The sequence below is a fragment of the Pseudomonas baetica genome (assembly GCF_002813455.1).
GTDB lineage: Bacteria > Pseudomonadota > Gammaproteobacteria > Pseudomonadales > Pseudomonadaceae > Aquipseudomonas > Aquipseudomonas baetica.
In genome coordinates, this window is the sequence record NZ_PHHE01000001.1 from 4,067,948 (window position 1) to 4,125,454 (window position 57,507).

General features: G+C 59.5%; 49 protein-coding genes and 1 tRNA gene (2 of these 50 only partly in view). 19 read left to right on the forward strand and 31 right to left on the reverse strand.

What is annotated here, in order from left to right; translation table 11 throughout:
* Positions 1 to 392, reverse strand: partial view of a 1-acylglycerol-3-phosphate O-acyltransferase, YihG family gene (locus ATI02_RS18670; RefSeq protein ID WP_100847029.1) — the 5' portion only. The gene continues 496 nt to the left of window position 1, outside the view; the window shows 392 of its 888 coding nt (coding positions 1–392); its start codon is at positions 390 to 392; the stop codon falls past the left edge of the window.
* A gap of 309 nt (positions 393 to 701) precedes the next feature.
* On the opposite strand from ATI02_RS18670, the gene rloA2 reads away from it, so the two are divergent.
* The 4 genes from rloA2 (at position 702) to creD (ending at position 4,921) form a co-directional block, all read left to right on the forward strand.
* Positions 702 to 1,205 carry a retropepsin-like aspartic peptidase RloA2 gene (gene rloA2, locus ATI02_RS18675; protein ID WP_100847030.1) on the forward strand — a complete coding sequence of 168 codons (504 nt, stop codon included), beginning with the start codon at positions 702 to 704 and terminating at the stop codon, positions 1,203 to 1,205.
* Positions 1,206 to 1,278: 73 nt separating this feature from the next.
* Entirely contained in the window at positions 1,279 to 1,959 is a 681-nt protein-coding gene (gene creB / locus ATI02_RS18680; RefSeq protein ID WP_100847031.1) for a two-component system response regulator CreB, read from the forward strand.
* Positions 1,959 to 3,377 (forward strand): two-component system sensor histidine kinase CreC, encoded by a 1,419-nt coding sequence (creC, locus tag ATI02_RS18685; RefSeq protein WP_100847032.1) that lies wholly within the window; start codon positions 1,959 to 1,961, stop codon positions 3,375 to 3,377. The genes creB and creC overlap by 1 nt, the downstream gene beginning before the upstream one ends.
* A 173-nt stretch (positions 3,378 to 3,550) precedes the next feature.
* Positions 3,551 to 4,921 carry a cell envelope integrity protein CreD gene (creD, locus tag ATI02_RS18690; RefSeq protein WP_100847033.1) on the forward strand — a complete coding sequence of 457 codons (1,371 nt, stop codon included), beginning with the start codon at positions 3,551 to 3,553 and terminating at the stop codon, positions 4,919 to 4,921.
* 208 nt (positions 4,922 to 5,129) lie between these two features.
* Here the strand turns inward: creD and ATI02_RS18700 are convergent, their stop codons facing one another.
* The 8 genes from ATI02_RS18700 to ATI02_RS18735 all read right to left on the reverse strand — a co-directional run bounded on the left by ATI02_RS18700 (position 5,130) and on the right by ATI02_RS18735 (position 14,297).
* On the reverse strand, positions 5,130 to 5,759 hold the full coding sequence (locus tag ATI02_RS18700; protein WP_100847034.1) for a glutathione S-transferase family protein: 630 nt from the start codon (positions 5,757 to 5,759) through the stop codon (positions 5,130 to 5,132).
* Positions 5,760 to 5,934: 175 nt separating this feature from the next.
* Positions 5,935 to 6,114, reverse strand: a complete 180-nt coding sequence (locus ATI02_RS18705; RefSeq protein WP_100847035.1) for a hypothetical protein — start codon at positions 6,112 to 6,114, stop codon at positions 5,935 to 5,937.
* Positions 6,111 to 7,241 (reverse strand): PepSY-associated TM helix domain-containing protein, encoded by a 1,131-nt coding sequence (locus ATI02_RS18710; RefSeq protein ID WP_100848477.1) that lies wholly within the window; start codon positions 7,239 to 7,241, stop codon positions 6,111 to 6,113. Before ATI02_RS18710 ends, ATI02_RS18705 begins: the two co-directional genes overlap by 4 nt.
* A 74-nt stretch (positions 7,242 to 7,315) precedes the next feature.
* Positions 7,316 to 9,754 carry a TonB-dependent siderophore receptor gene (locus ATI02_RS18715; protein WP_100847036.1) on the reverse strand — a complete coding sequence of 813 codons (2,439 nt, stop codon included), beginning with the start codon at positions 9,752 to 9,754 and terminating at the stop codon, positions 7,316 to 7,318.
* Positions 9,755 to 9,962: 208 nt separating this feature from the next.
* Entirely contained in the window at positions 9,963 to 10,937 is a 975-nt protein-coding gene (locus ATI02_RS18720; RefSeq protein WP_100847037.1) for a FecR domain-containing protein, read from the reverse strand.
* Positions 10,934 to 11,410, reverse strand: a complete 477-nt coding sequence (locus ATI02_RS18725; RefSeq protein ID WP_238156319.1) for an RNA polymerase sigma factor — start codon at positions 11,408 to 11,410, stop codon at positions 10,934 to 10,936. Before ATI02_RS18725 ends, ATI02_RS18720 begins: the two co-directional genes overlap by 4 nt.
* A 248-nt stretch (positions 11,411 to 11,658) precedes the next feature.
* Positions 11,659 to 12,366, reverse strand: coding sequence for a 3'-5' exonuclease (locus ATI02_RS18730; protein ID WP_100847038.1), 708 nt, complete (start codon positions 12,364 to 12,366; stop codon positions 11,659 to 11,661).
* The gene (locus ATI02_RS18735; protein WP_338110261.1) at positions 12,363 to 14,297 is read right to left on the reverse strand and encodes a putative nucleotidyltransferase substrate binding domain-containing protein; all 1,935 of its coding nucleotides are present in this window, start codon (positions 14,295 to 14,297) and stop codon (positions 12,363 to 12,365) included. The genes ATI02_RS18730 and ATI02_RS18735 overlap by 4 nt, the downstream gene beginning before the upstream one ends.
* Positions 14,298 to 14,557: 260 nt before the next feature.
* Between ATI02_RS18735 and ATI02_RS18740 the strand changes: the two genes are divergently transcribed.
* A complete protein-coding gene (locus tag ATI02_RS18740; protein ID WP_100847040.1) occupies positions 14,558 to 15,004 on the forward strand; it encodes a response regulator in 447 nt (148 codons plus the stop codon).
* Between the two features lie 129 nt (positions 15,005 to 15,133).
* Positions 15,134 to 16,381 (forward strand): IS256 family transposase, encoded by a 1,248-nt coding sequence (locus ATI02_RS18745; protein ID WP_095191982.1) that lies wholly within the window; start codon positions 15,134 to 15,136, stop codon positions 16,379 to 16,381.
* A gap of 71 nt (positions 16,382 to 16,452) precedes the next feature.
* On the opposite strand, the gene ATI02_RS18750 is transcribed toward ATI02_RS18745, so the two are convergent.
* From ATI02_RS18750 to rpsU, 9 genes are all read right to left on the reverse strand, one after another.
* Positions 16,453 to 16,914, reverse strand: coding sequence for an Lrp/AsnC family transcriptional regulator (locus tag ATI02_RS18750; RefSeq protein WP_100847041.1), 462 nt, complete (start codon positions 16,912 to 16,914; stop codon positions 16,453 to 16,455).
* 124 nt (positions 16,915 to 17,038) lie between these two features.
* On the reverse strand, positions 17,039 to 17,848 hold the full coding sequence (locus tag ATI02_RS18755; RefSeq protein WP_100847042.1) for a DUF3037 domain-containing protein: 810 nt from the start codon (positions 17,846 to 17,848) through the stop codon (positions 17,039 to 17,041).
* Entirely contained in the window at positions 17,845 to 18,588 is a 744-nt protein-coding gene (locus ATI02_RS18760) for a HipA family kinase (RefSeq protein ID WP_100847043.1), read from the reverse strand. The genes ATI02_RS18755 and ATI02_RS18760 overlap by 4 nt, the downstream gene beginning before the upstream one ends.
* A 156-nt stretch (positions 18,589 to 18,744) precedes the next feature.
* Complete coding sequence (locus ATI02_RS18765; RefSeq protein WP_100847044.1) at positions 18,745 to 19,053, reverse strand: DUF3077 domain-containing protein; 309 nt, start codon at positions 19,051 to 19,053, stop codon at positions 18,745 to 18,747.
* A 354-nt stretch (positions 19,054 to 19,407) separates the two neighbouring features.
* A tRNA-Ile gene (locus ATI02_RS18770) sits at positions 19,408 to 19,484 on the reverse strand.
* 15 nt (positions 19,485 to 19,499) lie between these two features.
* Positions 19,500 to 23,246 carry a bifunctional diguanylate cyclase/phosphodiesterase gene (locus ATI02_RS18775; RefSeq protein ID WP_100847045.1) on the reverse strand — a complete coding sequence of 1,249 codons (3,747 nt, stop codon included), beginning with the start codon at positions 23,244 to 23,246 and terminating at the stop codon, positions 19,500 to 19,502.
* 125 nt (positions 23,247 to 23,371) lie between these two features.
* The gene (gene rpoD / locus ATI02_RS18780; RefSeq protein WP_100847046.1) at positions 23,372 to 25,219 is read right to left on the reverse strand and encodes an RNA polymerase sigma factor RpoD; all 1,848 of its coding nucleotides are present in this window, start codon (positions 25,217 to 25,219) and stop codon (positions 23,372 to 23,374) included.
* A 67-nt stretch (positions 25,220 to 25,286) separates the two neighbouring features.
* On the reverse strand, positions 25,287 to 27,251 hold the full coding sequence (gene dnaG, locus ATI02_RS18790) for a DNA primase (protein ID WP_100847047.1): 1,965 nt from the start codon (positions 27,249 to 27,251) through the stop codon (positions 25,287 to 25,289).
* Between the two features lie 485 nt (positions 27,252 to 27,736).
* A complete protein-coding gene (gene rpsU, locus ATI02_RS18795) occupies positions 27,737 to 27,952 on the reverse strand; it encodes a 30S ribosomal protein S21 (protein WP_002551877.1) in 216 nt (71 codons plus the stop codon).
* 199 nt (positions 27,953 to 28,151) lie between these two features.
* Here rpsU and tsaD point away from each other — a divergent pair, with 199 nt between their 5' ends.
* On the forward strand, positions 28,152 to 29,177 hold the full coding sequence (tsaD, locus tag ATI02_RS18800; protein ID WP_095189511.1) for a tRNA (adenosine(37)-N6)-threonylcarbamoyltransferase complex transferase subunit TsaD: 1,026 nt from the start codon (positions 28,152 to 28,154) through the stop codon (positions 29,175 to 29,177).
* A gap of 23 nt (positions 29,178 to 29,200) precedes the next feature.
* Here the strand turns inward: tsaD and plsY are convergent, their stop codons facing one another.
* On the reverse strand, positions 29,201 to 29,770 hold the full coding sequence (plsY, locus tag ATI02_RS18805) for a glycerol-3-phosphate 1-O-acyltransferase PlsY (RefSeq protein WP_095189510.1): 570 nt from the start codon (positions 29,768 to 29,770) through the stop codon (positions 29,201 to 29,203).
* Between the two features lie 74 nt (positions 29,771 to 29,844).
* On the opposite strand from plsY, the gene folB reads away from it, so the two are divergent.
* Entirely contained in the window at positions 29,845 to 30,201 is a 357-nt protein-coding gene (gene folB / locus ATI02_RS18810; RefSeq protein ID WP_064599849.1) for a dihydroneopterin aldolase, read from the forward strand.
* Positions 30,192 to 30,710: a 2-amino-4-hydroxy-6-hydroxymethyldihydropteridine diphosphokinase gene (gene folK / locus ATI02_RS18815; RefSeq protein ID WP_095189509.1), complete on the forward strand. Its 519-nt coding sequence runs from the start codon at positions 30,192 to 30,194 to the stop codon at positions 30,708 to 30,710. The genes folB and folK overlap by 10 nt, the downstream gene beginning before the upstream one ends.
* 84 nt (positions 30,711 to 30,794) lie before the next feature.
* Here folK and ATI02_RS18820 read toward each other — a convergent pair whose 3' ends face one another.
* From ATI02_RS18820 to ATI02_RS18870, 11 genes are all read right to left on the reverse strand, one after another.
* On the reverse strand, positions 30,795 to 32,036 hold the full coding sequence (locus ATI02_RS18820) for a multifunctional CCA addition/repair protein (RefSeq protein ID WP_100847048.1): 1,242 nt from the start codon (positions 32,034 to 32,036) through the stop codon (positions 30,795 to 30,797).
* A 63-nt stretch (positions 32,037 to 32,099) separates the two neighbouring features.
* Positions 32,100 to 33,662 carry a SpoVR family protein gene (locus ATI02_RS18825; protein ID WP_095189507.1) on the reverse strand — a complete coding sequence of 521 codons (1,563 nt, stop codon included), beginning with the start codon at positions 33,660 to 33,662 and terminating at the stop codon, positions 32,100 to 32,102.
* Positions 33,659 to 34,930, reverse strand: a complete 1,272-nt coding sequence (locus ATI02_RS18830) for a YeaH/YhbH family protein (RefSeq protein ID WP_100847049.1) — start codon at positions 34,928 to 34,930, stop codon at positions 33,659 to 33,661. Before ATI02_RS18830 ends, ATI02_RS18825 begins: the two co-directional genes overlap by 4 nt.
* Before the next feature lie 120 nt (positions 34,931 to 35,050).
* Positions 35,051 to 36,973, reverse strand: a complete 1,923-nt coding sequence (locus ATI02_RS18835; RefSeq protein WP_007910115.1) for a PrkA family serine protein kinase — start codon at positions 36,971 to 36,973, stop codon at positions 35,051 to 35,053.
* A 297-nt stretch (positions 36,974 to 37,270) separates the two neighbouring features.
* Positions 37,271 to 37,600 (reverse strand): thiosulfate sulfurtransferase GlpE, encoded by a 330-nt coding sequence (gene glpE / locus ATI02_RS18840; RefSeq protein WP_016983139.1) that lies wholly within the window; start codon positions 37,598 to 37,600, stop codon positions 37,271 to 37,273.
* 33 nt (positions 37,601 to 37,633) lie between these two features.
* Positions 37,634 to 38,515, reverse strand: a complete 882-nt coding sequence (locus ATI02_RS18845) for a symmetrical bis(5'-nucleosyl)-tetraphosphatase (protein ID WP_100847050.1) — start codon at positions 38,513 to 38,515, stop codon at positions 37,634 to 37,636.
* On the reverse strand, positions 38,515 to 38,895 hold the full coding sequence (apaG, locus tag ATI02_RS18850; protein ID WP_095189504.1) for a Co2+/Mg2+ efflux facilitator ApaG/CorD: 381 nt from the start codon (positions 38,893 to 38,895) through the stop codon (positions 38,515 to 38,517). The genes ATI02_RS18845 and apaG overlap by 1 nt, the downstream gene beginning before the upstream one ends.
* A gap of 113 nt (positions 38,896 to 39,008) precedes the next feature.
* Positions 39,009 to 39,827, reverse strand: coding sequence for a 16S rRNA (adenine(1518)-N(6)/adenine(1519)-N(6))-dimethyltransferase RsmA (gene rsmA / locus ATI02_RS18855; protein WP_095189503.1), 819 nt, complete (start codon positions 39,825 to 39,827; stop codon positions 39,009 to 39,011).
* Positions 39,824 to 40,813 (reverse strand): 4-hydroxythreonine-4-phosphate dehydrogenase PdxA, encoded by a 990-nt coding sequence (gene pdxA / locus ATI02_RS18860; protein WP_100847051.1) that lies wholly within the window; start codon positions 40,811 to 40,813, stop codon positions 39,824 to 39,826. Before pdxA ends, rsmA begins: the two co-directional genes overlap by 4 nt.
* Positions 40,810 to 42,126 (reverse strand): peptidylprolyl isomerase SurA, encoded by a 1,317-nt coding sequence (gene surA / locus ATI02_RS18865; RefSeq protein ID WP_141233109.1) that lies wholly within the window; start codon positions 42,124 to 42,126, stop codon positions 40,810 to 40,812. The genes pdxA and surA overlap by 4 nt, the downstream gene beginning before the upstream one ends.
* A complete protein-coding gene (locus ATI02_RS18870; RefSeq protein ID WP_100847052.1) occupies positions 42,107 to 44,881 on the reverse strand; it encodes an LPS-assembly protein LptD in 2,775 nt (924 codons plus the stop codon). The genes surA and ATI02_RS18870 overlap by 20 nt, the downstream gene beginning before the upstream one ends.
* A gap of 130 nt (positions 44,882 to 45,011) precedes the next feature.
* Here ATI02_RS18870 and ATI02_RS18875 point away from each other — a divergent pair, with 130 nt between their 5' ends.
* From ATI02_RS18875 to ATI02_RS18885, 3 genes are read left to right on the forward strand one after another with little or no spacing between them, the layout of a single operon-like run.
* A complete protein-coding gene (locus ATI02_RS18875) occupies positions 45,012 to 46,031 on the forward strand; it encodes an aminoglycoside phosphotransferase family protein (protein WP_100847053.1) in 1,020 nt (339 codons plus the stop codon).
* The gene (gene murU / locus ATI02_RS18880) at positions 46,028 to 46,699 is read left to right on the forward strand and encodes an N-acetylmuramate alpha-1-phosphate uridylyltransferase MurU (RefSeq protein WP_100847054.1); all 672 of its coding nucleotides are present in this window, start codon (positions 46,028 to 46,030) and stop codon (positions 46,697 to 46,699) included. Before ATI02_RS18875 ends, murU begins: the two co-directional genes overlap by 4 nt.
* A 1-nt stretch (position 46,700) precedes the next feature.
* Positions 46,701 to 47,468 (forward strand): TerB family tellurite resistance protein, encoded by a 768-nt coding sequence (locus ATI02_RS18885; protein WP_100847055.1) that lies wholly within the window; start codon positions 46,701 to 46,703, stop codon positions 47,466 to 47,468.
* Positions 47,469 to 47,604: 136 nt separating this feature from the next.
* Here ATI02_RS18885 and ATI02_RS18890 read toward each other — a convergent pair whose 3' ends face one another.
* Positions 47,605 to 48,594, reverse strand: coding sequence for an alpha/beta hydrolase family protein (locus tag ATI02_RS18890; protein ID WP_095189497.1), 990 nt, complete (start codon positions 48,592 to 48,594; stop codon positions 47,605 to 47,607).
* A 73-nt stretch (positions 48,595 to 48,667) separates the two neighbouring features.
* Between ATI02_RS18890 and ATI02_RS18895 the strand changes: the two genes are divergently transcribed.
* The 7 genes from ATI02_RS18895 to ATI02_RS18930 form a co-directional block, all read left to right on the forward strand.
* Positions 48,668 to 51,064: a PAS domain-containing sensor histidine kinase gene (locus ATI02_RS18895; RefSeq protein ID WP_100847056.1), complete on the forward strand. Its 2,397-nt coding sequence runs from the start codon at positions 48,668 to 48,670 to the stop codon at positions 51,062 to 51,064.
* A gap of 115 nt (positions 51,065 to 51,179) precedes the next feature.
* The gene (locus ATI02_RS18900; RefSeq protein ID WP_172680165.1) at positions 51,180 to 51,821 is read left to right on the forward strand and encodes a response regulator; all 642 of its coding nucleotides are present in this window, start codon (positions 51,180 to 51,182) and stop codon (positions 51,819 to 51,821) included.
* Positions 51,822 to 52,175: 354 nt separating this feature from the next.
* Entirely contained in the window at positions 52,176 to 53,300 is a 1,125-nt protein-coding gene (locus ATI02_RS18910) for an ABC transporter ATP-binding protein (protein WP_095189495.1), read from the forward strand.
* A gap of 48 nt (positions 53,301 to 53,348) precedes the next feature.
* Positions 53,349 to 54,392 (forward strand): ABC transporter substrate-binding protein, encoded by a 1,044-nt coding sequence (locus tag ATI02_RS18915; RefSeq protein WP_100847058.1) that lies wholly within the window; start codon positions 53,349 to 53,351, stop codon positions 54,390 to 54,392.
* A gap of 194 nt (positions 54,393 to 54,586) precedes the next feature.
* A complete protein-coding gene (locus ATI02_RS18920; protein WP_100847059.1) occupies positions 54,587 to 55,834 on the forward strand; it encodes an ABC transporter permease in 1,248 nt (415 codons plus the stop codon).
* 13 nt (positions 55,835 to 55,847) lie between these two features.
* The gene (locus tag ATI02_RS18925) at positions 55,848 to 56,672 is read left to right on the forward strand and encodes an ABC transporter permease (RefSeq protein ID WP_095189492.1); all 825 of its coding nucleotides are present in this window, start codon (positions 55,848 to 55,850) and stop codon (positions 56,670 to 56,672) included.
* Between the two features lie 223 nt (positions 56,673 to 56,895).
* On the forward strand, positions 56,896 to 57,507 hold the 5' portion of the coding sequence (locus tag ATI02_RS18930) for an iron-containing alcohol dehydrogenase (RefSeq protein WP_100847060.1). It continues 537 nt past the right edge of the window; the window shows 612 of its 1,149 coding nt (coding positions 1–612); it begins with the start codon at positions 56,896 to 56,898; the stop codon falls past the right edge of the window.

Here is a 57,507-nt window from a genome sequence, read left to right on the forward strand (position 1 = left end):
AGCGCCCACCACGCCAGGCCCAGAAACGGCACCCAGATCAGTTCTTTCTTGAGGAAGAACTTGAAGAACGGCGTGCGCCGGTTGAGGGTCTGGATCAGCGCCGGAATGTCGACCCACGACTGATGGTTGCTGACCACCAGATACGAGGTGTCACCGCGCAGATCGTCGCCGCCGCGAATGTCCCACCAGGTGGGGATGCACAGGCGGAAAATCAGTTTGTCGATCTCGGCCCAGGTCTCGGCGATCCACATCACCGCCCATGACGCATAGTCGCGCCAGCGCCCGGGCGCCACCAGTTTGAGCAGGGCAAACACCAGCAATGGTCCGATCAGGATCAGGGTGTTGAGCAATAGCAGCAGGGTGACGAAACAGCCGGTGAGCAGGCGGCGCATAAGCAACTCTATGAAAGCGGATGGGCGCGCCATGATAAGTGGCTTCGGGCGACAGGCCAAATGTGCGCTGACGAATGTTTCACTTTTGGGCCGGTATGCTTTGCTCAGGCGTTGTGTTGAATGTACCGGCCTCTTCGCGAGCAGGCTCGCTCCCACGGGGGATTTGCACTGTGTTGAAGATTGCATGCACACAGAAATCCAATGTGGGAGCGAGCCTGCTCGCGAAGGCGGGCTTGAGGCGAACCAATTGCCTGCAGGCTGTCTAAAATCTCGCGTCTGCCGCCCTCATTTTTCAAGGAAGCCCCTTACGTGAAATCCCTCCTTGCACTGTTTGCCCTCATCGCCCTGCCGGTCATGGCCGCCGAGCCGACCCTGTACGGGCGTTACGAATACATCGCGCTGCCGGAAATCGGCGGTGAAGTGCTCAAGGCCAAAATGGATACCGGTGCGCTGACCGCGTCGCTGTCGGCCAAGGACATCGAGACCTTCACCCGTGATGGTGACGAATGGGTGCGCTTCCGCCTGGGTACCAAGGACGCCAGCAACAAGGTCTACGAACACAAGGTCGCGCGGATCAGCAAGATCAAGAGCCGCTCCGATGAAGAAGACGAGGGCGACAGCACCGAAGTCGCCAAACGTCCGGTGGTCGATCTGGAGCTGTGCCTGGGCAACGTCAAGCGTACCGTGGAGGTCAACCTGACCGACCGCAGCAACTTCAATTATCCGCTGCTGATCGGTGCCAAGGCCTTGCGGGAATTCGGTGCAGCCGTAAACCCGGCGCGGCGCTTCACTGCGGACAAACCAGACTGTTAAGCCAAGTGGTCTCATTGACGTAACGTCAGGCTTGGGGCACCGTTCGCGCACTTAACCCACGGGCTCGGACGCCATGCCTCATATCCTGATTGTCGAAGACGAAGCGGCGATTGCCGACACGCTGATTTTTGCCTTGCAGGGCGAGGGGTTCACCACCACCTGGGTGAACCTCGGCGCAGCGGCGCTGGAACATCAGCGTCAGACCCCGGCCGATCTGATCATTCTCGACATCGGCCTGCCGGACATCAGCGGTTTCGAAACCTGCAAACAGCTGCGCCGCTTCAGTGACGTGCCGGTGCTGTTTCTCAGTGCCCGGGATGCCGAGATCGACCGCGTCGTGGGGCTTGAAATCGGTGCCGACGACTACGTGGTCAAGCCCTTCAGTCCACGGGAAGTGGCGGCGCGGGTCCGGGCGATTCTCAAGCGCATGGCGCCGCGTCCGGTGATCGAGGCCTCGTCTGCGCTGTTTCGCATCGATCCAGAGCGCGTTCAAATTGTTTATCGCGGTCAGACACTGAGCCTGACCCGCCATGAATTCCGCCTGCTGCAATGCTTGCTTGAACAACCAGAGCGGGTGTTCAGTCGCGAGCAATTGCTCGATGCGCTGGGCGTAGCGGCCGACGCCGGTTACGAGCGCAGCATCGACAGCCACATCAAAAGCGTGCGCGCCAAGCTGCGTCTGGTGCGCGCCGATGCCGAGCCGATCCAGACCCATCGCGGCCTCGGTTACAGCTACAGCCCGGGGCACAGCTAATGTCGTTGGGCCTGCGGATTTTCCTGGTGTATGTGCTGTTTGTCGGCCTGACCGGTTATTTCGTGCTCAACACGGTGATGGAGGAAATCCGCCCCGGCGTTCGTCAGTCCACCGAAGAAACCCTGGTCGACACCGCCAACCTGATGGCGGAGATCCTGCGTGACGATTTCAAGGCCGGCACGCTCAGCGAGAATCGCTGGCCGCAGTTGCTGCGCGCTTACGGCGAACGTCAGCCGCAAGCGACGATCTGGGGCTTGCCGAAGAATCAGGTCAACCATCGCATCTACGTCACCGACGCCAAGGGCCGGGTGGTGCTGGATTCCAGCGGTGTGGCGGTGGGCCAGGATTATTCGCGCTGGAACGACGTCTACCTGACCTTGCGCGGCGAATATGGCGCGCGCTCCAGCCGCAGTGATCCGGATGACGCCAGTTCCTCGGTGATGCACGTCGGTGCGCCGATCCGCGACAACGGCCAGATCATCGGTGTGGTGACCGTGGCTAAACCCAACAGCTCATTGCAGCCTTATGTCGACCGTACCGAACGGCGCTTGCTGTTTTACGGTGCTGGCCTGATCGGTCTCGGTTTGTTGTTCGGCGCCTTGCTGTCGTGGTGGCTGAGCCGCGCGCTGCACCGCTTGACCGGTTATGCGCAAGCGGTGAGCGAAGGTCGGCGCGTGGAAGTACCGCACTATCGCGGCGGCGAGCTGGAACAACTGGCCACGGCGGTCGAGCAGATGCGCACGCAACTGGAAGGCAAGGCTTACGTCGAGCGTTACGTGCACACGCTGACCCATGAACTGAAAAGCCCGTTGGCGGCCATTCGCGGCGCGGCGGAGTTGCTGCAAGGTGAAATGCTGCCGGCTCAACGATTGCGCTTTGTCGGCAACATCGACAGCGAAAGTGCGCGGATGCAGCAACTGATCGAGCGCTTGCTGAATCTGGCGCAGGTTGAGCAGCGCCAAGGACTGGAGGAGCGGGTAGCGGTGCCGTTGGCGGTGTTGGTCGATGAGTTGTTGCAAGCTCAGGCTGCAAGGATCGAAGGCAAGCAGCTTCGCATTGAACAGGCGATCTCGGCGAGTCTGCTGCTGATCGGCGAGCCATTTTTGCTGCGTCAGGCGCTGGGGAATGTGCTGGAGAATGCGCTGGATTTCACCCCGGTAGAGGGGTTGCTGCGGTTCAGTGCCGAGCGGGTTGGCGAGCAAATCGAATTTCGTTTGTTCAATGAGACGGCGGCGATTCCTGACTACGCTTTGCCGCGTTTGACCGAACGCTTCTACTCATTGCCGCGCCCCGATAGTGGACGCAAGAGTACGGGTTTAGGGCTTAACTTCGTTGAGGAAGTGGTCAAGTTGCATGGTGGGTCGATGCAAATTCGCAATGTTGAAAATGGCGTTGAAGTGACCCTGCGCTTGCCTTGAAACCGAGTCGCTGCCTTCGCGAGCAGGCTCGCTCCCACAGGTGGCGCATTCCAATGTGGGAGCGAGCCTGCTCGCGAAGGGGCCGGTGAAGTCTCCACACAATCTCCACATTCCCCCCACAAAACCCCCATACACCCCAACCAGACTCTGCCCATCAAAACAGGGAGAGTCCCATGAACAAGAATCTGACCATAAAGCTCGGCGCCATTGCCACGCTGATCCTGCTGTTGCTGATACCGTTGCTGATGATCGACGGGGTCATCGATGATCGCCAGCAGCTGCGCGACGGCGTGCTGGAAGACATCGCGCGCAGCTCCAGCTACAGCCAGCAAGTCAGCGGGCCGGTGATGGTGGTGCCGTATCGCAAAGTGATTCACAACTGGAAGCTCAACGACAAAACCAACCAGCGCTATGACGAGCCGAGCGAAGAGCGCGGGCGTTTGTACTTTTTGCCTGAGCGTTTCGAGCTCGATGGCCAGGTACAGACCGAACTGCGCGCCCGGGGCATTTATGAGGCGCGGCTGTTTCACGCCGATAATCGCATCAACGGTCACTTTTCGCTGCCGGCGCAATTGGGCATCAAGGAAGACTTCGTCGATTACCAGTTCGATGCGCCGTTTCTCGCGGTCGGCATCAGCGACATTCGCGGCATCGAAAACGCTTTGAAACTGGAACTCGACGGCCAGCGCCTGGACTTCGTGCCCGGCACTCAAGTCGGCTGGCTCGGCGAAGGCGTACGAGTGACGCTGCCGGTGCTCGATACCAGCAAAACCACGGAACTGGCGTTCGGTTTCGACCTGCGTCTGCAAGGCACCGGTTCGTTGCAGGTGCTGCCGGTGGGCAAAACCAGCAGTGTGAGCCTGACTGCGAACTGGCCGCACCCAAGCTTCATCGGCAACTTCCTGCCGGCCAAACGGGAAATCAACGATGCCGGTTTCAGCGCCGACTGGCAGACCACGTTCTTCTCCACCAACCTGCAAGACGCCATGAGCCGCTGCGTCAGCAGCAATGATTGCGATGGGTTCAATGCCCGCAGTTTCGGCGTGAGCTTCATCGATCCGGTGGATCAGTATCTGAAGAGCGACCGGGCGATCAAGTACGCATTGCTGTTCATCGTCCTGACGTTTGCCGGTTTCTTCTTGTTCGAAGTCCTCAAGAGCCTGGCGGTGCACCCGGTGCAGTACGCGTTGGTTGGCGTGGCGCTGGCGTTCTTCTACCTGTTGCTGTTGTCGCTGTCGGAACACATCGGGTTTGCGCTGGCGTATCTGCTGTCGGCCAGTGGTTGTGTGTTGTTGATCGGGTTCTATGTCTGCCATGTGCTGCGCAGCGTGCGTCACGGTTTGAGCTTTTCGGCGGGGTTGGCGGCGTTGTATGGCCTGCTTTACGGTTTGTTGAGCGCCGAGGATTACGCGCTGCTGATGGGCTCGCTGCTGCTGTTCGGCTTGCTCGGTGTGTTCATGGTGCTGACGCGCAAACTGGACTGGTACGGGATCGGGCAGAAGCCGGCCAAGCCGCTGGAATTTGATGTGGGGGCGATGCAATGAGCCGGTCGCTGGGGTTGCGTGAGGATCAGTGTTGGAAGGATGAGTTGGTGACGCGGATTATTGGATTTCTGCCTGTGGAACCGAGGTGGGGCCTTCGCGAGCAGGCTCGCTCCCACAGGACTGATGTCAGCGCGAATTTCTCTGTCAGGCCCCAATTCGGGGTGGGAGCGAGCCTGCTCGCGAAGAGGCCGGAACAGGCGCTGAAAAACTAAGGCTTGGGCATGGTCGCGATCATGGACGGTCGCTGACTGACTTCGAAGTACCAATTGGCCAACTGAGGATTGGCCTCGCGCCAGCCCAGATCGGGGAAGCGCAGGTCGAGGTAACCCAGCGCACACGCCACGCTGATCGCCGCCACATCAAAGTGGCTGGTCAGTTCGGCAATCGCGTCGCGCTCCAGCACGGCGAGGGCGCGGCGGATCTTGTCGCGCTGGGCTTCGAGCCATTCATCCCAATGTTTTTCCGGCGCACGCAAAACCAGTTCATAACGCACCATCACCGACGCGTCCATGATCCCGTCAGCCATCGAGGCCAGGGTCAGCCGGCGCCAGCGGGCCGCGCCTTCGCGCGGGATCAGCGGATTGCCGACGTGTTGTTGGTCGAGGTATTCGAGGATCACCCGGCTGTCATGGATGACGTTGCCATCAGCCAGGCGCAGGGCGGGAATCTTGCCCAGCGGGTTGTCGACATTGAGTTCAGCGCTCGGGCTGACCGGGCTGAGCACGCAGTCTTGCAAGGCAACGCGATCCTGCTGGCCGGTTTCATACAGCAACACCATCACTTTGCGCACGAACGGGGAGAGCGTGTTGTGGAACAGGGTCATGCTGGGGGCGGACATTGGCAGGGTCTCGATCAGGACAGTGAGCGGGCAGCATAGCCTGTCAGAGCACGAGCTCAAGGCTTTCACCGAACCAAATGTGGGAGCGAGCCTGCTCGCGATGACGGTGTGTCAGTCAACATCGATGTTGAATGTTCGTACGCTATCGCGAGCAGGCTCGCTCCCACAGGGTTCTTCAGCTTCGCACCACCAAACCTCTTATGGCCAGATACGCCGGAACACCCAGCCCAACCCAGCTCAATGCATCCCAGATGCCATCCCCCAATAACGCCGCAAACAACCCCGCGGCACTGAGCAGCGCAATCACCAGCGGCGTGCTGAACACCTTCCAGAAACTCGACTGACGCGGCTTCATGCCGAGGCTTCCGTTGTTTCCAGCGCGGGCCGGGCCGCTTTACGCCGCACCACCCACAGATACACGCCGCTGCCGAGCACGATGATCGTCAGCACATCCAGCGTCGCCCAGAGGATCTTCATCGGCATGCCGCCGTAATCACCGAAGTGCAGCGGCTGCGACATGCCCATGGCGTCCATGTACCACGGTCGTTCCGCCACGGCGGTGACTTGCAGCGTCGTGGCGTCGATCAGCACCGGCGTCAGCAGGTGCGAGGTCAGGTGCGTGCCGCCCTTCATGAACACCGAGTAATGATGCTCGCTGGAAAACCGCGTGCCGGGGAAGGCAATGAAGTCCGGTTTCATGTCCGGCGCGACTTCGTCGGCAATGTCGAGCAAACGGGTGGCGGGCGCCAGATGGGTCAGCGGCGGCGCATCGCGATAAGGCGCGATCAACGTATTGAGCGAATCGTTGCGCCACGCAGCGATCAGCAGGTCGGCGCAGGCGCTGATCACCCCGGTCACGCCGACAACCAGCGCCCAGGTCAGCGTGACGACGCCGATCAGGTTATGCAGGTCGAGCCAGCGCAGGCGGGTGGATTTGTCCTGGCGCACGGTGCCGAACTTCAAGCGGCGCATGAACGGCAGGTACAGCACCGTTCCGGAAACAATCGCCACGACAAACAGCAGGCCCATGAACGCCAGCAGCAATTTACCCGGCAACCCGGCGAACATGTCGACGTGCAGGCGCAGGATGAACAGCATCAAACCGCCGTTGGCCGAGGGGGTTTCCAGCGCTTCGCCGGTGCGCGCATCGAGCATGAACGTGTGCGAAGCGTTGGGCTCGGTGCCGGCGGTTTTCGCCATGATCGTCAGCACGGCATTCGGCTCATCGTCGTCGAAGCCGAAGTACTGCACGACGTCATCCGGGCGATGTTTTTCCGCTGCCGCGACCAGTTGCGCCAGATTCAGGCGCGGCGTGTCGGCCGGCATCTCGCGCACAACGGGAGCATCGCCGAGCAGGTGGTCGATTTCATGGCTGAAAATCAACGGCAGGCCGGTCAAGGCCAGCATCAGCAAAAACACGGTGCAGATCAGGCTGGTCCAGGTGTGGATGAACGACCAGCGGCGGATTGTTTTACTTTTCATTTCATGACCTTCAAAAACACCAAAGCCGTCCACGAGGGACGGCCGGGTGACATGACCTGTTTCAGCTCAGTCGCTTACCACTTGTAAGTGGCACTGGCGACGACACTGCGCTGGTCGCCGTAGTAGCAGTAGAAGCTGTCGCAGGTGGAGATGTAATCCTTGTCGAACAGGTTGGTCGCGTTCAGTGCCAGCGACGCGCCCTTGAGGCTGTTGTCCAGACGGCCGAGGTCGTAATGCACCGAAGCGTCGAACACGGTGTAGGCGTCAGCCTTGCCCAGCCAGGTGTTGGCCTTGTCGCCGTAGGTGTTGCCGGTGTAACGCACGCCGGCGCCAACACCGAAACCGTCGAGCACGCCGGTGTGCCAGGTGTAGTCGGTCCACAACGAAGCCTGTTGGTTCGGCATCAGTTGCAGGCGGTTGCCCTTGTCGACACCTTTCTGCACTTCGGACTTGGCCAGGGTGTAGGCGGCGATGACTTTCAGGTTGTCGGTAACGTCCGAGACCGCTTCCAGCTCCAGGCCTTTGACTTTCACTTCGCCGGTCTGGCTGGTGATCGACACGCCGTCGACGAAGGTATTGACCGCAACATTTTTCTGCGTGAGGTCATACACGGCCGCGCTCAGCAACGTCTTGCTGCCCGGTGGCTGGTACTTGATGCCCAGTTCCCATTGCTTGCCTTCGGTTGGCTTGAGCGAACCGCTGGAGGTGGCGTCGGCGCCGGTGGTTGGCTGGAAGGATTCGGCGTACGACAGATAAGGCACGAAGCCTGAGTCGAACACATAGCTGAGCGCCGCGTTGCCGCTGAATTTCTTGTCGCGCTGGGTGTTGGTGGCGTCGGCCTTGTTGATGAATTGGGTGCCGGTGTGCACCCAGTCTTCACGGCCGCCCAAGGTCAGGCGCCACTGGTCGAGGGCCATTTGATCCTGCACGTACAGGCCGGTCTGGTAGGTCTTCTGGTTGTAGTCGTAAAACGCTGTGGAGCGCGCCGGACGCACGATCGGCTGGCCGTAGACCGGGTTGTTGACGTTGATGCTTGGCGCGGAGCCGAAGATCGAGGTGTAGTTGGTGTTGCTGCGCTGGTGATCGAGACCCAGCAGCAAGGTGTGGCGAATGTCGCCGGTGGCGAAGTCGGCCTGGAAGTTGTTGTCCACGGCGAACTGGCTGATGTCCTCATCGACGTTGGTGGTGCCGCGCCCGACATTGCCTTGATCGTCAACGGTGTAGCCGGCGAAAGACGGGTTATAGCTGTTGACGGTCACGGTCTGGAACGACAGATCCGACTTGGTGTAGCGCAGGTTCTGTTTGAACTGCCACACGTCATTGAAGCGATGCTCAAAGGCATAGCCAAGCGCGTAGTAGGTGCGGTCGTAGTAGTCGTAGTCTGGATCGCCGAGGTTCTTGTGGTGGGAAATCTTGCCGAACGGCATGCCGATCTTGGTGCCCTGGATCGGATAGAACTGACTGGTGACGCCGGTATCGTCGCGGGTGAATTGCGACAGCAGGGTCAGTTTGGTGTTGTCGTCGATGTTCCAGGTCAGGCTCGGCGCGATGTTGTAGCGCTTGTCGTCGATGTGGTCGATCTGTGTTCCGCCATCACGGATCACGCCGCTGATGCCATAGAGAAACTGACCCGCCTCGTCGATCTTGCCGGTGCTGGCGAAGTTGATCTGACGATGGTTGTCGCTGCCGTATTGCAGCTGGATTTCGCTGCTGGCGATGTCACTGGGACGGCGGCTGACCATGTCGAGCAGACCGCCCGGCGGGGTCTGGCCGTATACCGACGAAGCCGGGCCACGCAGCAGGGCGAGGCGGTCGAGGTTCCAGGTTTCCTGTTTCGGGTTGGCGTACACGCCTTTGGGCAGTGGCAAACCGTCGAGGAACTGGGTCGGTTCGAAACCGCGCACGCGAAGCCAGTCGGCACGGGTGTCGCTGCCGTAGCTGCTGGCGGTGATGCCCGGCATGTAGCGCACGGCGTCATCGAGGCTATGCACGCCACGGTCTTCCATTTGCTGGCGGGTGGCGACGGAGATCGAACGCGGCGCTTCGACCAGCGCAGTATCGGTCTTGGTGCCGGCGGCGGTGCGCGTGGCGGTGTAGCCTTCGACAGGGCTCCAGGCGGTTTCCAGATTTTCCACACCGATCACCGATGTTTCCGGCAGCGCCATCACGCCCTCAGGCACAGCGACCAGGGTGTAAGTGCCGGTGCTGCTTTGTTCCAGTTGCAGACCCGTGCCTTGCAACGCTGCACGCAACGCGCCAGTGGCGTCGTACTGGCCGTTGACCGGCGCTGAGGTCTTGCCTGCCGCCAGCGACGGATTCAACGACAGCGCCAGGCCGCCCTGGCTGGCGATCTGGTTCAGCGTGGTGGACAAAGGAGCGGCCGGCAGGTTGTAGGCGCGCACGCTGGACGCTTGTTCAGCGGCGAGCAACGGGCTGCTGATCAGCGGAGCGCTCAGGGCGATGGCGACGGCCAGCATACTGGGGCGCAACAAGGTGTCTAGCGAACGGGACATACGGCGGCTCCTGAATGGAAATATTTCTCAATTGCCTGTGTGCCGGATGAAAATCAAAAAGTGATAGGGCTGGATGAAAATAATTTCGATTAACTGAAAATCGGGTTGTGGCAGATGACGTCTTCGCGAGCAGGCTCGCTCCCACAGGGGTAACGCATCCCAATGTGGGAGCGAGCCTGCTCGCGAAAGCTAAAGCTCAGGCACCACATTAATCAGGTTTGGAATCAGCCTTCGCCACGGTGACCCAATACGGCGTGTGCTGCTCGATCTGCACCGGCAGGGTCGGCAGCAGGGCGCTCAAGGCTTTATCGGTGTCATGCAACGGGAAACTGCCGGTAATCCGCAAGTCAGCCACTTCCGGTGCCACCCCCAAATGCCCGCGACGATAACGTCGCAGTTCATGCACCAGATCCCCCAGCCGCGCGTTATCGACCACCAGCATTCCGCGCGTCCACGCGTCGGCCCCGGGGTTGAGCGCGACGATCGAATCCAGTCCGTCATGGCGCAGCAGCACTTGCTGGCCTTCACGCAGAATCTGTTCTTCGGGATTGGCTTGCGCACGCGCGGCGACTGCCGACTGCAATACGCTCAGGCGTGTGCCTTGTTCTTCGCGCTTGACCAGGAACCGTGTGCCCAACGCGCGCATGCTGCCTTCGCGGGTTTCGACAATAAAGGGTCGGGCATCACCGTGACCGGTCTCGACGAGGATTTCGCCTTCCTGCAAAACAATCAGTCGGCGCTTCTCATCGAAACGCACATCCACGGCGCTGTGGGTGTTGAGGTTGAGTACGGTGCCGTCGGCCAGGCGCACGGTGCGCTGTTCGCCGGTGGCGGTGCGCTGATCCGCCAGCCAGTAATCCAGCGGTAGATAACGGTCACCGGCAAACAGCGCCAGACCGACCAGCGCCACCACGCTGGCCAACCCGCTACCCAGTTTGCGCACGCGGCGGCGAATGCCTTCGCGCGATTGCAGCAACGCACTGCGCGCCGGGCCCTTGGCCACGCTGAAACGCTGATCGAGCATGCCCAACTGACGCCACGCCCGGGCATGTTCTTCATGGGCCGCGTGCCATTTGGCGAACTCTTCGCGCTCCAGCGGGCTGCTCGAATCGAGCGTCAACTGCCAGGCAATCGCCGCGTCGAGCACATGCGCCGGCACGGGTCTGGAACTGGCCGGGCTCATGTCGGCTCACCGTACAACGCGATGTAGCACTGACGAATCCCCTGGGCCAGATATTGGCGCACACGCGGCACGGATACGCCGAGCTTCTCGGCGATCTCGGCATGGCCGAGGCCGTCGAGGCGGTTATAAAGGAACGCGGCGCGGGCCTTGGTCGACAGTTTGCCGAGCAGACGGTCGATGGCTTTGAGGTCTTCGAGGATCAGTTGCTGTTCTTCCACCGACGGTTGTTCGCCTTCGGGGATCAGCATCAATTCGGTGAGGTAGGCCTGTTCCAGCGCAGCGCGGCGGAAGTAATCGAACAGCAGGCCCTTGGCGATCGCCACCAGAAAGGCCCGGGGCTCGCGCGGCGATAGCAGTTCGTCGCGACCGAGCAGACGCACGAAAGTGTCCTGACTGAGGTCTTCGGCTCGCTGCGGGCACGCCACATTGCGCCGCAGCCACGCCAACAGCCAACCGCGATGGTCGCGATACATCGCACCGACGAGTTCACTGTGAGGGCTTGGGACTGACGACACCAGACGCACCGATTGGGAAATGTTAACCAACGAGAATTGTTCGCGATTCTGGCAGAGGTGGGAATGGTTAGCAATTGGCCACTGGTCGGGTGGCATCAGTAAAACCGCATCATCGTTCTTCGCGAGCAAGCCCGCTCCCACATTGGAAGGCGAAACCCTGTGGGAGCGGGCTTGCTCGCGAAGAGGCCAGAGCAGGCGCTGAGAATCTAAAAGGAGGGCGCCTGCTGCCTGCGCTTCCACTGACTCAACCGTTGCTGCAAATTCAGCGGGCTATGAATCTGCTGCCCCCGCGCCCGGCTGAACAGAATCAACGCCAGCTCCGCCGTGGCCAGGGCATCGGCACTCGCGTTGTGCCGCTCGAACACCTCAAGCTTGAACCACTCGATCCACTCATCCAGTCCGGCCTCGCGGATATTCGCCTGCGGGCAAACCAACGGTGCAATCTCGGCGACATCCAGAAACACCTGCTGCAACTTGTGCCCCAGATGTTCTTTCAGCGCCCGCCCAAGCATGTGCTGATCGAACGGCGCATGAAACGCCAGCACCGGGCTGTCACCGACAAACTCCATGAATTCCACCAACGCCTCGCCCGGCTCGCTGCCAGCGGCGATCGCATTCGGCCCCAGTCCATGAATCAACACGCTGGGGCTGAGCTTCAATTCCCGACATTGCAGCGTGCGTTCAAACTGCTGGCTGAAATCGATCGCGCCGTCCTCGATCACCACCGCGCCAATCGACAGCACCCGATCCTTGTTCAGGTTCAGCCCGGTGGTTTCCAGATCCAGTACCACCCAGCGCTGTTCGCGCAGGCTGCATTCGCTCAATTCGCTGATGGGCGGCAGCTCGGCCAGACGCTGCTGCAGATCCACCGGTACCACCGGGCTTGCCGGACGCAACCAAGAGAACAGGCTCATAGCTGATACCGCAAGGTCAGGCTGCTTTGCAGGCGCTGAGCCTGGCGCAGGGATTCGCGCAGGATGCGTCGATCCAGATGATTGAGACTGTCGGGATCGACCCGATTGGAATACGGCTGATTCTCCCGGGTCTGGAGCTGATGCTGCTGCATGCGCGTTTGCTGGATGAAGTGATAAGCCTCTTCATACGCGGCGCCATCCAGTCGCTCGATGACTTCTTTTTCCACCAGTTGGCGGAAGCGTTCGAGGGTGTTGTTGGCGTCAATGCCGTTGGCCAGCGCAAGTAATCGGGCGCCATCCACGAACGGTGTCAGGCCCTGGACCTTCAGATCCAGCGTAGCTTTTTCACCGTTCTTGCGCGCCAGCACAAACTCGCGGAAACGCCCGACCGGCGGGCGATTGCGCAGGGCGTTGTCGGCCATCATGCGCTGGAACAAACGGTTGTCGGCGACCTGATCGAGAATCCCCCGGCGCAGTTGTGCGCAGCCGCTCTCATCGCCCCAGACCACCCGCAGATCGAAATAGATGCTCGACCCCAAAAGGTTCTCCGGCGTCGCCTCGCGAATGAACGCCGCAAAACGCCGCGCCCATTCCGCCCGGGATAAACACAGCTCCGGGTTGCCGGCCATGATGTTGCCCTTGCACAAGGTGAAGCCACACAGCGCCAGGCTCTGGTTGATCTGCTGGGCCAGTGGCAACAGCTTGCCGCGAATCTGCGCCGCGTGCGCGGCATCGCGGGCGTCGAACAGAATGCCGTTGTCCTGATCGGTGTGCAGCGTCTGCTCGCGGCGGCCTTCGCTGCCGAAACACAGCCAACTGAACGGCACCCCGGGGTCGCCTCTTTCGGCGAGGGTCAACTCGATCACCCGGCACACGGTGTGATCGTTGAGCAGGGTAATGATGTGGGTGATCTGCGTCGAAGATGCGCCGTGGGCGAGCATGCGTTCGACCAGTTGGCCGATCTCACCGCGCAGGGTCACCAATTGTTCGACGCGCTGAGCGCTGCGAATCGTGCGGGCCAGATGCACCAGATCAACGCGCTGCAAGGAAAACAGATCACGCTCGGACACCACGCCGCACAGGCGCTGATCCTTGACCAGACAGACGTGGGCGATGTGCCGTTCGGTCATGGCAATCGCTGCATCGAATGCGCTGTGATCCGGCGAAAGATAGAAGGGCGCACGGGTCATGTGGCGCTCGATGGCTTCGCTGAAATCGCCAACCCCTTCGGCCACTACATGGCGCAGATCGCGCAGGGTGAAAATCCCCAGCGGCGCCTTGTGTTCGTCTACCACCACGATGCTGCCGACCTGCTGTTCGTGCATCAACTTCACCGCTTCACGCAATGGCGTGTCAGGGCCGCACGTCACCGGATGACGCATGGCCAACTCGCCGAGGCGGGTGTTCAGCGAATACTGGGTGCCGAGGGTTTCCACGGCTTTTTGCTGGACTTGCTGGTTGACTTGATCGAGCAGGCTGCTGACCCCGCGCAAGGCGAAGTCGCGGAAGGCGTTGGAGAGGGCGAACAGCTTGATGAACGCCGGTTTGTTCAGTTGCAGGCAAAAGGTGTCTTCACCGGCCAGATGCTCGGTGCGCGTTGCCCGCTCACCCAGCAGCGCGGCGAGGGGAAAACATTCGCCGGTGGTGATTTCAAAGGTGGTTTCGGTGCCGGGCCTGGTGATGTGCTGGCGCTCGCCGACCACCCGCCCCTGTTTGACGACATAGAAGTGTTCGACCGGGCCGTCGGCAGGTTTGATGATGCTTTCACCCTGGCCATAAAAACGCAGTTGGCATTGCTCCACCAGATACGCGAGGTGGGCGTGTTCCATCTGATTGAAGGGCGGGAAGCGCTGGAGGAATTGCAGGGTGCCCTGAATGTTCTGCAACACGGCGGTTTTCCCTGCCTGGGTGAAGGCGTCCGCTTTACTCATAACCATTACCGCAGTCTTTTTTGAATTGTTGTTGTCGGATCGTTGCAGCCATGGTCGACCCCTGCGGGCGGGGTGCCCATTGGACGTAAGTCTAGGTTGGCGATGCCGTTGGGCATATTTGGGAAGTGCCCTACAAAAACAGTCGGAAATTCTCTTGTCCGGCCTCTTGGAAAAAAATCCGACGAAGTGCACATTGAAGCTCTGCTTAGCGATGTCTGACGACTGTGCCAGGTGATTGATTTGAATATTTAGAGAACGCCATGTCCGACCACGATATTTTGAGCGACGCCGAGCGCGAAGCACTCAGCGCTGTGATGCTCGAACCCGATCTGCCGCCGCAGCGTGTCCTGATCGTCGATGACGACAAAGACGCCCGGGAGTTGCTGTCGGAGATTCTGGCGCTGGACGGCATTCGTTGCCTGACCGCTGCCAGTGGCGAAACCGCGCTGAAGATGTTGGCGGAGAAACCTTCGATCGGGTTGGTGATCACTGATCTGCGGATGGGCAATGTCGGCGGGCTGGATCTGATTCGCCAGGTGCGCGAGTCGGTTCGGGCGGCGCTGCCGATCATCATCGTTTCCGGCGATGCGGATGTGAAAGACGCCATTGCGGCGATGCATTTGAGTGTGGTGGATTTTCTGCTCAAGCCGATTGATACGGGCAAGTTGCTCGGGTTGGTCAAACATGAGCTGGGCATAGAGCCTTAGCATCTGTCGATCATTCCCACGCGGAGCGTGGGAACGATCAACACTCCTACATCGGATCACCTGTAGGAGCTGCCGAAGGGGGTGTCAGAAATTTTGTGTTCGGGCATAACATGAGTAAGAGGTGCATGTATGCCAACCAAAAAGAAACCCCTGCGTGACCTACCAAAAATCCCCAAGGAGCTGCTCGAAGAGTTCGGTGAGGGGCTGATTACCGCAGAGGCTATTGAAGACGCTTCTGCGGCCTTCAAGAAGGCCTTGATTGAGCGAGCATTGAGTGCCGAGCTCGGTCACCACCTGGGGTATCCGCCGGGCGCGCAGCGCCCAGAGGATGAAACCAACCAGCGCAATGGCAAAACGGGCAAGACGATTTTGACGGGGGATGGCCCGCTGCGGCTGGAGATTCCCCGTGATCGGGATGGCAGTTTTGCCCCCATTCTGATCCCCAAGCATGAGCGGCGTTACACCGGTTTTGATGACAAGATCATCGCCATGTATGCCCGAGGCATGACCGTTCGAGAAATCCGCGCTTTCCTCTCTGAGCAATACGGGACGGACGTTTCCCATGACTTCATCAGCTCAGTCACGCACGAGGTGATGGAGGAAATTGGTGCGTGGCAACAGCGACCGCTTGAGCCGATGTACCCAGTCATTTTCTTCGATGCGCTGCGGGTCAAGATCCGAGAAGAAGGCCTTGTCCGCAACAAGGCGATTTACTTGGCGCTGGGTGTTTTACCCGATGGAACGCGCGATATTCTTGGTATCTGGATCGAAAACACCGAGGGTGCGAAGTTCTGGATGAAGGTCTTCAACGACCTCAAGACCCGCGGCGTAGAGGACGTGCTGATCGCCGTGACTGACGGTCTCAAAGGCATGCCAGAGGCGCTAAGCGCAGTATTTCCGGCAACAACGCTGCAAACATGCATCGTCCACTTGATCCGCAACAGCCTCGATTACGCGGCGTGGGACAAGCGCCGTGAGCTGGCCAAGGCGCTAAAACCGATCTATCAAGCCATCAACGCAGAAGCGGCTGAGGAAGCACTGGATGCCTTTGAAAATGGCCCTTGGGGTAAGCAATACCCAACGGTGGTGGCGGCCTGGAGACGAGCCTGGGATCGAGTGATTCCATTTTTTGTCTTCCCGCCTGCCATTCGAAAAGTGATCTATACGACCAACGCTATCGAAAGCATCAACGCTCAGCTACGCAAGATCATCAAGACCCGGGGCCACTTCCCGACGGATGACGCAGCGACCAAGCTGATCTGGCTTGGGCTGCGTAACATCACGGCAAACTGGGGCTCGGCGGCTCATGACTGGAAGAGTGCGATGAACCAATTTGCGATTCTGTACGGAGATCGATTTATCAGGCCGACCTGGTAAAACCCGGCCTGCCTGACGGCAGGCCATTACCGGCCCGCACACAAAAAATCTGACACTCTCTGATCAAAATCTTAAACCGGCTGCCCTCGATCAATCTTGCTGCTCAAAATGATTGAAGTCGTGGTCTTCTCAACCCCATCCACACTGCCGATCTGATCCAGCAACTGATCCAGTTGCTCCGGCGAATCGGTGCGCAACCACGCCACATAATCAAACTCGCCACTCACCGCACACAACTGCTGCACCTGCGCCATCGCACTCAGGCGGCGCAACACCTCTTTACCGGAACGCGGCTGCACCTTGATCCCGACATACGCCTGCAACCCACCATCAACCACACGTTGCCCCAAACGCACGCCATAACCGGTAATCACTTTGGCCTTTTCCAACCGCGCCAGGCGTGAAGTCACGGTGGTGCGCGCAATGCCCAACTGCCGGGCGAGCATGGCCACGCTTTCGCGAGCGTTGATTTGCAGGGCGGCGATCAGATGACGGTCGATTTCGTCAAGCACGGGCGGGCGGATGTCGGGCAAGGGCGGCTCCATGGGGCGCGGGTTGGTTGGCCTGCGCATGTTACAGGCTCCGCGGGTGAGATATAGACATCACACAAAAACGGAAAAGCCGCGCAAAGGCACGGCTTTATGGAGCGAATTGCAACTATTGAGCGTAGCGCTGTGCGAAATCGGCAATTTTCTGTGTTGCCTGGAAATCAACCAGTTGTAGGCCACGTGCCTCAATGCTTTCCTTGGCAACTTGTACCGCTTTGCGGTGGCGTGGGGATTCACTTTCCGCAGGAGTGCTTACGGGGATAAGCACGTTTTGCAGCTGGATTATGCCTTCCTGCTCCGCTCTCACGAATTTCATCAGCCACTGATCGCAGTGATCGAGTATTGCGCTGGGCTCTGACTGGTCAAAAGCCAAGGGTTTAATAGCCGCTACGACCTTGTTGCGATGTACCAAGGGAAGATGAAGTTTGGTCAGATCGCCAGTCAGGGTGTCATCGCGAAAACTACGAATAGACGCTTGCGAAAACAATTCTCGAATCTCCCGAACCATGATCTCCTCGCGCCGCTCGCGGCCTATGCCTTGGCGATCTATGTAGCGGTTGAACAGCGTAGCCAAGGTCGCATCGAGGTTTTCCACGAGTATTGATCGTATGGGGCTGAAGCGAATCATCGACTCCTTCGGCTCCGTCATGAATCGAAAGTGGTTAACGATCTGCGATTCTTGAGCGCCTGCTGTCATGAGGCGAATACTGTCCAGTTCGTTTTGGGCTATCTCCATAGCCTTCGCGAATAGGTTGCTGCACTCAAAGAAATGATTGACCCGTTTCAGATTTTTACGAGCGAGTTTGTACTCCATGCGGCCAATAGCAGGTGCCGAGAGAACGATGCCCACATTGGCAAATTCTTCGGTTTCCGCAAAAGGCGCGAAACGCACAATGCTGTAAAGACAGGTGTATTTCATTTCAGGACGCTCCAGAATTCGTCCGATTGGCAAAGCATCAGGCTGCGTTCAATTTTCTCAAGCAGCGTTTCCAGTCCGAGTGCTCCAATGGACTCACACCACTCTTCGGGAATGTCTGAGCATAGGCCACGAAATCGTCCAGCAGTGTCATGCATCCGCTGAGCGTATTCAACTTTGTCGACCAGATCTAAACGCCATTCCCGATTTTCGGGGCCGAACACATGGCTTTCAGCAAACCTTGAAGCATCCAGCGGCCATTGGAATGCCTGGTTGTGATCGATCAGCTGTAGCTGATTGTTGGTACTGCACATCAGAAGATTTGGACGCCCACCAAACGGTCCCAACTGGCGGTCACTGTTACCGACCCAGTAATCAAAAACGAAGACGGCTTTTTGAAGGCTGCTCGGAACCTGTAGTGCTTGTGAATACAGCAGGTCAGCAGCATCGGCGACGTAGGCAAGGGCGTAGCTGTCCCCTGGTCCGAGATCACTGCGAGCTTCCGGGTTATAACGCAACAAGGCTGGATCGACATAGATACAGCCGTGCTCAGGGATCGGTAGGCCGAACTGAGCAGCCAAACGGGCGCAGAGTAGTTCGGCAATGCGTTCGGCGGGCGGTAGTTCCAAGCCTTTGGCCACATAGTGCTTGTCATTGTTTGCACGACACAGGAATGGGCGTGTGATCCCTCCTTCCAGTCGACGAATGATCTCCACCGCTTCTATGTAGTTACTGACGGCCATTCATGGCTCCCTTATAAATCTGCTTGGCAGACAATACTGGTCTGCTTCTCGATGCACCATGCCTCGTAATCATTTCCAGGCTACATATCATTGGATATCAGGTTGTAGTGGCGTCGGTGCCCCGATTCAACGGGGCGCGTGTCGAGGAAAGTAGCGCTAAACCTGCGCTTGATTACGTGTCGTGAATCTCTGATGGTTGATGACCTTCACCACATCATCAATCACCGCTTTGCTCATCGCCGCGAGGAAATAAGCGCCCCAGGCATGACGGTCGGTTTTTTTGTCGTAGGCGGCGTCTTCAGCGAAGGCTTTGACCAGAAATAGCAGGTCGGAGGCTTGGGACAGGGCATCGCCAATCGGGACGCCGGCGCTGACATGGAAGAGGGGTTGGTTGGAGCAGTAGATGAAGGGGGTGAGGCCGATGGTTTTCAGGTCTGAAGGGTGGGGCTGTTTTGTGTCAGGCATGGTGATACTCCTTGGTCCGAGGAGCCGGCCTAAATGTTTCCAAGCGAATAGGTGGCGGCTGTGCGCAGGTTGGAAAACCGGGAACCAAGGAACCGGCACGTCCGAAGACGTCCCACGCACAGCTGCCATAGAAGAGGGCTGTTGCGTTTTGATTCGACGGGTTTCCAATCCCGATCGCTGATCAGCAGCGATGTCCGGAGAGTATCCCGCCGAAGAAATGCCCAACAGGCGCCAAGTCGCCGGAAAACGCAGCTTCGGAATTTGCCTACAGCCTTCGCGGAAGTCGTCCTGCGAAGTCGACCGTACCAAACCATCACCCAAGAAAAAGCCGCGCATTTAGCGCGGCTTTCAATTTGGTGGGCCCACACGGACTTGAACCGTGGACCAAAGGATTATGAGTCCTCTGCTCTAACCAACTGAGCTATAGGCCCTCAGTAGGCCGCGGATTATAGCGACGGTTTCTCGGCTGTGCTATCCGAAAAATCCGATACGGCAATACGCAGAAACGTTGCGGCGAATTCTTCGGGTGGCAGGGGCAGGCTGACGATGTAGCCCTGGATCTGTTCGCAACCTTCGGCGGCGAGAAATTGCTGCTGCGCCTGGGTTTCCACGCCTTCGGCGATGACGGTGAATTGCATGCTCCGGCCCAAGGCGATGATGGCGCGGACAATTGCCGCGTCGTGGGGGTCGTCGGGCAGTCCGCGGACGAAGGACTGGTCGATTTTGAGGATGTCCAGCGGCAGGCGTTTGAGGTAGCTGAGAGAGGAATAGCCAGTGCCGAAGTCGTCGATCGCCAGTTGCACACCGAGGTGTTTGAGCTGGTGCAACACCGCCAGGGCCTCTTCGGCCTGACTCATAATGAAGTTCTCGGTAATTTCCAGTTGCAGTAAATCCGGCCTGAGGCGGTTGTCCTTGAGCAGTTGTTCGATGCGCCCGAGCAGATTCGGCTGGCGCAATTGGGCACCGGCGAGGTTGACCGACAGCGGCCCGAGGCTTTCGTAGATCTGGTTCCACTCGAACATCTGCCGGCAAGCAGTCTCCAGCACCCAATCGCCGATCTGCAGGATCATCCCGTTTTCTTCGGCCAGTGGAATAAAGTGCTCCGGCGGCACGTCGCCAAAGGTCGGGTGTCGCCAGCGGATCAGCGCTTCGGCGCCGACCAGACTGTGGTCGTCGAGACTGATCTTCGGTTGGTAGTAGAGGTGCAGTTCATCACGCTCGATGGCCCGCCGCAGTTCGTGCTCAAGGGCCACGCGCTCGCTGGCCTGTGCGGTGAGGTCACGGGTGTAGCTCTCGACGCGGTTGCGGCCCTTGGCTTTGGAGCGGTACATCGCGGCGTCGGCGTTTTTCACCAGGGTGGCCACGTCGCAACCGTCGCGCGGATAGAGGCTGGTGCCGATGCTGGCGCTGATGAAGAACTCGTGTTCGCCGGCCTGGAACGGCGCGCCGAAGCAGTTGAGCAGTTTGGTGGCGATGTTGTCGGCATCGCTGGCTTGTTGCAGGCCGGGCAGCAGGATGATGAATTCATCACCGCCCAGGCGCGCGACGGTGTCGATGTCGCGCAACTGTTCTTTCAAGCGTACGGCGATGCCCTTGAGCAGCAGGTCGCCGACCGGATGGCCGAGGCTGTCGTTGATGTGTTTGAACCGATCAAGGTCGAGAAACAGCACCGCACCCTGACCGCCGTTTTCCTGCTGGCCGTTCAGCGCCATCAGCAGGCGGCTTTCGAATAGCGTGCGGTTCGGCAGGCCGGTGAGCGGGTCATGGTGGGCCTGATAATCGAGTTTGGCCTGCGCGTGCTTGAGGCTGGAAATGTCGGCAAACACCGCGACAAAGTGGGTGATGAACTTGTCGCGGTTGCGCACGGCGCTGATGGTCAGCCAGCTCGGGTACAGCTCGCCGTTCTTGCGCCGGTTGGAAATCTCGCCTTGCCAATGACCTTCGTCGGTCAACTGGTGCCACATCGCGGCATAAAAAGCGCTGTCGTGCAGACCTGAGGCGAGCAGGCGCGGGGTATGGCCCAGCGCTTCGCTCTCGCTGTAGCCGGTGATCTCGGTGAAGGCACGGTTGACCGCACTGATGTGCTGCTGGGTGTCAGTGATCAATACGCCTTCGGCGGTGCTCTCGAATACGGTGGCAGCCTGTTGCAGTTTTTCCTGCATCAGATGGCGTTCGGTAATGTCCCGGGCAATGGTCAGCATGCAGTCTTCATCGCCGATCGGCAGCGGACGGGCGGACACCTCGCAGAGGCGGATCTGCCCGTCGCTACGGCGGATATGGCAGCTGAAATCACGGACGAAACCGTCGCGGTGCAGCAGGTCGAGCATCTGTTTACGTTCGTTGAGGTTGACCCAGATCCCCAGGTCCAGCGCCGAGCGATCCACCGACATGGCGCTGTTAAACCCGGTTATACGGCTGAAACCTTCGTTGACCTCGAGCAGCAAACCGTCGCTCTGGCGTGACAGCAGCAAGCCGTCCGGCGAAGCATGAAACGCCTTGGCGAACTTCTCTTCCGAGGTTTGCAGTTGCTGTTGGGTTTCCTTGAGTTGGGTGATGTCGCGCACTACCACCACCAGAGCGGGCGTGGTGTCGAGGTCGAACGGTTCGGCGGAAATCAGGCCGGTGAACACCTGGCCATTGTTACGTCGAAAGGGCATCTCCAGGTTACGAATGCTGCCAGCCTGCAAGCGCTGCAACAGCCCCGGCCCGACACCGGGAATGCCCCAGATATTCAGGTCGGTAGCGGTCAGGCCGATGATGTCCTCGGCTTTCAGCCCGATTTGTTCCTCAAAGGCTTCGTTGACCTCCAGCAAGCAGCCGTCGGATAGTCGTGCGATCACCAGAATGTCCGGGCATTGCTGGAATACCGAGGCGAATTTCTGCTCCGACAGGCGCAAGGCTTCCTCGGTGCGCTTGGTTTCGCTGATGTCGATCATCAGCCCGCGCATCACCGGTTCATGGCCGTGTTCAATGAGGCTGACGATGTCGCGTACCCACAGGCAGCGGCCGTCAGCGGTGATCACCCGGTAATCGAGGCTGTGATCGCGCCCGGCCAGCACTTCGTGATCGCAGAAACTCTGGGCGCGGGTCAGATCCGCCGGGTGGATGATGTTGCGCCAGAAGCCCGGTATCAGCCAGTGCGACAGTGGGTAGCCGAGCAGATCTTCAGCGTGTGGCGACACATAGCTGTAAGTGAAGTCGCTCATCCGCGCTTCCCAGGCGATGGCCGACAGGCTTTCGACCAGACCTCGATAGTGGTATTCGCTGCTGCGCAGCTCTTGTTCGAGGTCGATGCGGCGGGCGATCTCGGAACTCAGGCGTCGGTTGATACGGATCACCACTGCCAGGATGATCATCAGCAACAACAGGCCGGGCAGGCCATAAACCAAGAGATCGGACCAGAAAGTTCGATGATCAAGGACGTTGCCGACCCAGTGCTCCTGAATGCTGCTGATTTGCGCCGGAGTCATGTCGGCCAGGACTTTGTCCAGAATGCCCACCAGCATCTTGTTATCCCGCGGTACGGCCATCGCCAGTTGATAGCGATACGGGGTTTCGCCGCTGACGTACAAACCGTCGAGCTTCAGCTGGCGCAGGCTCCAGACGCTGGACGCGAGGTCGCCGACCACGGCGTCCACTTCGTCCGTCGCCAGCGCCTGTAGCGCTGAACTGACGTTAGGCATGGCTACCAGGTTCAGATCTGGATGGTGGGTACGCAATAGTTCGTGAGGCGCGTAGTTTTCCACCACGGCTATCTTCAGGCCGTACAGATCTTCGATTTTTCGCGGTTGTGCGCCGCCGACGTGGGCGAGGATGACGATCGGGAAGTCGAGATAAGGGCGGGTGAAGGACAGATAGGTCTGGCGCTCCGGCGTGGACATGATCCCTGGCAGCAGGTCGATCTTGCCCTGTTTCACCTGTTCCAGCACGACGGTCCAGCTCACCGGCTCGATGGGCGTCAGTTTGATCGCCAGGGCCTGGCGAATGACATCGATATAGTCAGCCGCCAGGCCCTGATAGCGGGCCTGGTCGTCACGAAACTCAAAGGGCGGCCACGACGCATCTACACCCAGTTTCAGGTCCGGGTGAGCCGCCAGCCAGCTACGTTCTTCATCGGTCAGAGTCAGCGCGTCAGCCGTTGCGGTCCAGATCATCAGTGACAGCAAAAAAAGCACGGACGCCAATCTGTGCATAACGCTCTCGTTATGGCTCGGGGGTAATTGTTTCGAGTGTAGACGGGGTATGCGGGGGAGGGGCGGTGCGGGGATTTAATCTGCCCTAAAAACAAAACCCCCGGCCTGGGCCGGGGGTTCTGGTATCACTCGTCGAGGAAGGAGCGCAAATGCTCGCTTCGCGTCGGGTGGCGCAGCTTGCGCAGCGCCTTGGCTTCGATCTGACGGATCCGCTCACGCGTTACGTCAAACTGTTTGCCCACTTCTTCGAGCGTATGGTCGGTGTTCATGTCGATACCGAAACGCATGCGCAGTACTTTGGCTTCACGGGCAGTGAGGCCGGACAGCACTTCGCGAGTCGCTTCTTTCAGGCTCTCAACAGTGGCGACATCGATTGGCGACTGCATGGTCGAGTCTTCGATGAAGTCACCCAGATGGGAGTCTTCGTCATCACCAATCGGGGTTTCCATGGAGATCGGCTCTTTAGCGATCTTCAATACCTTGCGGATCTTGTCCTCAGGCATTTCCATGCGTTCGCCCAGCTCTTCCGGGGTCGGTTCGCGACCCATTTCCTGCAACATCTGCCGGGAAATACGGTTGAGCTTGTTGATCGTCTCGATCATGTGCACCGGAATACGGATGGTGCGGGCCTGGTCGGCGATCGAGCGAGTGATCGCCTGACGGATCCACCAGGTGGCATAAGTCGAGAACTTGTAACCACGACGGTATTCGAACTTGTCGACCGCTTTCATCAGGCCGATGTTGCCTTCCTGGATCAGATCGAGGAATTGCAGGCCGCGGTTGGTGTACTTCTTGGCGATCGAGATCACCAGACGCAAGTTCGCTTCAACCATCTCTTTCTTCGCGCGGCGGGCCTTGGCCTCACCGATCGACATGCGACGGTTGATGTCCTTGATTTCAGCAATGGTCAAACCGGTTTCGGTTTCCAGCGCCGTCAGCTTCTGCTGGCAACGGATGATATCCGGCTGAACACGGCCGATGGCTTCGGCGTATTTGCTCTTGCCTTTGGCCAGGGCGTCGGACCAGCTTTCGTCGACTTCGTTGCCCGGGAACTGGCGCAGGAAGTCGGCGCGTGGCATACGTGCATCACGTACACACAGTTGCATGATCGCGCGCTCTTGCTGACGCAGACGATCCAGGGCACTGCGAACACGCTCGACCAGGCCTTCGAATTGCTTCGGTACCAGTTTGATCGGCATGAACAGCTCGGCCAGTGCCAACAACTCGGCAATCGCTGCCTTGTTGCTGCGACCGTGCTTCTTCAGCGCCTTGCGGGTGATTTCCATCTGATCGGACACAGCGCCAAAGCGCTGGGCAGCGATAACCGGATCCGGACCGCTTTCGGCTTCTTCTTCGTCATCGGAAGATTCGGCTTCGTCGTCGTCCTCGGCGTCGTCAGCCTTGGCGGCTTTCGGATCGACCGGCGGCGGCACTTCTGCCGCAGGTGGCGCAATGCCGTCGTCCGGGTCGATATAACCGCTCAGGACGTCGGACAGGCGACCACCTTCGGTGGTGACGCGAGTGTACTCGGAGAGGATGTGGTCTACCGTGCCAGGGAAGTGCGCGATTGCGCTCATCACTTCACGGATGCCCTCTTCGATACGCTTGGCGATTTCAATTTCGCCTTCACGAGTCAGAAGCTCGACTGTACCCATTTCACGCATGTACATGCGCACAGGGTCAGTAGTGCGACCGATATCGGTCTCCACCGCTGCCAACGCGGCTGCTGCTTCTTCCGCAGCGGCCTCATCGGTATCGGCGTCGGCCAACATAAGGGCGTCCGCATCCGGAGCACTCTCGTGTACGGGGATCCCCATGTCGTTAATCATGCGGATGATGTCTTCCACCTGCTCAGGATCTGAAATATCCTCGGGCAGGTGGTCGTTGACCTCGGCGTAAGTCAGATACTTCTGCTCACGGCCCAGTTTGATCAACTCAATAATACGAGACTGCTGTTGCGCTTTTCCGGACATAACACCCTATCCACTGAAGGTCTTGGCGGGCAAAAAACAAGCCGAGGATTATACCTGAGCTATGACCTCACGCGCCAGTTGAGGTCGGGTTTGATGCGGAAACATTGCGACTTAGTAGGTCGCGCAGTTGATTTTTCTCTTCGATGCTCAATTCGCTTTGACGCGCTTTTCTGAGCAACTGTTCCAGATTTCGCTCGCGTTGGCGGGCTGACAAGCTAGTAATGGTGTCGAAAAACTGTTGTTCAAGGTTATCTCCGTCAATCAGCCATTCCTTTTCTGCCAGCGCCTTGAGCAAACGCCCCTGTTCAGTGCCGTGCCATCGCGCGATCAACTGAAATGAGTTTAGCTTGGGATTCTTCTGTACGGCTTCGAGCAGCGCCACAAGCAACTGGGCATTGGTCTGATTTTCGTCCGCAATGTGCCCGGCGTCCTCGACGCGTTCGGCCAACTGCGGGTGATGAAGCAGTGTGCGCAGGGCGGTCAGGGTTGGCGACTCGACGCCAATCGGCGTTCGCGGGCGTTGCTGATCGCGATCGCCGCCACGCTTGCCGTTCTTGTCCCAGGGCTTCTTGTCCCACTTTTTGCCGCCGGCGCCGGGTTTCTTCGGCGTCCATTCCTGCTGCGGCACGTACATGTCCTGTGCCTGCGGCTGATGGTAGTTGCTGTAGTCCGGCATTGCGTCGTAATCGATGCCCGGATCATAGGCGGGTGGCGCTTCCTGCGGCGCGCTTTGTGCGAGCTGACTGACGGTTTCGCTGCTCAGGCCAGTGATTTCGGTCAGGCGCTGACGCATCAGGATGCGCAGGTTGGCGCCCGGCACTTTGTCGATCAGCGGTGCGGCGAGGGTGGCCATGTGTGCCTTGCCTTCGAGCGAGCGCGGATCGGCTTCCTCGGTCAGTTGCTGGAAGAAATAATCCGCCAGCGGCTGCGCATGCTGATTGATGCGGGCCTTGAAAGCGTCGGTGCCTTCGGCGCGAACCAAGGTGTCCGGGTCTTCGCCCTCGGGCAGGAACAGGAATCGCGCACGGCGCCCGTCTTGCAGGCATGGAAGTGTTGCCTCCAGCGCGCGCCAGGCGGCGTTGCGTCCGGCCTGGTCGCCGTCGAAGCAGAACAAAACGTTCGGTACGACCCGGAACAGGCGTTTCAAGTGTTCTTCGCTGGTCGCCGTGCCCAGCGTTGCGACGGCATTACGCAATCCTTGCTGGGCAAGGGCGATGACGTCCATATAGCCCTCGACGACGATGATTTCGTCGAGGTTGCGGTTGTTCTTGCGAGCTTCATAAAGGCCGTAGAGTTCCTGGCCTTTATGGAAAACCGGGGTTTCCGGCGAGTTCAGGTACTTCGGCTTGTCGTCGCCGAGTACTCGGCCACCGAAAGCGATGATGCGCCCACGCGTATCGCGGATCGGGAACATCACGCGATCGCGGAAGCGGTCATAGCGTTTGCCGGTTTCGGCGTTCTCGATCAGCAGGCCGGCGTCGATCATGGCCTTCTGTTGCAAAGTATCGCTGCTCAAATGCTTGAACAGGTTGTCCCAGCCGGGTGGTGCAAAGCCGAGGCCGAAATCCCGGGCGATCTCGCCGGTCAGACCGCGGCCCTTAAGATAGTCCACGGCGGCTTTGCGCGATGGGTGGCTCTTGAGTGCCTGCCGGTAAAAGTCGGCAGCGGCGGTGAGCAGCGGATACAGCGGCGAATCGGTCGGCTGCCGCGGTTTGTGCGAGCGGCCGCTTTCTTCGCGAGGGATTTCCATGCCGGCGGCTTTCGCCAGATCTTCGACTGCCTGGGGGAAATCCAGGTTGTCGTGATCCATGAGGAAGCCGAGGGCGTTGCCGCCGGCGCCGCAGCCGAAGCAGTAATAGAACTGCTTGTCGGGACTGACACTGAAGGATGGGGTTTTTTCTTTGTGAAACGGGCAGCAGGCCGTGTAGTTCTTGCCGGCTTTTTTCAATTGCACACGCGAGCTGACCACGTCGACGATGTCGGTGCGGTTCAGGAGGTCGTCAATAAAGCTCTGGGGAATCAGCCCGGCCATCGCGTTCTCGTCGTCTGCGCTGTAATGAGTCCGATGCGAAGGGCTGCCGGACGCGGGTCGTTGTTTGAAGCACGCAAAATTTGCGGCTCGACCGGTGTCGTCTGCGTAATCGCTGTCGGGAAGTGTATCTGCCGAAAATCCACTGACGTTAGTACCAATCAGTCTTCGACTATTTGAAAGTGTTGCGCTGAATCCGCTGACGGCCGGTTAATGGCCTCGGATAGCTCAATAAAGCGGGCACGCATGCAGGTGCCTTGGGCTGATCGTCGTGAGAGGAATCAGTGGGTGTGCTCGTCAGTAGCCTTGAAAGACTCGTCAGAAAAGACGTGCACCGCTGGCAAAAGAGCCAGGTCTGACGCGTGAAGCAGATTTGTCTTGGTCGCATCTGCGGCTTCGACGGTGAAGCATCAAGCGTTTTACGCAAATGCCATTAGCCCGGCTGAGAGCCGGGCTTAGGCAAGAAGCTTGCTACGAACGTCTGTGTATTAGTACAGACGAACGGCGCGGCGCTGTTCGCGCTGAACTTTCTTGGCGTGACGCTTAACAGCGGCTGCTGCTTTGCGCTTACGCTCAGAAGTTGGCTTCTCGTAAAATTCGCGGCTACGAACTTCAGCCAGTACACCGGCTTTTTCGCAGGAGCGCTTGAAACGACGCAGAGCTACGTCGAAGGGTTCGTTCTCTTTAACTTTGACGGCTGGCATCCAGAGCTACCTTCATTCATTACCGGGGTCAACATCCTCGCGGCAAAAGAGCACTTGAAGACGTCGGTTTTTAAGGGTTGCGGATGTTAACCCCTCATCGCTCGGAATGCAAAGCCTCTGATCGAAAACCGCTGGTCGGGGGATCACGCGGGGACTATTATGCGCGCCTTCGAATTCAGCCTAAACAAGGCGCAAACCCATGCTAGTACTGGGATTAGAAACCTCCTGCGACGAGACCGGCGTCGCATTATATGACAGTGAGCGCGGTCTGCTTGCCGACGCGCTGTTCAGTCAGATCGACCTGCATCGTGTGTATGGCGGTGTGGTGCCGGAGCTGGCCTCGCGTGACCACGTCAAACGTATGCTGCCCTTGATTCGTCAGGTGTTGGCCGAAGCCGACTGTGTGCCGACCGAGATCGACGCGATCGCCTACACCGCGGGTCCTGGCCTGGTGGGCGCGCTGTTGGTCGGTGCTTCCTGCGCTCAGGCGCTGGCATTTGCCTGGGGCATTCCGGCGCTCGGCGTACATCACATGGAAGGCCATTTGCTGGCGCCGATGCTGGAGCCCACACCGCCACAATTCCCGTTCGTCGCTTTGTTGGTCTCCGGCGGTCATACGCAGCTGGTTCAGGTTGATGGCATCGGCCAATACACGCTGCTCGGCGAGACCCTCGACGACGCGGCCGGTGAAGCTTTCGACAAGACTGCGAAGATGATGGGCCTCAATTACCCCGGCGGGCCGGAAATCGCCAAACTCGCGGAGAAGGGCGTCGCAGGACGTTTCACTTTTCCGCGTCCGATGTGTGATCGCCCGGGGCTGGAATTCAGCTTCAGCGGTCTGAAGACCTCGGCGCTCAACACCTGGCAGCAGCGCATCAGCGCCGGGGACGACAACGAGCAAGCCCGTTGCGACATCGCGCTGGCGTTCCAGCAGGCCGTGGTGGAGACTTTGACCATCAAGTGCAAGCGGGCCCTGAAACAGGCGGGCATGAAGCGTCTGGTCATCGCAGGCGGCGTCAGCGCCAACAAGGCTTTGCGTGTTTCGCTGGAGAAAATGCTCAGCGACATGCAGGGCGATGTGTTTTACGCCCGTCCCGAGTTCTGCACCGACAACGGTGCGATGATTGCGTTTGCCGGTTGCCAGCGTTTGCAGGCCGGTCAGCAGGAAAGTCTGGCGATCAGCGTGCAGGCGCGCTGGCCGATGGAGCAGTTGTCGGCCCTGTGATGAACGGCGCTCACGAGCGGTATTTAAAAATGCCGTTCGCGCCCGGCAAACAGGTCGCGTAGATTGCCGCGATGGCGCCAGACGATCAGCAGCGTCAGCGCGCTCATCGGCAACAGCGCCTCTGGCTCCTGCCACGCAAGTAACGGCAGGGTCAGCGGCGTGGCAATCAGCGCCGCCAGCGAGCTGGTACGGGTCAGGTAGAACGTCAGCAGCCAGGCGCACACCGCCAGCAGCGCAGCAGGTGGATACAGGCCCAGCAACATGCCGGCTGCGGTGGCGACACCTTTGCCGCCGCGAAAGCGGAAGTACACCGGGAACAGGTGACCGATCACGGCACACACGCCGATCCACGCCTGATCCTGCAGCGATAGACCGACAGCCGATGCGATCAGTACCGGCAGCAGGCCTTTGCATAGATCACCCAGCAGGGTCAGGATCGCCAGTTTGCGGCCGGCCAGGCGCAGCATGTTGGTGGCGCCGGCATTGCCCGAGCCACTCATTCGCGGATCCGGATTTCCGGTCAGGCGGCTGAGCAAAATGGCGAAGGACAGCGAGCCGAGCAGGTAGGCGAGAGTCGCCAGTAACCAAAACATGCTAACTATTCCGGGCGAGGACGCCCTGATTCTAACGGCGCATTGCGCCCTTGTCGTGCAGCGGAGAAAAGTGCTTGGACAGAGTGTTTATCGAGGGCCTGGAAGTTGACACCGTGATCGGTGCCTACGACTGGGAGCGCGGCATCCGACAGTGTCTGCGACTTGATCTGAGCTTCGCCTGGGATAATCGCCCGGCCGCCGCCGGTGATGACCTGACCCTGGCGCTCGATTACGCCAGCGTTTCCACGCGCATCCAGGCCTTTGCCGAGCAATCTCAGTATCAGTTGGTCGAGACCTTCGCCGAGCGCCTGGTCGAGGTGCTGATGAGCGAATTCAAGATCACTTGGGTGCGCCTGAAGCTGACCAAGCCCGGCGCAGTACCGGCCGCCAAGGGCGGTGTGGGAGTGGAGATCGAGCGCGGATGTCGCTGACTCAGGTGTATCTCGGGTTTGGTAGCAATATCGAGCGCGAAACCCATTTGCGCGCCGGTCTTGAAGCATTGGCGACGTTTCTGGTGGATATCCGCTGTTCGGCGGTTTTCGAGAGTCAGCCAGTGGGAATCAAGAGCGGGCTTTTCTTCAACTTTGTGGTGTCGGCCTATACCGATCTGCCGTTGATGGAGCTGGATCGTCGCTTGAAGCTCATCGAGGCGGATAACGGTCGCTATGCACCGGATCGCAAGGGCTTGCCGCTGGATATCGACGTGCTGCTGTACGGAGATCTGGTGGGCAATTTCGACGGATTGGTTCTGCCGCGGGCAGAAATCCTGAAAAATGCCTTTGTGTTGTGGCCGCTGTCGCTGATTGCGCCGGATCGCGTGCATCCGGGTGTGGGAAAAAGCTTCGCCACGCTGTGGGCTGAGGCGAAGATTGATCAGGTGTTGGCGCCGGTGGGGTTTGAGTGGCGGGGCGAGCAGCTCACGTCTTCGGATTTGCGTTGAATTGACTGGCGCCTTCGCGAGCAAGCCCGCTCTCACAGGGGAATGCATTCCAAAATGTGGGAGCGGGCTTGCTCGCGAAGCTTTTCACGCAGACGCCGCGTCTTTGTAAGCCTTCAACGCCTTCAGTCGTTCACGCTTGAGCGCTTCGCCTAGCTCCGGCCCCTTGAACCCCTTCTCCAGCAACGGTTGCGCCGCCACGCCGCGGGCCACATTGGCCGCGCCACGCAGGTAATCCGCCTGTGGGTAACTTCTCTGCTCAAGCCCTTTGCGCCCCCTTGCGTCCATCTCGCATGCGGCAACGAACTCCTCAAAGCGCTGCGGTCGGCGATACACATCGAAGCTCTGCAGCAGCTCCAGCAAAGTCGAAGCTTTCAGCTCCAGGGCGCGATGTCCATGGGTGTGGTACTGACCGACCAGCAATGCCAACTCCTGACAGTCCTTCGGTACCTTGAAGCGCTCATTGACCGCTTTGATCGGCTTTAACCCTTTGTGCTCGTGGGCGATATGTCGCGGCCATTCTGCTTCCGGGGTCAGGCCCTTGCCGAGGTCGTGCAGCAGACAAGCCCAGCGCACGGTCAGCGGCTGTTTGTGCAGCGCTGCTTGCTCCAGCACGCTGAGAGTGTGGATGCCGCTGTCGATTTCCGGGTGGTGTATTTCTGGCTGCGGCACGCCGAACAGCACATCGACTTCGGGCATCAACTCTTTCAAAGCGCCGCAATCGCGCAGCACCTGAATGAATACCTGCGGGTGATCTTCCATCAACGCCTTGGATATTTCTTTCCAGCTGCGTTCTGCCGTCAGCGCTTGCAGCTCGCCGGATTCGCTGAGCTGTCGCATCAACTCCAGGGTTTCGCAGGCAACTGTAAAACCAAGCCCGGCATAGCGGGCAGCAAAGCGGGCAACGCGTAATACACGCAAAGGATCTTCGGCGAATGCCGGGGATACGTGGCGCAGAATTCGATCTTCGAGATCGCGCTGACCGTTATACGGGTCGATCAGATGCTGGTAACTTTCATCATCTTCGGCGACGGCCATGGCGTTAATGGTCAGATCGCGGCGGATCAGGTCCTCTTCAAGCGTGACCTCAGGGCTGGCGTGAAAAGTAAACCCGCCGTAACCGCGCCCGCTCTTGCGCTCGGTGCGGGCGAGGGCATATTCCTCACCGGTTTTTGGGTGAAGAAATACCGGGAAGTCTGCACCGATCGCGCGGTAACCCAGACCGAGCATCTTTTCTGCCGTCGTGCCGACCACTACCCGATCAATATCGGTGACCGGTTTGCCCAGCAAACGATCGCGTACCGCGCCGCCGACCTTATAAATCTGCATAAAAAACCTCCATTAGCCCGACAGGATAACCCTTGCGTCGCGCTTTCGGAGGCCGAAACGGGATCAAAGATGAATGACGGCCAAGTCGAGCCGACCGTAATCGCCTTCGCTGTGCTCACTGCGTGGCGGTACGTGATGGGTTTTCATGATCTGGTCGCCTTGCAGGGTTTCCAGATGAATGTCGAAGCCCCACAAGCGATGCAGGTGTTTGAGCACCTCTTCGGTGGAGTCGCCCAGAGGCTTGCGATCGTGTTGCTGGTGGCGCAAGGTCAGTGAGCGATCACCGCGACGATCGATGCTGTATATCTGCACGTTTGGCTCGCGATTGCCGAGGTTGTATTGCGCGGCCAGGGTTTCGCGGATGATTCGATAACCGGTTTCGTCATGGATCGCCGGTACCAGCAGATCGTCCTTCTGGTCATCATCGAGGATGCTGAACAGCTTCAGATCGCGGATCACTTTCGGTGACAGATACTGCAGGATAAAACTCTCGTCCTTGAAGCTGCTCATGGCGAACTTGATGCTCGACAGCCAATCGGTCCCGGCAATATCCGGAAACCAGTGACGGTCTTCCTCAGTGGGTTCTTCGCACATGCGCCGGATGTCACGGTACATGGCAAAGCCCAGCGCATAGGGGTTGATGCCGCTGTAGTAGGGGCTGTCGAAACCGGGCTGGAACACCACGCTGGTGTGCGACGTCAGGAACTCCATCATGAAACCGTCGGTGACCAGGCCTTCGTCGTACAGGTCATTCATCAGCGTGTAGTGCCAGAATGTCGCCCAGCCTTCGTTCATCACTTGAGTCTGACGTTGTGGATAAAAGTACTGCGCGATCTTGCGCACGATCCGCACGATCTCGCGCTGCCAAGGCTCTAGCAGTGGTGCGTGCTTCTCGATGAAGTACAGAATGTTTTCCTGCGGCTCGGCCGGGAAGCGCGCGTTGTCCTTGTCGCTGTACTTGTCCGCGCCTTTGGGGATGGTGCGCCATAGATCGTTGATCTGCTTTTGCAGGTGTTCTTCACGATCCTTCTGCCGCCGCCGTTCCTCCTCGGCGGAAATCGGGTACGGACGTTTGTAGCGGTCAACGCCGTAGTTCATCAGCGCATGACAGGAGTCCAGCAAGTCTTCCACCGCATCGATGCCGTGGCGCTCCTCGCATTGCATGATGTACTGCTTGGCGAACACCAGGTAATCAATGATCGAGCTGGCGTCGGTCCAGGTGCGGAACAGGTAATTGCCCTTGAAGAAACTGTTGTGACCGTAGCACGCGTGAGCCACCACCAGCGCCTGCATGCAGATGGTGTTTTCTTCCATCAGGTAGGCAATGCACGGATCGGAGTTGATCACGATCTCGTACGCCAGGCCCATCTGTCCGCGGCTGTAGGATTTTTCCGTGCTGAGGAAGTGCTTACCGTAGGACCAGTGGTGGTAACCCAGCGGCATGCCCACCGAGGCATACGCGTCCATCATCTGCTCGGCGGTGATCACTTCGATCTGGTTGGGATAGGTGTCCAGCGCATAGCCGGCCGCGATACGGGCGATTTCGCGGTCGTAGGTCTGGATCAGCTCGAATGTCCATTCGGAGCCGGTGGAAATGGGTTGGCGCTTCTGCTCTTTGGCGGTCATGTCACTAACCTGCGCTGGAAGAGTTCACGGAAGACCGGATAGATATCCCCGGCCGAGACCAGCTGCTGCTGGGCAAACGTGTCGGAAAAGGCTTCGGCGATGCGTTCGTATTCGTACCACAAGGCCTGATGTTCGCGCGGGGTGATCTCCACGTAAGTGTAGTACTGCACAAACGGCATGATCTGGTTGATCAGGATGTCGCGGCAGATCGGCGAGTCGTCGTTCCAGTTGTCACCGTCGGAAGCCTGCGCCGCGTAAATGTTCCACTCGTTGCTCGGGTAACGCTCGGCCATGATCTCCTGCATCAGTTTCAGGGCGCTGGAAACGATGGTGCCGCCGGTTTCCCGTGAGTAGAAAAACTCCTCTTCGTCGACTTCCCGAGCGCTGGTGTGATGGCGGATGAACACGACGTCGATCTTGTCGTAGTTCCGTTTCAGAAACAGGTACAACAGGATGAAAAAGCGTTTGGCGATGTCCTTGGTCGCCTGGGTCATCGAGCCGGAGACGTCCATCAGGCAAAACATCACGGCTTTCGAACTGGGGTTCGGCTGCTTGATCAGCAGGTTGTATTTGAGGTCGAAAGTGTCGAGGAACGGCACGCGATGAATACGTGCACTGAGTTTCTCGATTTCCGCCTCGAGTTCCTGAATATCGCCGAAGTTGTCCGGTTCTTCGCGTCTCAGGCGCTCAAGTTCCGCCTTGGCTTCACGCAGTTTTGCCCGGCTGCTGCCCGACAAGGCAATGCGCCTTGCATGGGCCGAGCGAAGGGTGCGGATGATGTTGATCCGCGACGGGTTGCCTTCGTTGCTGATCCCGGCCCGCACGGTTTTGAAGGTGTCGGTGCCGCTCAGATTGCGTTTGACCAGGTTTGGCAGTTCGAGGTCTTCGAACATGAATTCGAGGAATTCTTCCTGAGTGATCTGGAAGACGAATTCGTCCATGCCCTCGCCGGAGTTGCCGGCCTTGCCCGGGCCGCGTCCGCCACCGCCTCCCGGCGGGCGGGCGATGTGTTCGCCGGCGGTGAATTCCTTGTTACCCGGATGCACCACGGTCTGCTTGCCGCCACGGCCGTGGTGAAGCACCGGTTCGTCGATGTCGCGACCGGGAATGCTGATCTGTTCGCCGTGTTCCATATCAGTGATGGAGCGCCGGCTGACTGCCTCTTCGACAGCCTTCTTGATGTGATCACGGTAACGCCGCAGGAAACGCTGGCGGTTCACCGTGCTCTTGTTCTTGCCATTGAGACGTCGGTCGATCACATAGCTCATACGTGGCCCTCCGGGCAGCTTCAAGTTGTGAGCTGCGCGCTGCAAGAACAAACAGCGACCCTGCTTTCAAGGTTCACGCGTTTTGTTCTTGCCGCTCGCAGCTTGAAGCTTGTAGCTGTTTTACTGCGATTTCCGGACCCGTAGGTACCATTCGGACAGCAGACGTACCTGTTTGTCGGTGTAGCCGCGTTCGACCATTCGAGTGACGAAGTCGTTGTGCTTCTGTTGATCCTCTTTGCTGGCCTTGGCATTGAAGCTGATGACTGGCAGCAGATCTTCGGTGTTCGAGAACATTTTCTTCTCGATGACCACCCGCAGTTTTTCGTAGCTGAGCCAGGTCGGGTTTTTGCCGTTGTTGTTGGCCCGTGCGCGCAGTACGAAGTTGACGATTTCGTTGCGGAAATCCTTCGGATTGCTGATGCCCGCCGGTTTTTCGATTTTCTCCAGTTCTTCGTTCAGGGCGACGCGGTTGAGGATCTCGCCGGTTTCCGGATCGCGGTATTCCTGATCCTGAATCCAGAAGTCCGCGTACAGCACGTAGCGGTCGAAGATGTTCTGGCCGTACTCGCTGTAAGACTCGAGATACGCGGTCTGGATTTCCTTGCCGATGAATTCGATATAACGCGGGGCCAGGTATTCCTTCAGGTAGCGCAGATAACGTTCACGGGTTTCGGCCTGGAACTGTTCCTGTTCGATCTGTTGTTCCAGCACATACAGCAGATGCACCGGGTTGGCGGCGATTTCGTGCGGATCGAAGTTGAACACCTTGGACAGGATCTTGAACGCAAAGCGGGTCGAAAGACCGTTCATGCCTTCGTCGACACCGGCCGAGTCGCGGTATTCCTGGATTGATTTGGCTTTCGGATCGGTGTCCTTGAGATTTTCGCCGTCGTACACGCGCATCTTCGAATAGATGTTGGAGTTTTCCGGCTCTTTGAGGCGTGACAGTACGGTGAACTGCGCCAGCATCTTCAAGGTGTCCGGCGCGCAATGGGCCTTGGCCAGGGAGCTGTTGAACAGCAGTTTGTCGTAGATCTTCACCTCATCGCTCACGCGCAGGCAGTACGGCACTTTGACGATGTAGATCCGGTCGATGAAGGCTTCGTTGTTCTTGTTGTTGCGGAAGGTGTGCCACTCCGATTCGTTGGAGTGGGCCAGCAGAATCCCGGTGAACGGAATCGCGCCGAGGCCTTCGGTACTGTTGTAGTTGCCTTCCTGAGTGGCGGTCAGCAGTGGGTGCAGCACCTTGATCGGTGCCTTGAACATTTCGACGAATTCCATCAGACCCTGGTTGGCGCGGCACAGCGCACCGGAGTAGCTGTAGGCGTCGGCGTCGTTCTGTGGGTATTCCTCGAGTTTGCGGATGTCGACCTTGCCGACCAGAGCGGAGATGTCCTGGTTGTTCTCGTCGCCAGGTTCGGTCTTGGCCACGGCGATCTGGTTGAGGATCGACGGGTACAGTTTGACCACGCGGAACTGACTGATGTCGCCGCCGAATTCGGCCAGGCGTTTGGTCGCCCATGGCGACATGATGGTGTTCAGGTAGCGCCGCGGGATGCCAAAGTCTTCCTCAAGGATCGCGCCATCTTCGGTGGCGTTGAACAGACCCAGCGGGGACTCGAACACCGGCGAGCCCTTGATCGCATAGAACGGCACTTTCTCGATCAGCTGTTTGAGCTTCTCGGCCAGGGACGACTTACCGCCGCCGACCGGGCCAAGCAGGTAAAGGATCTGTTTCTTCTCTTCCAGGCCTTGGGCGGCGTGGCGGAAATACGACACGATCTGGTCGATGCATTCTTCCATCCCGTGGAAGTCTTCAAAGGCCGGGTAGCGACGAATCACCTTGTTGGAGAAGATGCGCGACAGCCTCGAGTTGGTCGAGGTGTCGAGCAACTCTGGCTCACCGATGGCCAGCAGTAGACGCTCGGCGGCGGAAACGTAGGCGCTGCGATCCTTTTTGCACAGTTCCAGATACTCCTGCAGCGAGAGTTCTTCCTGGCGTGTGGACTCGAAGCGTTGTTGGAAGTGGCTAAAGATACTCATGACGTCACCTCGCTCGATACGTGGAGCCGACGCCGGATCACTCAGTCGCTGCTGGCAAACAACTGCTGTGGCAGCTGTTTGTTTACCCCCCAGAACACTTTCACGACCGACAATCGTGAAAGTCACTCCCGATGACCCGTGCGCCGGTGTACCGGCTCTCCCCTGTTTTGGATGGCCTGGGCTTAAGGATAGTTGGGAATTCGCGAGGTAAAGGCGAGATACGTAATTATGTGTGGCAGACCGTTCGTCTGCCGCGCGCAGGCCCACGGGAGCCGGGGCCTGCGCATGACAAAAAAATTATTCGGCGGTGCCTTGCGCAGTTTCCGCAGGATAAGTCGTACGCCACAGCTCGAAGCCGCCGTCCATGCTGTAGACGTCAGAAAAGCCTTGGCTTATCAGGTAGGCTGCGGCGCCCTGGCTGGAGTTGCCGTGATAGCAGACGACCACCGTCGGCGCATCGAGGTCGGCGCCTTGAATGAAAGCGTGCAGCGAATGGTTGTCCAGGTGCTTCGAGCCACTGATGTGCAGGGCGGCAAAAGTCGCAGGGTCGCGGACGTCGACCACCACTGCACCTTGCTCACGCAGGGCCTGGGCCTGTTCCGGGGGGATTCGTTTGAATTCGCTCATGGCGGGTTCCTGTTGCTCGGCTGAACGCCCAGTTTAACGCGGGGCGCTGACTGGGGCGGTTTCGGGGATAAGTGGTGCGACTGATGAGGCAAGCTCGCCGTGTTCGTCGCATTTGCACGACACGCGCTCGCCGCTGTCGACGTTCATCAGGGTCAGGCTGCCGCCCCAGACACAACCGGTGTCCAGCGCCGAGATGCCAGGCTCCTGGATATTGCCTTCCAGCGCCGCCCAGTGGCCGAAGATAATTCTCAGGCCGCGGGTCTTGCGCTCCTTGTGCTGGAACCACGGTTTGTAACCGGGCGGCGCGGTATCGAGGCCTTCCTTGCTCTTGAGGTCGAGCTTGCCTTCGGCGGTGCAGAAGCGCATGCGCGTGAAATAGTTGGTGATGACGCGCAGGCGGCTTACACCCTTGAGATCGTTGTCCCATTTCGACGGCTCATTGCCATACATGCCATCAAGGAAGGCTGGATACAGATGGTCATCACGCAGCGCGGTTTCAACTTCGGCGGCGCACTTCAGGGCACGACGCAGCGACCATTGCGGTGGAATACCCGCATGCGCCATGGCGACATCGCGCTGCTCGTCGTAGTGCATCAGCTTCTGCTGACGCAGCCATTCCAACAGTTCAGGAGCATCCGGCGCCTCAATGATCTCGCGCAGTGTGTCGGACTTCTTCAAGCGTTCGATGTGTTTGCTGGCCGCCAGCAAGTGCAAGTCGTGATTGCCGAGCACGCAGACCAGCGATTCACGCATGCCATAAAGGAAGCGCAGGGTCTCCAGTGACTGCGGGCCGCGGTTAACCAGATCGCCAACCAGCCAGAGCTGATCGAGCTTCGGGTCGAAAGCGACCTGCTTGAGCAGGCACTTGAGCGGCTCGAGGCAGCCTTGCAAGTCGCCTACAGCATACGTCGCCATCAGTGCAAGGCTCCGGGGACGGCAAGGCGAAAGGGCTTAATGATGGCGTCGAAATGCTTGCCGTCGTCGGCGACCATTTCGTAGGTGCCCTGCATGGTGCCGACCTTGGTGGTCATCACCGTGCCGCTGCTGTAGGTGTGGCTTTTGCCCACCTCGATCAACGGTTGCTGGCCGACCACGCCTGCGCCGCGAACTTCTTCTTTATGCCCGTCACCGTCGGTGATCACCCAGTGCCGCGACATCAGTCGGGCGGGCATCTGGCCATTGTTCTCTACGGTGATGGTATAGGCGAAGGCGAAGCGGTCGTGCTCGGGTTGCGATTGGTCTGCCAGATAGTGGGTTACGACGCTGACATCGACCTGGTAACGGGAATCGGACATGCAAGAGGCCTTAAACGAAGCGGAACGCGGGGCGTAGCTGATGGGGAATCAGTCTAGGCAAGTATCGGGCAGTAAACCAGAGTGGCGTCCTGCCCGATAGCGTTCATCGCCGGTCAGTCGACGGCGGGGGAGGCCGGGACTTGTACAGCGAGCTGGTCGGCCAGGCGCACGAAGGCGGCCAGATCCAGTTGCTCCGGACGCAAGCTGCCATCAACTCCGGCCGCTTCGATCTCGGCATTGCTGAGCAATTGCTTGAGTGTGTTGCGCAAGGTTTTGCGGCGCTGGTTGAAGGCTTCGCGGACGACGCGCTCCAGCAATTTGTGATCCTTGGCCGGGTGCGGCAGCACGGCGTGGGGCACCAGGCGCACGATCGCCGAATCAACCTTTGGCGGCGGATTGAATGCACCCGGGCCGACGTTGAACAGGTGTTCCACGCGGCAATGGTACTGGACCATGATCGACAGGCGACCCCAGTCACCGCCACCCGGGCCTGCGGCCAGACGCTCGACCACTTCCTTCTGCAACATGAAATGCATGTCGCGAATGATGCCGGCGTTGTTCAGCAGGTGGAAGATCAGTGGCGTCGAGATGTTGTACGGCAGGTTGCCGACGACGCGCAGGCTGTTTGGCGCAGCGTTGAGCGTATTGAAGTCGAACTTCAGTGCATCACCCTGATGCAGGTTGAAGTTGCTCTTGCCGGCAAACTGCTGGTTGAGGATCGGGATCAGGTCCTTGTCCAGTTCCACTACGTCGAGTTGCGCGCCGGAGTTGAGCAGGCCGGCGGTCAGCGCACCCTGACCCGGGCCGATTTCCAGCAAGCGGTCTTCGGATTTGGCACTGATGGAGCGCAGGATGCGGTCGATGACGCCGGCATCGTGCAGGAAGTTCTGGCCAAAGCGCTTGCGCGCCTTGTGTTGGTATTGCTCGGTCATAAACGGGTCTCGGCCATCTGGTAGGCGGTTTCCAGGGCGACTTGCAGGCTGCCGGTGTCGATTTTGCCGCTGCCGGCCAGATCCAGGGCGGTGCCATGATCGACCGAAGTGCGGATGATCGGCAGGCCGAGGGTCACGTTGACGGCGGCGCCGAAGCCTTTGTACTTCAGCACGGGCAGGCCCTGGTCGTGGTACATCGCCAGCACTGCGTCGCAGTGCTCCAGATATTTGGGGGTAAACAGAGTGTCGGCAGGCAGCGGGCCACGAAGGTCCATGCCCTCACCGCGCAGGCGCTCTAATGTTGGTTCGATGATGTCGATTTCTTCATGGCCCAGGTGTCCGCCTTCACCGGCGTGCGGGTTGAGTCCGCACACAAGTATGCGTGGCTGGGCGATGCCGAATTTTTCTTGCAGGTCGGCGTGCAGAATCCGCGTGACCCGCTCCAGCCGCTCCGGTGTGATTGCATCGGCAATCTCGCGCAGGGGCAGGTGAGTGGTGACCAGTGCCACGCGCAAACCGCGTGTGGCAAGCATCATCACCACTTGTGCGGTGTGGGTCAGGTCGGCGAGAAATTCCGTATGTCCGGAGAACGCGATGCCCGACTCATTGATCACGCCTTTGTGTACTGGCGCGGTGATCATCCCGGCGAAATCGCCGTTCAGGCAGCCGTTGCCGGCGCGGGTCAGGGTTTCGAGGACGAAAGCGGCATTGGCCTTGTCCAGTTGCCCGGCGACTACGGGGGCGCTGAGCGGTGTATCCCAGACGTAAAGGCTGTTTGCCGGCGCCGGAGCGTCCGGCCAGTGATCCGGCCCGACCTCCAGCAGGTTGACGGTCAGCCCCAGTTGCGCGGCCCGCTCAAGGAGCAGGTCGCGGCTGGTGATGGCGATCAGGGGATGTGGCTGGGCTTGCGAGGCGAGCAGCAGGCACAGGTCGGGACCGATGCCGGCTGGTTCGCCGGGTGTCAGCGCGAAACGCTGGGGTTTCACTGCGCTGCCTGGTCTGCACCAGGGAGTTTGATCTCTACGTACGCTTCGTCACGGATCTGACGCAGCCAGGTTTGCAGCTCTTCATCGTATTTGCGGTTACGCAGTACGGTCATGGCTTGCTGCTCGCGAGCCTGTTCGGTGCTGTCCGTGGCGCGACGGCCAAGGACTTCCAGAACGTGCCAGCCGTATTGAGTCTGGAACGGCTTGGACAGCTGACCTTGTGGGGTCTTGGCCATCACTTCGCGGAACTCCGGCACCAGTACGTTCGGGTCGATCCAGTTCAGGTCGCCGCCGTTAAGCGCGGAGCCCGGGTCTTCGGAGTAACTTTTTGCCAAAGTGGCGAAATCTTCACCCGCCACGATGCGCTCATACAACGACTGAACCAAGGCTTTGGTCTTGGCTTCGTCGCGGATCGGGCTCGGCTTGACCAGGATGTGGCGCACATGCACTTCATCACGGGTCTGGGCTTCGCCGCCGCGCTTGGCCAACAGCTTCAGGATGATGAAACCGCCTGGAGTGCGTGCCGGTTGAGTCACGTCGCCAACGGCCATGCTGCTCAGCTCGCGATCGAACGGCGGTGGCAATTGAGCGGCTTTACGCCAGCCCATGTCGCCGCCTTCCAGTGCGTTGTCGCTGGCGGATTTGGCCACGGCCAACTGACCGAAGTCAGCGCCTTGCTTAAGCTGCTGGTAAACCTCCATGGCCTGACGCGCGGCGTTCTGAATCGCTTCAGAGTTGGCGCTTTCCGGGGTCGGGATCAGGATGTTGGCCAGGTGCAGCTCTTCTGACAATTGCATCTTGCCCAGGTCGGAAGCGAGGAAGTTCTTCACTTCCTGCTCGGACACCTGAATGCGTTCGGCCACTCGGCGCTGACGAACACGGCTGATGACCATCTCGCGGCGGATCTGGTCGCGGGCGTCGTCATAAGACAGGCCGTCGCGAGCCAGAGCAGCGCGGAACTGATCCACGCTCATGTTGTTGCGCTGGGCGATGGTGCCAACCGCCTGGTTCAGCTCTTCATCGGTGATGCGGATACCAGAACGTTCGCCGATCTGCAGTTGCAGGTTTTCGACGATCAGGCGCTCAAGCACCTGTTGGTCCAGCACGCCCGGAGGCGGCAGACCGCCCCCGCGCTTGGCGATGGTCTGCTGAACTTCATGGACGCGTTGATCCAGTTGGCTCTGCATGACCACGTCGTTGTCGACGATCGCTACCACTTTATCGATGGACTGTACTGCGGCGTTCGCCGCAGTACCCAGGAACAGCGCGCCCAGCATCAGCGGGCGCAGACAATCAGAAAGCTTGGTCTTCACGTTCACGATAACCTTGAATGCCTTTGTCGAGGAAGCTCTCTACCTTGGCGCCAGTGAGGCCACCGAGTCCCTTCAGAACAATTTGGAGGAAGACGCCGTGGTCGCCTTTTTCGTTTTCCGGGGCGTTCTGACTGAATTCGTCATAGCTGACCCAGTAACGGTTGATCAGGCGCAGTTTCCAGCAGCAGTTGTCGTATTCGAAACCACCGAAGGCTTCCAGCGTACGGTTGCGGTTGTAGTCGTACTGCCAGCGGCTGATTGCGTTCCATTGTGGAACGATCGGCCAGATGACCGAGAAGTCATGCTGCTGGATCTTGTAGTAGTCCTTCACGTAACCAGGCTGGCCTGGAGTACCGTAATCACCACCGCCCACCGACCATTTACCGGTGTTCTGGTCGTAACGAACCTGGTCGTTGCGATAGCGATAGCCGGCGTTGATAACCTTGTTCGGGTTGTCTTCAGGCTGGTAGTGGAACATCGCACTGCCGGAGCGTGGGCTGCGGCTGTCCGGGTCCCAGTTGTAGTCGGCAGTGGTGCGCCAATCGCGGTTCCAGCGGTATTCGTATTCCAATGCGTACGGCGAAACGTTGGATTTCGCGTCGTCACGATCATTGAAGGCGATACCCGGTAGTTGAACCTTGCGATCCTTGAAGTACAACGCCTGGCCTACGCTGATGCGTTGACGTTCAAAGCCGTTATCTTCGATCCAGCGGCTGGTCACGCCCAGCGACAGCTTGTTCTCGTCACCGACACGGTCGGAGCCGGAGAAACGGTTGTCACGGAACAGCGAGGAGTAGTTGAACGTGGTTTCGCTGGTGTCGAATACCGGGATATCGGTCTGGTCTTTCTCAGGTACATAGAGATAGAACAGCCGTGGTTCCAGAGTCTGGCGGTAATTTTTGCCAAAGTACGACGTGTTGCGGTCGAAGTACAGGCCGCTGTCGATGCTGGCGATCGGCACGCCGCGATTCTGGTTGCGACTGTAATTTTCACCCGCCAACAAGCTGGATTTGCCTCGCTGATCGAGATCCAGATCGTATTGGGTGTATTGATACTTGAGCGAAGGCTTTAGGAAGCCATAGGTCCAGTTCATCGGCAGGCTGACACCTGGCTTCAGGTTCAGACGATTGCCGTTTGCACGTGCTAAGCCTAATACGTTGGTGTCGAGTCGATCTGCGGTAGTACCGTCTTCGTTAGTGAATTGGCCTTTGAGCAAATCACGCTCGAACCGCACAACCTCGGTCTCGTAATCGAAATTCAAACCTTCCGGGTGGTACGGCAGCTGACCATTGAAGGTGATCTGCGGCAGACGGCCATACGGTGTGATGTTCGAAACAGTAGCCAATTGGTACTGCTGAGCATTCAAGCGAGCCGTGTAGCTGTCACCACGGTAGGTAACCGAGCCCTGTTGATTGACGTAGTCGCTGGATTTCACGCCAATCTGATCGGTTTGCAGATCCTGGAAATAATACGGATCGCTGATCTTGGTGTAATCAACCTGGGTGAACACACGGGAGTCGAGACCGCCTTTGTGCTGCCAGTTGTACATGTAGCGGGTTTTTTCGTAGTCGGTCTGCTTGCTGCGATCGGTGTTGTCATCGTTCAGGTACGCAGCGCCGAACTGTCCTTCGCTGGACTTGGTCAGGTAACGGAACTCGCCTTCCACCAACATGCCACGCTTGCTCATGTAACGCGGGTACAACGTGGCGTCGTAGTTAGGCGCCAGGTTGAAGTAGTACGGCGTGACCAGCATGAAGCCGGTGTCGCTGCCGCTGCCGATGGTCGGCGGCAGGAAGCCCGACTGGCGACGATCATCGATCGGGAAATAGATATACGGCGTGTAAAGAATCGGAATGTCTTTTACGCGCAGTGTCACGTTGGTCGCGGTACCGAAGCCGGTCGCCGGGTTCAAGGTGATGTTGTTGCCCTTGAGCTGCCAGGCGTTGCTGTTCGGTTCGCACGTGGTGTACGTGCCGTCCTTGAGACGGATGATCGCGTTTTCGGCACGCTTGGCGTACAGCGCGTTACCGCGGATGCGCGACTTGTGCATCACGTATTCGGCGTTATCGACCTTGGCTTCACCGGTGTCGAGCTGCACATCGGCATGGTCGCCGACGATCAACGCGCCGTTGTCACGGATGCGCACATCGCCATTGAGTTCGGCGCGGCTCTCGGCCTGGTACAGGCTGGCCTCGTCGGACTCGACCTGCATGCTGCCCTGACGCAGGACAACATCACCGGCCAGGGTGCCAACTTGATCATCGGTGTTATAGCGCGAAGCTTTTGCGCCGATAAAGGTCGGTGCATCGCTTTTATTCGTCTTGTCATTCATGCCAGGACGAGTCGGCTCGATGTAGGCACCCGAGCAATACGGACCGGTTTCAGCCAATTGGGCGGCGGTGAGTTTCTCGCGCGGAACCCAGTCGAGGTGACTGAAGTCTTCGCTACGGGATTTCAGGCCGCGGCCTTTGGCCTCGGTGACCAGTGCGGGCTTGGCGCCTGTTTCGGCAACCGAACCGTTTTCGCGCGGGGCGTCGCCGGTGGCGCTGACGGCACTGCCGTCATGCACTGGACGTGGCGGCAATGCAGCCGCCGGCGTCTTGGGCGAACAGTCCCAGGCACCCGTAGCCGAGACGGAGCAGTCATACTGCTCGGCGGCGACAACGAATTGACTGGCCAGAGGTTGCATAGCCAGCAGACTGCCGGTTACCAACAACGGAAATTTTTTACGAAACGCGGGGGATTTCAATGCCATCTTATTAGTCCGGGCTTCCTGCGTGCCATCTGCCCGCGGTGTGGGCCGCACGCCTCTCGATGGTCTGAAAAAGATGCTGGATAATAAAGCATGACCCGCTTGACGGCTAGCGCCGTCGGAGACCCTTGCAATGCCTGACCAAGATGTACGCTTGCAACACCTGAAAGTTTGGCTCGATGAGCAGTTGGCAATCCTGTTTGCAGATCAGGGCTGGGGCGCCGTGCCCCCGGCCACGTTGACCGCGGCCAGTAGCGACGCGAGTTTCCGCCGTTACTTCCGTTGGGAAGGCGCGGGTCGCAGCTTCGTCGTAATGGATGCACCACCCCCCCAGGAAAACTGCAAACCGTTCGTGGATATCGCCTTTTTGCTGGCGAAATCCGGAATAAATGTGCCGAAAATTTATGCCGAAGACCTCGAGCGCGGCTTTCTTTTGCTCAATGACCTGGGCAACAAGACCTATCTGGAGGTGATCGATGGCGAAAATGCCGACGCATTGTTCAGCGATGCCTTGCAGGCGCTGTTGGCTTTTCAGCAGTTGCCAATGGTCGCGCCATTACCAAGTTACGACGTTGCCTTGCTGCGCCGCGAGCTGGAATTGTTCCCCGAGTGGTACGTGAAGCGTGAACTGGGCGTCGAACTCGATTCCACCCAAAAGCAACAGTGGCAGCACATCAGCGACTTGCTGATCGACAGCGCTCTGGCCCAGCCGAAAGTGCTGGTGCACCGCGACTACATGCCGCGCAATCTGATGCTCAGCGAGCCGAACCCTGGCGTGCTGGATTTTCAGGATGCGGTCTACGGCCCGGTGACCTACGACGTGACCTGTCTATTCAAGGACGCTTTCCTCAGTTGGCCGGAAGAACGCGTACGCGGTTGGCTGGAAAGCTACTGGCAGCAAGCCTCGGCACTCAACATTCCGGTGCAGCCAGATTTTGAAGACTTCCTGCGCGCCAGCGATTTGATGGGTGTGCAGCGTCACCTGAAAGTCATCGGCATCTTCGCGCGCATCTGCCATCGCGATGGCAAGCCGCGTTACCTCGCCGACGTGCCGCGCTTCTTCTCCTATATAGAAGCAGTGATCGCCCGTCGTCCTGAACTGGCCGAACTGCAAGCGCTGTTCACCAGCCTGCGTGCTGGAGCGACGGCATGAAAGCAATGATTCTGGCGGCAGGCAAAGGCGAGCGCATGCGCCCGCTGACCCTGACTACGCCCAAACCGCTGGTGCGTGCCGGCGGTGTGCCGTTAATCGAATACCACCTGCGCGCCCTCGCGGCGGCGGGTTTCAATGAAGTCGTGATCAACCACGCCTGGCTCGGTCAGCAGATCGAGGATTACCTGGGTGACGGATCGCAGTTTGGCCTGAGCATTCAGTACTCGCCGGAAGGCGAGCCGCTGGAAACCGGCGGCGGGATTTTCCGTGCGTTGCCGTTGCTTGGCGACGATGCTTTCCTGGTGGTGAACGGCGACATCTGGACCGACTACGACTTCAGCGTGTTGCATCAACCGATCAACGGTCTGGCGCATCTGGTGCTGGCGGATAATCCGGCGCATCACCCGACAGGGGATTTTTCTTTGGTCGACGGTCAGGTCATCGACGGCCAGCCGACTGCCGCGACCCTGACCTACAGCGGTATCGCCGTGATCCATCCGCAACTGTTCGACGGCTGCGCGGACGGTGCCTTCAAGCTGGCACCGCTGCTGCGCAAAGCCATGGCGGACAGGCAGGTGACGGGCGAGCGTCTGAAAGGCCATTGGGTGGATGTCGGTACGCATGAGCGTCTGGCCGAAGCTGAAACCTTGATAGAAGCGAGTCGCTGACATGTTGTGGCCAGGGACTCTGATTGGAGCCGGAGCGGGTTTTGCGATTGCCAGCATTCCGGGGGCCATGCTTGGGGCTTTGTTGGGGCAGGCGCTGGATCGGCGCCTGCATTTGCAAAGCTTTGGACATCTGCGCGAGAAACTCGGTGGTCGACCGATGCTGCGCAACGATGAATTGTTGTTCGTGTTGCTCGGGCGTCTGGCCAAGAGTGACGGACGTGTGACCGATGGGCATATCCAGCAGGCGCGTAACGAAATGCGCGCGCTGGAAATGAGCGAACCGGCGACGCGCCGGGCGATTGCCGCGTTCAATCGCGGCAAGTCCGGTGGCGATAATCTGCGCGGGTATCTGCGCCGTCTGAGTGCGCAGCCGCATGCGGCCGAAGGCGTTTTGCGAGCCTGTTGGCGGATGGTCTGGGCCGATGGCCGGGCCGGGGTCAGCGAGCGGGAGTTGTTGGCGCAGTGGGGTAAATGGCTGGGCTGGACGACGCAGCAGGTGCAGGCACTGGCCAGTGATTATGAGCCCGGAAAACGGCCTATCGTCAGTGCGGCGGTCAGTTATCAGGAGGCGATGTGCCTGCTCGGCGTGTCGGCGAGCAGCGAGCCGGCGCAGATCAAACGGGCTTACCGACGTCTGCTCAGCCGTCATCATCCGGACAAGATTGCCGGCAGCGGGGCGACGCCGTTACAGGTGCGAGAGGCGACCGAGAAAACGCGGGATTTGCACACTGCCTACACGTTGATTCGAGAGCGGCGGGATTTTCGTTAGCTTTTAGTTCTGTGTCGTCGACACTGGCCTCTTCGCGAGCAAGCCCGCTCCCACATTCGATCGCATTCCATCTGAAGGAACGCGGTCAACTGTGGAAGCGGGCTTGCTCGCGAAAGGGGGCGAATCGGTCTGACGATCAGTCGGTGTTCTGTGGATTCAACCAGCCACGCACGCGACGGAGCAGTTGTTCCTGCTCGGCCTTGTTATCTGGCAACGCATTGAGCGCCACCTGGCTGAATGCCGAGGTCTTCAAACGCTTGCTCGCCTGCATACGCTCCAGCGCTGCATTGCGGTCCAGCGGTTTGTCCATGTAGAAAATATCAGCCGTCGGCAGCTTCAGCGTCGGGGTCAGCTCCGCCAGTGGCGGTTTGGCCTTGGCCGGAGCCTGCGCGTCGACCATGACAAATTTCTCCACCTGCGCCGTTTGTCGCTCGCTCAAAAAACGCGCAGCCCAATAAGCGCCGGTGCCGTGACCGAGCACAACGATGCGCCGCGCACTTTGCTGTTCGGCGTAGGCAATAGCCGCATCGATCCGCGCGAAGATGCGCTCGGCATCGGCGTTGGATTGTTCCTCGGTCGTTTCGGCAACCACCTGATCGGCGACTTCGGCTTCACCGCCAGCGGCTTGTTCGATCGGCTGTGCGGTCGTGGAATCCTTGCTGCCACTTTCGGGCGCTTTCGGCGCAGCCTCGGCTGCGACCACGCGCGGTGCGATGGTGTCGCTCTGCAGATCGGGCAGGGTGATACTCAGGCTGCTCCATTCGGCGTCCGGCAATTTGCGCCGCAACGGGCCGATTGCCTGAGGCCAGTCAGCCGTTTCACCGGCGCCCGGGACGATGATCACCGCGCCTTTGGGCTCGGCGGTGTTGGCCGGTTTCCACAGGGCGAGGAACGTTTCGCTGCCAGCCTGTAACTGTTGCTGTTCTTGCGCAGGGATTTTACGTTCCAGTGCCGCAGCCTCTTCCTGACTACGCTCAAGCAGTGGCTGGCGTTCGGCCGGTTTTTCTTCAGCGGATTTTTCCGCAGCGCCAGCAGGTGCTGAATCAGCCGCGTTGACGGAAAACGCACAGGGCAGGATCAGCGACAGGCACAATGCTGGCATTGCCAGGCGGTAAACAGAAGGCATCGGTTATTCCAGGCCAGATAGTATTCCGCCAGCCTAATGGGTTGGTCAGAATTTGTCAGTGTATGAGACTTCAATGAAGCGATTTTGCTGCCTGTGGGTTATCGGCTGTTTGTGGCTTCCCTTGATGGGCTGGACGGCGCCTGCGCCACCGGCGCACGTTGCGCAATTGTCGGCGAGCGAACAGCTGTGGCTGGCGCAACACAACCAATTGCGCGTCGGTTTGGTGTTGCAGGCGCCATACGCGCAGTACGACCGACGCTTGCAACGGTTGTCCGGGGCCAACGTTGAGCTGATGAAGTTGTTGGCCAAGGCGCTCAATGTCGAGCTGAGCTGGCGCAACTTTCAGGATCTGGCGCAATTGGAAGCGGCTGCGCGGGAAGGGGAGATCGATATTGCTCCCGGTCTGACCCAGACACCGAGCGCGCTGCGCCTGTGGCAGTTTTCCGACCCCTACATGCGCGTGCCGCAACTGGTGGTCAGCGACCAGAAGGCCAGCGGTGGGGTGGATCTGGAAAAACTCGACAGCCAGACCCGTGTCGCCGTGCGCATGCCGAGCACCACCGCTGACTATCTGCGCGGCAATTATCCACACCTGAATCTGCAAGGCGTGCCGCTGGAGCGTCAGGCATTGCAGTTGCTGTTGAGTCAGCAGGCGTCTTATGCGGTGGTCGATGAGGCGCAACTCGGACGGCTGTCGGCCGAGCCGGAGTTCGCCGAACTGGTAGTAGTCGGCGATATCGGCCTGCCGCAACTGCTGCGAGTGGCCTCACGCCGGGATTGGCCGGAGCTGGCCGGTATCGTCCAGAGCGCTCTGCGTGCGATCCCCGCCAAGGATCTGGAGCGCCTGCACAGTCAATGGCTGCAACCCAAATATCCACGGTTGTCGGAGTCGCCGGGGTTCTGGCAGAACCTCAGCCTGTTGTTCGCGGTAATGCTGCTCAGTTGTGTGGCGATCGTATTCTGGCAGCGCCGCCAACAGCTCAGCCTCGAACAGCGCCTGCTCGCCGCACGCGAAGACATCGCCCTGCGCGCCGCCAGCGAAGAAGCACTGCGGCTGACGCAGTTTTCTATTGATCAAAGCACTGTCGGCATTCTTTGGGTCAACTGGGACAGCCATGTGCGCTACGCCAATCGGGCGGCGGAAAACATGCTCGGTTATCCGTCGGGTGGGTTGATCGAGCGACCGCTGATCGACTTCGAACCGGGGCTGCATATGGATCGCTGGCTCAACCTGTGGAAACGCGCGCGGGCCAGTGAAGAAGGGCCGCTGAGTTTCGAAACCAGTTGTGTGCGCGCCGATGGCAGTATTTTGCCGGCGGATGTGTCGCTGAGCTTTCTGCGTTTTCGCGACAGTGAATATCTGGTGGTCTATCTCACTGACGTCACCGACCGCCGCCGCGCACTCGCGGCTTTGCAGGAAAGCGAGGCGCGACTGCAAGGCATCGCCGCCAACGTGCCGGGGCTGGTGTTTCGCTTGGAGCGGGCGCCGGTGACCGGACAGATCGACTTTGCCTACATCTCTGAGGGCAGCGAAAGCCTGGTCGGCTACGCGCCGGCCGCTATTGCCCACCGCGACATGGGCCTGCGCAGTCTGGTGCATCCGGACGACAAGGCCAGTTATCACCAGACCCAGGATCAGGCGCTGGACACCGATAGCGACTGGTCGTGGCAGGGACGAATTCTCACGCGCCAGGGCGTGCAGCGTTGGGCCGAAATCAAGGCGATCACCCGACAGCTTGAAGATGGCGCTTATGTCTGGGACGGCATTGTCTGGGACATTACCGAGAGCAAGCGCATCGAGTTGGAGCTGGCGTCGTCGCGCGAGCAACTGCGCGAACTGTCGGCGCACCTTGAGAGCGTGCGCGAGGAAGAGAAGGCGCGGATCGCCCGCGAGGTTCACGATGAGCTGGGGCAGATGCTGACGGTGCTGAAACTGGAGACGTCGATGTGCGAATTGGCCTACGCACAGCTCGACCCCGGTCTGCACGACAGGTTGAACAGCATGAAGCGCCTGATCGCCCAGTTGTTCCAGTTGGTGCGTGATGTGGCGACCGCGTTGCGCCCGCCGATTCTCGATGCCGGGATTGCCTCGGCAATTGAATGGCAGGCGCGGCGGTTCGAGGCGCGCACGCAGATTCCGTGTCTGGTGCAGGTGCCGGACAATCTGCCGCCGCTCAGCGACGCCAAGGCGATTGGTCTGTTTCGCATTCTTCAGGAGGCGCTGACCAACGTCATGCGCCATGCCCAGGCGCATACTGTGGAACTGACGCTGGCGCTGGAAGGCGATGAATTGTGTCTGACGGTGAGTGACGATGGCGTAGGATTCGTCACCACTGCCGGTCGGCCAACCTCGTTTGGTCTGGTCGGCATGCGTGAGCGGGTGCTGATCATGGGCGGGCGGCTGGAGCTTGAGAGTGAGCCGGGGGAGGGCACCAGTCTGAATGTCTGGGTGCCGGTGAGTGAGGTCTGATGGTTATGTGTTGTTTGAGTTGACGCTTTCGCGAGCAGGCTCGCTCCCACATTGGAATGCATTTCCTTGTGGGAGCGAGCCTGCTCGCGAATGACCCTGGCGCTGAATAAGAACAATGGAGAAGAACGTGATCCGTGTACTGGTAGCCGAAGACCACACCATTGTCCGTGAAGGCATCAAGCAATTGATTGGCCTGGCCAAGGACCTGCAAGTCGTGGGTGAGGCGAGCAATGGTGAACAACTGCTTGAAACCTTGCGCCATGTGCCGTGCGAAGTGGTGCTGCTCGATATTTCCATGCCTGGGGTCAACGGTCTGGAAGCGATTCCGCGAATCCGCGCCCTGAACAATCCACCGGCGATTCTGGTGTTGTCCATGCACGACGAAGCGCAGATGGCCGCTCGCGCATTGAAGGTTGGCGCCGCGGGTTATGCGACCAAGGACAGCGATCCGGCCCTGTTGCTGACGGCGATCCGCAAAGTCGCGGCGGGTGGGCGCTACATCGATCCGGATCTGGCGGATCGGATGGTTTTTGAAGTCGGTTTGACCGATGCTAGGCCATTGCACTCTCTTCTCTCCGAGCGTGAGTTTTCAGTGTTCGAGCGCCTGGCCCAAGGCGCCAACGTCAACGACATCGCCCAGCAACTGGCCCTGAGCAGCAAGACCATCAGCACCCACAAGGCGCGGTTGATGCAAAAGCTCAACATCACCTCGCTGGCCGAACTGGTCAAATACGCGATGGAACACAAACTCCTCTAAAAATCACCGCGGTCAAAACTGTGGGAGCGGGCTTGCTCGCGAAAGCGGTGTACCAGTCGCCGAATGAGTTGAATGACCCACCGCATTCGCGAGCAAGCCCGCTCCCACAAGGGATGTGCTTTGAGGCTGGCATCTTGGGCATATCCATTAGCGACAAGTGCTTTTGCCCTTGCTTGTGGCTTGCAGCTCAACCCTCGCCACTGCCTTATCCATATAGCGCCATCCTTGTAGGGCAATCCCTACCCCCAACCTTCCATCCCGCTGAGGCGATTCTCTCCTGCACCCCGATTTGCGTGCCTGCCGCCAGCCACTAGGCTTGGTACACAAGCAGTCATCAACAACAAAGGTGTGGGTATGAGCCAGGTCGATACAAACGCAGGGGCCAGTGACGTGCTGGTCAGCTTTCGTGGAGTGCAGAAGAGCTACGACGGCGAGAACCTGATCGTCAAAGACCTCAACCTGGACATTCGCAAAGGCGAATTCCTCACCCTGCTCGGGCCGTCCGGTTCCGGCAAGACCACCAGCCTGATGATGCTCGCCGGCTTCGAGACGCCGACCGCCGGCGAAATCCTCTTGGCCGGGCGCGCGATCAACAACGTGCCGCCGCACAAACGCGACATTGGCATGGTGTTCCAGAACTACGCACTGTTTCCACACATGACCGTCGCCGAGAACCTCGCGTTCCCGCTGACCGTGCGCGGCCTGAACAAGAGCGACGTCAGCGACAAGGTCAAGAAAGTCCTGAGCATGGTGCAGCTCGACGCGTTCGCTTCGCGCTACCCGGCGCAATTGTCTGGCGGTCAGCAGCAACGTGTGGCCCTGGCCCGTGCGCTGGTGTTCGAGCCGCAACTGGTGCTGATGGATGAACCCCTCGGCGCCCTCGACAAACAACTGCGTGAACACATGCAGATGGAGATCAAACACCTGCACCAGCGCCTCGGCGTCACCGTGGTCTACGTGACACACGATCAGGGCGAAGCACTGACCATGTCAGATCGGGTCGCGGTGTTCCACCAAGGCGAGATCCAGCAGATCGCCCCGCCGCGCTCTCTCTACGAAGAGCCGAAGAACACCTTCGTCGCCAACTTCATCGGCGAGAACAACCGTCTCAACGGCCGCCTGTTCAGCCAGAACGGTGAGCGCTGCGTGGTCGAGTTGGGCCGTGGCGAGAAGGTCGAGGCGCTCGCGGTTAACGTCGGCCAGACCGGCGAGCCGGTGACCCTGTCGATTCGCCCGGAGCGCGTCAGCCTCAACGGTTCCAGCGACCAATGCGTCAACCGCTTCTCAGGGAGGGTGGCGGAATTCATCTATCTGGGCGACCACGTCCGCGTACGCCTGGAAGTCTGCGGCAAGACCGACTTCTTTGTGAAACAGCCGATTGCCGAGCTTGATCCTGCGCTCGCTGTCGGTGACGTGGTTCCGCTTGGCTGGCAGGTCGAGCACGTTCGCGCGCTCGACCCACTTCTAGAGGCGCATTAATCGCCCCGGCAATACCAACACCAACCCTGCACGTGGAGAGAACAATAAATGTTGAGATCCCTGAAGTTCACCGCCCTGACCCTGGGCCTGATGGGTGCGGCCAGCGCAATGGCCGCTGGCCCGGATTTGACCGTGGTGTCGTTTGGCGGGGCGAACAAGGCGGCGCAAGTCAAAGCCTTCTATGCACCGTGGGAAGCGGCGGGCAACGGCAAGATCGTTGCCGGTGAGTACAACGGCGAGATGGCCAAGGTCAAAGCCATGGTCGACACCAAGAGCGTGTCGTGGGATCTGGTGGAAGTTGAGTCGCCAGAACTGTCCCGTGGCTGCGACGAAGACATGTTCGAGCAACTCGACCCGGCACTGTTCGGCAAATCCGAAGACTACGTCAAAGGCGCGATTCAGCCGTGCGGCGTGGGCTTCTTCGTCTGGTCGACCGTGCTCGCGTACAACGCCGACAAGCTGAAAACCGCGCCAACCAGCTGGGCCGATTTCTGGGATACCAAGAAATTCCCGGGCAAACGTGGCCTGCGCAAAGGTGCCAAGTACACCCTCGAATTCGCTCTGATGGCCGATGGTGTGGCGCCGAAAGACGTCTACAAGGAACTGGCGAGCAAGGGTGGTCAGGATCGCGCGTTCAAGAAACTCGACGAGCTGAAACCAAGCATTCAGTGGTGGGAAGCCGGCGCGCAACCGCCGCAGTACCTCGCTTCCGGTGACGTGGTGATGAGCTCGGCCTACAACGGCCGCATCGCGGCGGTGCAGAAAGAATCCAACCTGAAAGTGGTGTGGAACGGCGGCATCTACGACTTCGACGCATGGGCCATCCCGAAAGGTCTGGACGCCAAGCGTGCGGAAGCGGCGAAGAAATTCATCGCCTTCTCGGTACAACCGCAACAGCAGAAGACCTACTCGGAAAACATCGCCTACGGCCCGGCCAACACTCAAGCCGTGCCGCTGCTGGCCAAGGACGTCCTGAAAGACATGCCGACCACCCCGGAAAACATCGCCAACCAGGTGCAGATCGACGTCAGCTTCTGGGCTGACAACGGCGAGCAGCTTGAGCAGCGTTTCAACTCCTGGGCTGCGAAATAAGCAGAACCTGGTGAGGGTGGGCTTGCCCACCCCTGTGGGAGCGAGCCTGCTCGCGAAAGCAGTAGATCAGCCAGCATAGATGTGGAATGTGCTGGCCTCTTCGTGAGCAGGCTCGCTCCCACAGGTAGCTGTGTTTCAACACAACAGCGGTGGTTCGCCACCTCTGTAACGATCAAAGATTTGCGGAGTACGTCATGGCCATCGCCGTTCCCCTGAACGAGGGCGCCAGCCCCACCTTGAAGCAGAAGCTCAAGCGCGCCGAGCGGGTCAACCGCTGGAAAGCCCAGGCGCTGATTGCGCCGTTGGTGTTGTTTCTGTTGCTGGTGTTCCTGGTGCCGATCGTGGCGCTGCTCTACAAAAGCGTCGGCAACCCGGAAGTGGTCGGCGGCATGCCGCGTACCGTGGCGGCCATCGCCAGTTGGGACGGCCGTGGCCTGCCCGCTGAACCGGTGTACAAAGCGGCCGGCGAAGACCTCGCCGAAGCGCGCAAAAACCAGACGCTGGGTGATCTGTCCAAGCGCTTGAACATGGAGTTGGCCGGCTATCGCAGCCTGCTGACCAAAACCGCCCGGGCGCTGCCCTTTGCCAGCGAACCGGCCTCTTATAAAGAAGCACTGGAAGCACTCGACGAACGTTGGGGCGACCCGGCCTACTGGCAAGCGGTAAAACGCAACACCAGCAGCATCACCCCGTATTACTTGCTGGCAGCGGTCGATCACCGCATCGACGACCTCGGCGAGGTCGCCCCGGCCACCCCGGATCAGGCGATCTACCTCGACATCTTCGCCCGCACGTTCTGGATGGGCCTGGTCATCACGGTGATTTGCCTGCTGCTCGCCTATCCACTGGCGTACCTGCTGGCGAATCTGCCATCGCGCCAAAGCAACCTGCTGATGATTTTGGTACTGCTGCCGTTCTGGACCTCGATCCTGGTGCGAGTGGCGGCGTGGATCGTGCTGCTGCAATCGGGCGGGCTGATCAACAGTGCGCTGCTGGCCGTGGGCGTCATCGATAAGCCGCTGGAACTGGTGTTCAACCGCACTGGCGTCTACATCTCGATGGTGCACATCCTGTTGCCGTTCATGATTCTGCCGATCTACAGCGTGATGAAAGGCATCTCGCCGACCTACATGCGCGCGGCGATTTCTCTCGGCTGCCACCCGTTCGCCAGTTTCTGGCGCGTGTATTTCCCGCAGACCTATGCCGGTGTCGGTGCCGGTTGCCTGTTGGTGTTCATCCTCGCCATCGGCTACTACATCACCCCGGCGCTGCTCGGCAGCCCGAACGATCAGATGGTCAGCTACTTCGTCGCGTTCTACACCAACACCAGCATCAACTGGGGCATGTCCACCGCGCTGGGCGGGCTGTTGCTGCTGGCGACCGTGGTGCTTTATCTGATTTACAGCTGGCTGGTGGGCGCCAGTCGCCTGCGCCTGAGCTAAGGGGAAATTTGAAATGCTGAGTCCTTACATGTCGCCCATCGAACGGGTGTGGTTCTACAGCTTGCGGATCCTCTGCGGCTTGATCCTGCTGTTTCTGATTCTGCCGGTGCTGGTGATCGTGCCGCTGTCGTTCAACTCGGGCAGTTTCCTCGTGTACCCGCTGCAGGGCTTCTCGCTACAGTGGTATCAGGACTTCTTCGCTTCGGCCGAGTGGATGCGCGCGCTGAAGAACAGCATCATCGTCGCCCCGGCCGCGACCGTGCTGGCGATGATCTTCGGCACGCTGGCGGCGATCGGCCTGACTCGCGGCGACTTCCCCGGCAAAGCACTGGTGATGGCGCTGGTGATTTCGCCGATGGTGGTGCCGGTGGTGATCATCGGTGTGGCGAGCTATCTGTTCTTCGCACCGTTGGGCCTGGGCAACAGCTTCTTCTCGTTGATCGTGGTGCATGCGGTGCTGGGTGTGCCGTTTGTGATCATCACCGTGTCGGCAACGTTGCAGGGGTTCAACCACAATCTGGTGCGCGCTGCGGCGAGTCTCGGTGCATCGCCATTGACCGCGTTCCGTCGGGTGACCTTGCCGCTGATTGCGCCGGGAGTCATCTCCGGGGCGTTGTTTGCCTTTGCGACGTCGTTTGATGAGGTGGTGGTGACGTTGTTTCTGGCGGGGCCTGAGCAAGCGACTTTGCCTCGGCAGATGTTCAGCGGGATTCGTGAGAACCTCAGCCCGACTATCGCAGCCGCCGCTACGTTGCTCATCGCGTTCTCCGTCATCCTGTTGCTGACCCTGGAATGGTTACGCGGCCGCAGCGAAAAACTGCGCACCGCCCAAATCTAAAGCCCAGCTCGGTGAAAACTGTGGGAGGGGGCTTGCTCCCGAAAGCGGTGGGTCAGTCGACATCTATTTCAACTGATCCACCGCTTTCGGGAGCAAGCCCCCTCCCACAAGGGATTTGTGTTGTGTGCGAAGTCTTGGGTCATTCACCACCTGAATAGCAGACAACCCCAAATCCCCAGCTAATCTTGTGCCCAGCTCCCACATCTATAAGAGGCTGCGCACGATGAGTCTTTCCCAGTTCAAAATCGCTCACAAATTGATCACCGGCGCCGGGGCCATCGAGCAACTGGCGGCGGAACTCACTCGTCTCGACATCGACAACCCACTGATCGTCACCGACGCCGCGCTGGTCAAGTCTGGCACCGTGGAGCTGGCGCTGTGCCAACTGGGCGGGCGCGAATACGAGATTTTCGACCGCGTACTGCCTGATCCGGAAATCGCCATTGTTGAAGACTGCATGCGTGCGTACCGCGAAGGCGGGCATGACGGCTTGATTGGTCTCGGCGGCGGCAGTGCCATCGACATCGCCAAAAGCGTTGCCGCGTATGCCGGTTATCACGGCGCGCTGGAGGATCTGTTCGGTGTCGAACAGGTGCCCCGCAAAGGCCCGCCGCTGATCGCCATCCCGACCACCGCCGGCACCGGCTCGGAAGTGACTAATGTTGCGATTCTCTCCGACAAGGTCGCGCAACTGAAGAAGGGCATCGTCAGCGACTATCTGTTACCGGACGTGGCGCTGGTCAGCCCGCAAATGACCCTGACCTGCCCGCGCAGTGTCACGGCTGCCAGTGGCGTCGATGCGCTGGTGCATGCCATCGAATCCTATCTGTCGGTC

Coding starts and splice junctions, on each gene's coding strand:
- dnaG (WP_100847047.1), bottom strand. CDS start 27,251: ATGGCCGGGCTGATTCCCCAGAGCTTTATTGACGACCTCCTGAACCGC.
- creC (WP_100847032.1), top strand. CDS start 1,959: ATGTCGTTGGGCCTGCGGATTTTCCTGGTGTATGTGCTGTTTGTCGGC.
- ATI02_RS18825 (WP_095189507.1), bottom strand. CDS start 33,662: ATGACCGCCAAAGAGCAGAAGCGCCAACCCATTTCCACCGGCTCCGAA.
- ATI02_RS18735 (WP_338110261.1), bottom strand. CDS start 14,297: ATGAGTAAAGCGGACGCCTTCACCCAGGCAGGGAAAACCGCCGTGTTG.
- ATI02_RS18775 (WP_100847045.1), bottom strand. CDS start 23,246: ATGCACAGATTGGCGTCCGTGCTTTTTTTGCTGTCACTGATGATCTGG.
- ATI02_RS18900 (WP_172680165.1), top strand. CDS start 51,180: ATGGAGAAGAACGTGATCCGTGTACTGGTAGCCGAAGACCACACCATT.
- tsaD (WP_095189511.1), top strand. CDS start 28,152: ATGCTAGTACTGGGATTAGAAACCTCCTGCGACGAGACCGGCGTCGCA.
- creD (WP_100847033.1), top strand. CDS start 3,551: ATGAACAAGAATCTGACCATAAAGCTCGGCGCCATTGCCACGCTGATC.
- ATI02_RS18870 (WP_100847052.1), bottom strand. CDS start 44,881: ATGGCATTGAAATCCCCCGCGTTTCGTAAAAAATTTCCGTTGTTGGTA.
- ATI02_RS18895 (WP_100847056.1), top strand. CDS start 48,668: ATGAAGCGATTTTGCTGCCTGTGGGTTATCGGCTGTTTGTGGCTTCCC.
- murU (WP_100847054.1), top strand. CDS start 46,028: ATGAAAGCAATGATTCTGGCGGCAGGCAAAGGCGAGCGCATGCGCCCG.
- ATI02_RS18700 (WP_100847034.1), bottom strand. CDS start 5,759: ATGTCCGCCCCCAGCATGACCCTGTTCCACAACACGCTCTCCCCGTTC.
- creB (WP_100847031.1), top strand. CDS start 1,279: ATGCCTCATATCCTGATTGTCGAAGACGAAGCGGCGATTGCCGACACG.
- ATI02_RS18925 (WP_095189492.1), top strand. CDS start 55,848: ATGCTGAGTCCTTACATGTCGCCCATCGAACGGGTGTGGTTCTACAGC.
- ATI02_RS18745 (WP_095191982.1), top strand. CDS start 15,134: ATGCCAACCAAAAAGAAACCCCTGCGTGACCTACCAAAAATCCCCAAG.
- ATI02_RS18730 (WP_100847038.1), bottom strand. CDS start 12,366: ATGAGCCTGTTCTCTTGGTTGCGTCCGGCAAGCCCGGTGGTACCGGTG.
- rsmA (WP_095189503.1), bottom strand. CDS start 39,827: ATGACCGAGCAATACCAACACAAGGCGCGCAAGCGCTTTGGCCAGAAC.
- plsY (WP_095189510.1), bottom strand. CDS start 29,770: ATGTTTTGGTTACTGGCGACTCTCGCCTACCTGCTCGGCTCGCTGTCC.
- ATI02_RS18835 (WP_007910115.1), bottom strand. CDS start 36,973: ATGAGTATCTTTAGCCACTTCCAACAACGCTTCGAGTCCACACGCCAG.
- ATI02_RS18920 (WP_100847059.1), top strand. CDS start 54,587: ATGGCCATCGCCGTTCCCCTGAACGAGGGCGCCAGCCCCACCTTGAAG.
- glpE (WP_016983139.1), bottom strand. CDS start 37,600: ATGAGCGAATTCAAACGAATCCCCCCGGAACAGGCCCAGGCCCTGCGT.
- apaG (WP_095189504.1), bottom strand. CDS start 38,895: ATGTCCGATTCCCGTTACCAGGTCGATGTCAGCGTCGTAACCCACTAT.
- ATI02_RS18910 (WP_095189495.1), top strand. CDS start 52,176: ATGAGCCAGGTCGATACAAACGCAGGGGCCAGTGACGTGCTGGTCAGC.
- ATI02_RS18705 (WP_100847035.1), bottom strand. CDS start 6,114: ATGAAGCCGCGTCAGTCGAGTTTCTGGAAGGTGTTCAGCACGCCGCTG.
- ATI02_RS18710 (WP_100848477.1), bottom strand. CDS start 7,241: ATGAAAAGTAAAACAATCCGCCGCTGGTCGTTCATCCACACCTGGACC.
- ATI02_RS18755 (WP_100847042.1), bottom strand. CDS start 17,848: ATGAAATACACCTGTCTTTACAGCATTGTGCGTTTCGCGCCTTTTGCG.
- ATI02_RS18720 (WP_100847037.1), bottom strand. CDS start 10,937: ATGAGCCCGGCCAGTTCCAGACCCGTGCCGGCGCATGTGCTCGACGCG.
- ATI02_RS18820 (WP_100847048.1), bottom strand. CDS start 32,036: ATGCAGATTTATAAGGTCGGCGGCGCGGTACGCGATCGTTTGCTGGGC.
- ATI02_RS18915 (WP_100847058.1), top strand. CDS start 53,349: ATGTTGAGATCCCTGAAGTTCACCGCCCTGACCCTGGGCCTGATGGGT.
- ATI02_RS18760 (WP_100847043.1), bottom strand. CDS start 18,588: ATGGCCGTCAGTAACTACATAGAAGCGGTGGAGATCATTCGTCGACTG.
- rpsU (WP_002551877.1), bottom strand. CDS start 27,952: ATGCCAGCCGTCAAAGTTAAAGAGAACGAACCCTTCGACGTAGCTCTG.
- ATI02_RS18830 (WP_100847049.1), bottom strand. CDS start 34,930: ATGAGCTATGTGATCGACCGACGTCTCAATGGCAAGAACAAGAGCACG.
- ATI02_RS18740 (WP_100847040.1), top strand. CDS start 14,558: ATGTCCGACCACGATATTTTGAGCGACGCCGAGCGCGAAGCACTCAGC.
- folK (WP_095189509.1), top strand. CDS start 30,192: ATGTCGCTGACTCAGGTGTATCTCGGGTTTGGTAGCAATATCGAGCGC.
- ATI02_RS18875 (WP_100847053.1), top strand. CDS start 45,012: ATGCCTGACCAAGATGTACGCTTGCAACACCTGAAAGTTTGGCTCGAT.
- ATI02_RS18885 (WP_100847055.1), top strand. CDS start 46,701: ATGTTGTGGCCAGGGACTCTGATTGGAGCCGGAGCGGGTTTTGCGATT.
- ATI02_RS18890 (WP_095189497.1), bottom strand. CDS start 48,594: ATGCCTTCTGTTTACCGCCTGGCAATGCCAGCATTGTGCCTGTCGCTG.
- rpoD (WP_100847046.1), bottom strand. CDS start 25,219: ATGTCCGGAAAAGCGCAACAGCAGTCTCGTATTATTGAGTTGATCAAA.
- ATI02_RS18765 (WP_100847044.1), bottom strand. CDS start 19,053: ATGCCTGACACAAAACAGCCCCACCCTTCAGACCTGAAAACCATCGGC.
- ATI02_RS18845 (WP_100847050.1), bottom strand. CDS start 38,515: ATGGCGACGTATGCTGTAGGCGACTTGCAAGGCTGCCTCGAGCCGCTC.
- ATI02_RS18715 (WP_100847036.1), bottom strand. CDS start 9,754: ATGTCCCGTTCGCTAGACACCTTGTTGCGCCCCAGTATGCTGGCCGTC.
- ATI02_RS18725 (WP_238156319.1), bottom strand. CDS start 11,410: ATGTATCGCGACCATCGCGGTTGGCTGTTGGCGTGGCTGCGGCGCAAT.